The sequence below is a fragment of the Dactylosporangium sp. CA-233914 genome (genome assembly GCF_050942935.1).
Classification (GTDB): domain Bacteria; phylum Actinomycetota; class Actinomycetes; order Mycobacteriales; family Micromonosporaceae; genus Dactylosporangium.
Genome location: NZ_CP192030.1, coordinates 3,693,506 through 3,751,176, shown reverse-complemented (window position 1 = coordinate 3,751,176; position 57,671 = coordinate 3,693,506). Strand labels below are relative to the sequence as shown.

45 protein-coding genes and 2 pseudogenes (2 of these 47 running past the window's edge) are annotated in these 57,671 nt (G+C 70.8%); 19 read left to right on the top strand and 28 right to left on the bottom strand.

The features are described from left to right. Both ACQPY0_RS17225 and gap read left to right on the top strand, forming a co-directional pair. Positions 1 to 38 carry the 3' portion of a hypothetical protein gene (locus ACQPY0_RS17225; protein ID WP_432989918.1) on the top strand. The gene continues 385 nt to the left of window position 1, outside the view, so the window shows 38 of its 423 coding nt (coding positions 386–423); its start codon lies beyond the left edge, outside the window; its stop codon occupies positions 36 to 38. Between the two features lie 254 nt (positions 39 to 292). Beyond that, positions 293 to 1,315 carry a type I glyceraldehyde-3-phosphate dehydrogenase gene (gene gap, locus ACQPY0_RS17220; protein WP_432989916.1) on the top strand — a complete coding sequence of 341 codons (1,023 nt, stop codon included), beginning with the start codon at positions 293 to 295 and terminating at the stop codon, positions 1,313 to 1,315. Positions 1,316 to 1,957: 642 nt separating this feature from the next. On the opposite strand, the gene ACQPY0_RS17215 is transcribed toward gap, so the two are convergent. Both ACQPY0_RS17215 and ACQPY0_RS17210 read right to left on the bottom strand, forming a co-directional pair. Then, entirely contained in the window at positions 1,958 to 2,455 is a 498-nt protein-coding gene (locus ACQPY0_RS17215; RefSeq protein WP_432989914.1) for a flavodoxin domain-containing protein, read from the bottom strand. 199 nt (positions 2,456 to 2,654) lie between these two features. Next, positions 2,655 to 3,950: a LuxR C-terminal-related transcriptional regulator gene (locus tag ACQPY0_RS17210; protein WP_432989912.1), complete on the bottom strand. Its 1,296-nt coding sequence runs from the start codon at positions 3,948 to 3,950 to the stop codon at positions 2,655 to 2,657. Positions 3,951 to 4,090: 140 nt separating this feature from the next. Here ACQPY0_RS17210 and ACQPY0_RS17205 point away from each other — a divergent pair, with 140 nt between their 5' ends. Further along, positions 4,091 to 4,831, top strand: coding sequence for an SDR family oxidoreductase (locus tag ACQPY0_RS17205; protein ID WP_432989910.1), 741 nt, complete (start codon positions 4,091 to 4,093; stop codon positions 4,829 to 4,831). Between the two features lie 25 nt (positions 4,832 to 4,856). Here the strand turns inward: ACQPY0_RS17205 and ACQPY0_RS17200 are convergent, their stop codons facing one another. From ACQPY0_RS17200 to ACQPY0_RS17175, 6 genes and pseudogenes are all read right to left on the bottom strand, one after another. After that, entirely contained in the window at positions 4,857 to 10,235 is a 5,379-nt protein-coding gene (locus ACQPY0_RS17200) for an AAA family ATPase (RefSeq protein ID WP_432989908.1), read from the bottom strand. Positions 10,236 to 10,510: 275 nt separating this feature from the next. Further along, the gene (locus ACQPY0_RS17195; protein ID WP_432989906.1) at positions 10,511 to 15,535 is read right to left on the bottom strand and encodes a hypothetical protein; all 5,025 of its coding nucleotides are present in this window, start codon (positions 15,533 to 15,535) and stop codon (positions 10,511 to 10,513) included. 960 nt (positions 15,536 to 16,495) lie between these two features. After that, a pseudogene (locus tag ACQPY0_RS17190) lies at positions 16,496 to 21,121 on the bottom strand (toxin TcdB middle/N-terminal domain-containing protein); the annotation flags it as partial. A gap of 248 nt (positions 21,122 to 21,369) precedes the next feature. Beyond that, the gene (locus ACQPY0_RS17185) at positions 21,370 to 22,707 is read right to left on the bottom strand and encodes a SpvB/TcaC N-terminal domain-containing protein (protein ID WP_432989904.1); all 1,338 of its coding nucleotides are present in this window, start codon (positions 22,705 to 22,707) and stop codon (positions 21,370 to 21,372) included. A gap of 306 nt (positions 22,708 to 23,013) precedes the next feature. Next, complete coding sequence (locus ACQPY0_RS17180) at positions 23,014 to 23,976, bottom strand: cyclase family protein (protein WP_432989902.1); 963 nt, start codon at positions 23,974 to 23,976, stop codon at positions 23,014 to 23,016. A 68-nt stretch (positions 23,977 to 24,044) separates the two neighbouring features. After that, positions 24,045 to 24,930, bottom strand: a pseudogene (locus ACQPY0_RS17175) (transposase). Between the two features lie 877 nt (positions 24,931 to 25,807). Here ACQPY0_RS17175 and ACQPY0_RS17170 point away from each other — a divergent pair. Then, positions 25,808 to 26,359, top strand: a complete 552-nt coding sequence (locus tag ACQPY0_RS17170; protein WP_432989900.1) for a hypothetical protein — start codon at positions 25,808 to 25,810, stop codon at positions 26,357 to 26,359. A 1,017-nt stretch (positions 26,360 to 27,376) separates the two neighbouring features. On the opposite strand, the gene ACQPY0_RS17165 is transcribed toward ACQPY0_RS17170, so the two are convergent. Then, complete coding sequence (locus ACQPY0_RS17165; RefSeq protein WP_432989898.1) at positions 27,377 to 27,874, bottom strand: pyridoxamine 5'-phosphate oxidase family protein; 498 nt, start codon at positions 27,872 to 27,874, stop codon at positions 27,377 to 27,379. 240 nt (positions 27,875 to 28,114) lie between these two features. Here ACQPY0_RS17165 and ACQPY0_RS17160 point away from each other — a divergent pair, with 240 nt between their 5' ends. After that, entirely contained in the window at positions 28,115 to 29,080 is a 966-nt protein-coding gene (locus ACQPY0_RS17160; RefSeq protein WP_432989895.1) for a helix-turn-helix domain-containing protein, read from the top strand. A gap of 211 nt (positions 29,081 to 29,291) precedes the next feature. Here the strand turns inward: ACQPY0_RS17160 and ACQPY0_RS17155 are convergent, their stop codons facing one another. Then, complete coding sequence (locus ACQPY0_RS17155; protein ID WP_432989893.1) at positions 29,292 to 29,489, bottom strand: hypothetical protein; 198 nt, start codon at positions 29,487 to 29,489, stop codon at positions 29,292 to 29,294. A 216-nt stretch (positions 29,490 to 29,705) separates the two neighbouring features. On the opposite strand from ACQPY0_RS17155, the gene ACQPY0_RS17150 reads away from it, so the two are divergent. Both ACQPY0_RS17150 and ACQPY0_RS17145 read left to right on the top strand, forming a co-directional pair. Further along, a complete protein-coding gene (locus ACQPY0_RS17150) occupies positions 29,706 to 29,870 on the top strand; it encodes a hypothetical protein (RefSeq protein ID WP_432989891.1) in 165 nt (54 codons plus the stop codon). A 378-nt stretch (positions 29,871 to 30,248) separates the two neighbouring features. Continuing rightward, positions 30,249 to 32,387 carry a HelD family protein gene (locus ACQPY0_RS17145; protein ID WP_432989889.1) on the top strand — a complete coding sequence of 713 codons (2,139 nt, stop codon included), beginning with the start codon at positions 30,249 to 30,251 and terminating at the stop codon, positions 32,385 to 32,387. Between the two features lie 5 nt (positions 32,388 to 32,392). On the opposite strand, the gene ACQPY0_RS17140 is transcribed toward ACQPY0_RS17145, so the two are convergent. After that, on the bottom strand, positions 32,393 to 32,800 hold the full coding sequence (locus ACQPY0_RS17140) for a hypothetical protein (RefSeq protein ID WP_432989887.1): 408 nt from the start codon (positions 32,798 to 32,800) through the stop codon (positions 32,393 to 32,395). 11 nt (positions 32,801 to 32,811) lie between these two features. Further along, entirely contained in the window at positions 32,812 to 33,687 is an 876-nt protein-coding gene (locus tag ACQPY0_RS17135) for a ParA family protein (RefSeq protein ID WP_432989885.1), read from the bottom strand. A gap of 191 nt (positions 33,688 to 33,878) precedes the next feature. Here ACQPY0_RS17135 and ACQPY0_RS17130 point away from each other — a divergent pair, with 191 nt between their 5' ends. Next, positions 33,879 to 34,004 (top strand): hypothetical protein, encoded by a 126-nt coding sequence (locus tag ACQPY0_RS17130; RefSeq protein WP_432989883.1) that lies wholly within the window; start codon positions 33,879 to 33,881, stop codon positions 34,002 to 34,004. A 289-nt stretch (positions 34,005 to 34,293) separates the two neighbouring features. Here the strand turns inward: ACQPY0_RS17130 and ACQPY0_RS17125 are convergent, their stop codons facing one another. Next, complete coding sequence (locus tag ACQPY0_RS17125; protein WP_432989882.1) at positions 34,294 to 34,443, bottom strand: hypothetical protein; 150 nt, start codon at positions 34,441 to 34,443, stop codon at positions 34,294 to 34,296. 169 nt (positions 34,444 to 34,612) lie between these two features. On the opposite strand from ACQPY0_RS17125, the gene ACQPY0_RS17120 reads away from it, so the two are divergent. After that, positions 34,613 to 34,894 carry a hypothetical protein gene (locus ACQPY0_RS17120; RefSeq protein WP_432989880.1) on the top strand — a complete coding sequence of 94 codons (282 nt, stop codon included), beginning with the start codon at positions 34,613 to 34,615 and terminating at the stop codon, positions 34,892 to 34,894. Beyond that, positions 34,891 to 35,250, top strand: a complete 360-nt coding sequence (locus ACQPY0_RS17115) for a ribbon-helix-helix protein, CopG family (protein ID WP_432989878.1) — start codon at positions 34,891 to 34,893, stop codon at positions 35,248 to 35,250. The genes ACQPY0_RS17120 and ACQPY0_RS17115 overlap by 4 nt, the downstream gene beginning before the upstream one ends. A 270-nt stretch (positions 35,251 to 35,520) precedes the next feature. On the opposite strand, the gene ACQPY0_RS17110 is transcribed toward ACQPY0_RS17115, so the two are convergent. Next, positions 35,521 to 36,546, bottom strand: coding sequence for a hypothetical protein (locus tag ACQPY0_RS17110; RefSeq protein WP_432989876.1), 1,026 nt, complete (start codon positions 36,544 to 36,546; stop codon positions 35,521 to 35,523). A 253-nt stretch (positions 36,547 to 36,799) separates the two neighbouring features. Next, positions 36,800 to 37,042 carry a hypothetical protein gene (locus tag ACQPY0_RS17105; protein WP_432989874.1) on the bottom strand — a complete coding sequence of 81 codons (243 nt, stop codon included), beginning with the start codon at positions 37,040 to 37,042 and terminating at the stop codon, positions 36,800 to 36,802. 184 nt (positions 37,043 to 37,226) lie between these two features. Here ACQPY0_RS17105 and ACQPY0_RS17100 point away from each other — a divergent pair, with 184 nt between their 5' ends. Next, complete coding sequence (locus ACQPY0_RS17100; protein ID WP_432989872.1) at positions 37,227 to 38,168, top strand: quinone oxidoreductase family protein; 942 nt, start codon at positions 37,227 to 37,229, stop codon at positions 38,166 to 38,168. 68 nt (positions 38,169 to 38,236) lie between these two features. Here ACQPY0_RS17100 and ACQPY0_RS17095 read toward each other — a convergent pair whose 3' ends face one another. Then, the gene (locus ACQPY0_RS17095) at positions 38,237 to 39,385 is read right to left on the bottom strand and encodes an epoxide hydrolase family protein (RefSeq protein ID WP_432989870.1); all 1,149 of its coding nucleotides are present in this window, start codon (positions 39,383 to 39,385) and stop codon (positions 38,237 to 38,239) included. Positions 39,386 to 39,585: 200 nt separating this feature from the next. Between ACQPY0_RS17095 and ACQPY0_RS17090 the strand changes: the two genes are divergently transcribed. Continuing rightward, on the top strand, positions 39,586 to 40,557 hold the full coding sequence (locus tag ACQPY0_RS17090) for a TIGR03557 family F420-dependent LLM class oxidoreductase (RefSeq protein ID WP_432989868.1): 972 nt from the start codon (positions 39,586 to 39,588) through the stop codon (positions 40,555 to 40,557). Between the two features lie 51 nt (positions 40,558 to 40,608). Beyond that, the gene (locus ACQPY0_RS17085; protein ID WP_432989866.1) at positions 40,609 to 41,367 is read left to right on the top strand and encodes a glucose 1-dehydrogenase; all 759 of its coding nucleotides are present in this window, start codon (positions 40,609 to 40,611) and stop codon (positions 41,365 to 41,367) included. A gap of 27 nt (positions 41,368 to 41,394) precedes the next feature. Here ACQPY0_RS17085 and ACQPY0_RS17080 read toward each other — a convergent pair whose 3' ends face one another. The 10 genes from ACQPY0_RS17080 to ACQPY0_RS17035 all read right to left on the bottom strand — a co-directional run bounded on the left by ACQPY0_RS17080 (position 41,395) and on the right by ACQPY0_RS17035 (position 50,148). After that, positions 41,395 to 41,892, bottom strand: coding sequence for a DUF421 domain-containing protein (locus tag ACQPY0_RS17080; protein ID WP_432989864.1), 498 nt, complete (start codon positions 41,890 to 41,892; stop codon positions 41,395 to 41,397). A gap of 72 nt (positions 41,893 to 41,964) precedes the next feature. Continuing rightward, entirely contained in the window at positions 41,965 to 43,389 is a 1,425-nt protein-coding gene (locus ACQPY0_RS17075; RefSeq protein ID WP_432989862.1) for a dihydrolipoyl dehydrogenase family protein, read from the bottom strand. A gap of 86 nt (positions 43,390 to 43,475) precedes the next feature. Next, the gene (locus ACQPY0_RS17070; protein ID WP_432989860.1) at positions 43,476 to 43,694 is read right to left on the bottom strand and encodes a hypothetical protein; all 219 of its coding nucleotides are present in this window, start codon (positions 43,692 to 43,694) and stop codon (positions 43,476 to 43,478) included. Between the two features lie 207 nt (positions 43,695 to 43,901). After that, complete coding sequence (locus tag ACQPY0_RS17065; protein WP_432989858.1) at positions 43,902 to 45,083, bottom strand: cytochrome P450 family protein; 1,182 nt, start codon at positions 45,081 to 45,083, stop codon at positions 43,902 to 43,904. Further along, entirely contained in the window at positions 45,080 to 45,358 is a 279-nt protein-coding gene (locus ACQPY0_RS17060) for a hypothetical protein (RefSeq protein WP_432989856.1), read from the bottom strand. The genes ACQPY0_RS17065 and ACQPY0_RS17060 overlap by 4 nt, the downstream gene beginning before the upstream one ends. 22 nt (positions 45,359 to 45,380) lie before the next feature. Continuing rightward, positions 45,381 to 46,913 carry an MAB_1171c family putative transporter gene (locus ACQPY0_RS17055; protein ID WP_432989854.1) on the bottom strand — a complete coding sequence of 511 codons (1,533 nt, stop codon included), beginning with the start codon at positions 46,911 to 46,913 and terminating at the stop codon, positions 45,381 to 45,383. Between the two features lie 252 nt (positions 46,914 to 47,165). Continuing rightward, positions 47,166 to 47,705 carry a VOC family protein gene (locus ACQPY0_RS17050; protein ID WP_432989852.1) on the bottom strand — a complete coding sequence of 180 codons (540 nt, stop codon included), beginning with the start codon at positions 47,703 to 47,705 and terminating at the stop codon, positions 47,166 to 47,168. A gap of 33 nt (positions 47,706 to 47,738) precedes the next feature. Beyond that, positions 47,739 to 49,010 (bottom strand): NAD(P)/FAD-dependent oxidoreductase, encoded by a 1,272-nt coding sequence (locus ACQPY0_RS17045; protein WP_432989850.1) that lies wholly within the window; start codon positions 49,008 to 49,010, stop codon positions 47,739 to 47,741. Positions 49,011 to 49,015: 5 nt separating this feature from the next. Next, positions 49,016 to 49,210 (bottom strand): ferredoxin, encoded by a 195-nt coding sequence (locus tag ACQPY0_RS17040; RefSeq protein WP_432989848.1) that lies wholly within the window; start codon positions 49,208 to 49,210, stop codon positions 49,016 to 49,018. Next, a complete protein-coding gene (locus ACQPY0_RS17035; RefSeq protein WP_432989846.1) occupies positions 49,207 to 50,148 on the bottom strand; it encodes a fumarylacetoacetate hydrolase family protein in 942 nt (313 codons plus the stop codon). The genes ACQPY0_RS17040 and ACQPY0_RS17035 overlap by 4 nt, the downstream gene beginning before the upstream one ends. Positions 50,149 to 50,229: 81 nt before the next feature. On the opposite strand from ACQPY0_RS17035, the gene ACQPY0_RS17030 reads away from it, so the two are divergent. After that, positions 50,230 to 51,171, top strand: a complete 942-nt coding sequence (locus tag ACQPY0_RS17030; RefSeq protein WP_432989844.1) for a LysR family transcriptional regulator — start codon at positions 50,230 to 50,232, stop codon at positions 51,169 to 51,171. A gap of 39 nt (positions 51,172 to 51,210) precedes the next feature. Here ACQPY0_RS17030 and ACQPY0_RS17025 read toward each other — a convergent pair whose 3' ends face one another. Together ACQPY0_RS17025 and ACQPY0_RS17020 are read right to left on the bottom strand one after the other, a co-directional pair. After that, positions 51,211 to 52,812 (bottom strand): FAD-dependent monooxygenase, encoded by a 1,602-nt coding sequence (locus tag ACQPY0_RS17025; protein ID WP_432989842.1) that lies wholly within the window; start codon positions 52,810 to 52,812, stop codon positions 51,211 to 51,213. Beyond that, the gene (locus ACQPY0_RS17020; RefSeq protein WP_432989840.1) at positions 52,809 to 53,507 is read right to left on the bottom strand and encodes a GntR family transcriptional regulator; all 699 of its coding nucleotides are present in this window, start codon (positions 53,505 to 53,507) and stop codon (positions 52,809 to 52,811) included. Before ACQPY0_RS17020 ends, ACQPY0_RS17025 begins: the two co-directional genes overlap by 4 nt. Positions 53,508 to 53,616: 109 nt before the next feature. Between ACQPY0_RS17020 and ACQPY0_RS17015 the strand changes: the two genes are divergently transcribed. The 5 genes from ACQPY0_RS17015 to ACQPY0_RS16995 form a co-directional block, all read left to right on the top strand. After that, a complete protein-coding gene (locus ACQPY0_RS17015; protein ID WP_432989838.1) occupies positions 53,617 to 54,483 on the top strand; it encodes a fumarylacetoacetate hydrolase family protein in 867 nt (288 codons plus the stop codon). A 19-nt stretch (positions 54,484 to 54,502) separates the two neighbouring features. Beyond that, positions 54,503 to 55,462: a VOC family protein gene (locus ACQPY0_RS17010; protein WP_432989836.1), complete on the top strand. Its 960-nt coding sequence runs from the start codon at positions 54,503 to 54,505 to the stop codon at positions 55,460 to 55,462. Positions 55,463 to 55,526: 64 nt separating this feature from the next. Continuing rightward, positions 55,527 to 56,564 carry an ABC transporter substrate-binding protein gene (locus tag ACQPY0_RS17005; protein WP_432989834.1) on the top strand — a complete coding sequence of 346 codons (1,038 nt, stop codon included), beginning with the start codon at positions 55,527 to 55,529 and terminating at the stop codon, positions 56,562 to 56,564. A gap of 83 nt (positions 56,565 to 56,647) precedes the next feature. Further along, positions 56,648 to 57,463 carry an ABC transporter permease gene (locus ACQPY0_RS17000; protein ID WP_432989832.1) on the top strand — a complete coding sequence of 272 codons (816 nt, stop codon included), beginning with the start codon at positions 56,648 to 56,650 and terminating at the stop codon, positions 57,461 to 57,463. Next, positions 57,460 to 57,671, top strand: partial view of an ABC transporter permease gene (locus ACQPY0_RS16995; protein WP_432989830.1) — the beginning only. Its footprint extends 559 nt past the window's final position; the window shows 212 of its 771 coding nt (coding positions 1–212); its start codon is at positions 57,460 to 57,462; its stop codon lies off the right edge, out of view. The genes ACQPY0_RS17000 and ACQPY0_RS16995 overlap by 4 nt, the downstream gene beginning before the upstream one ends.

Genomic DNA, 57,671 nt, shown 5'->3' with positions numbered 1-57,671 from the left:
ACAAGGACGCGCTGCCACCCCGCGTCGACATCCGTTGACGAGACGGCTGTACCGCGCCGGGCGGCTGGGCAACCGGCCGCCCGGCGCGAATTGTCCAGGGAAGGGACGTACACGATGCGGAGCCTTACGGTCGCGGTCGCCGAGCGCGACGTGCGCCGGCTCCGGGACGCGTCCGCCCGGTGACGTCAGGCCGTACGACGGGTGACGTTCGGCCCGTGCGCCGGGGTGAATGCGGCGACAGGGTGGAACTGCGGGACGGATGTGCCCCGCACCGCGCTGGCAGGAGGATGTCATGACGTACCGAATCGCCATCAACGGCTTCGGCCGGATCGGCCGCGACGTGGTCCGGTGCCTCGTCGAGCGGGGTCTGCTCGGCGGCCCGGTCACCGTGGTCGCCATCAACGACCTGTTCGACACCGCGAGCCTGGCGCACCTGCTGCAGTACGACTCGACGTTCGGGCGGCTGCGGGCCACGGTCGAGATTGACCCCTCCGGCGCCGGCCTGAGCGTCGCCGGTCAGTACATCGAGGTCCTGCGCCAGCGTGACCCGGCGTTCCTGCCCTGGTCCGATCTCGACGTCGACCTCGTCATCGAGTCCACCGGGCGCTTCCGCAGCCGCGACGACGCCGGCGTGCATCTCAAGGCCGGCGCCCGGAAGGTCCTCATCTCCGCGCCGGGCAAGGAGGTCGACGCGACGATCGTGCTCGGCGTCAACGACGCGGCGTACGACCCGGACGTGCACGACATCGTCTCCGCGGCGTCCTGCACGACCAACTGCGCCGCACCGATGGCCCAGGTGCTGCACAACGCGTTCGGCATCGAGCAGGGCATGCTGACCACGGTGCACGCCTACACCAACGACCAGGTCGTGCTCGACGCCCCGCACAAGGACCTGCGCCGGGCCCGGACGGCCGCCACGAACATCATCCCGACCAGCACCGGCGCCGCGAAAGCGATCGGGCTGGTGCTGCCCGAGCTCGCGGGCAGGCTCGGCGGTGTCGCCCTGCGGGTGCCGGTGGAGAACGGCTCGATGACCGACCTGACCGTCCGGCTAGCACAGCCGGCCACCGTGGAGCAGGTCAATGCCGCGTTCGCCGCGGCCGCCGCCGGACCCCTCGCCGGCGTGCTGCGCTACAGTGACGCGCCGCTGGTGTCCCGCGACATCATCGGCGACCCGGCGTCGTGCGTGTTCGACGCCGGCCTCACCGCCGCCGACGGCCGGCTCGTCAAGGTATTCGGCTGGTACGACAACGAATGGGGCTACACCAACCGCCTGGTGGACCTCGCGGTGCTGTTCTCCGGCGCCAAGCGGTAGATCGCAAGTCCCTCTGCCGGTCCGCCTCCCGGACCGGCAGGGGGGTGCCGCAGACGAGGCCCGGCACCGGCCGCGAGCCGAACCTGGAGGCCGCCGCACGACGGCTCGGCCTGCCCATCCACACACCCCACCACGCAACTGCTGCTCGCGCTGGTCACCCGGCTGGAGGCCCGGCGGCCCCGGCCGCTGACCGACGCGCTGCCCCGGGTCGTCGACGGCACCGCGCCGAGCCGCTACCTGCCCGCCTCCGCGGTCGGCGGCGCGCTGTCGGCGGCGGCCCTCGCCGGCGCGATCGCCCTCGGCCGGCGCCGCGAGACCTGAGGCGTACTGCGCGTGGCGGCGCTCGTCGCTAGCATCTACGCCACGCGGTGCGATGTCGGCCCTCGCCGCACAGGACGCCGTCGAGCACGGACTGTGGTGCCCGCCGCGACCGTACTCACGATGTGGATGGTGCCGCCATGTCGGGCGACGATCGCCGCGGCGGCACCGACGCCCGTCGGTACGGCGAGACCGGCGAACTCGGCGACTGTCGGCATGGCCGTCCACCGCCACCACAGCGCCCGGTTCATCGGCGCGCGCAGCCGTAGTAGGCGATGCGCAGGACCTCGCCTGGGCGCTGCACCAGGCGGTCGATCACGGCCATCACGTTCCGACCCGGGTGAGGGCCTGAGCGATGCCGCGGGCCCAGTGACGGACGGCCGCCCAGTCGCGGAAGTCACCGTACGGGGCGCGCAAGGCGGCGACGAGGGCGCGCTCGGTGAAGCCCAGTCGCGCCCGGTGCAGTGCGCCGGCGAAGACCCGGTGCTCGATCGGCCCGGCGATCGCCTCGACACGGCGGGCGTCGACGGCGTGGTCGGCCGGGATCGGCGGGTCGCCGATCGGGCCGCTCGAGAACAGCCAGACCGGGCGGGCGGCGAGCCCCGCGGCGTGGCGTTCGGCGAAGCGCTGGGCAGGGTCAAGCCAGTGCCCGGCGTACACGGCGCTGCCGAGGACAACCGCGTCGTAGCCGTCCAGGCCCGCAACATCGCCCGGGGCACATACCGTCGCATCGAGCCCCTGCTCGGTGAGCACGGCGCCGATCAGCTCGGCGATCTCCGCCGTCGATCCGTGCTTGCTCGCCGCGGTGACCAGTACGTGCATGCCGCACCTCCCGAACTCGACATCTCCACCGTGGCACCGGAGTCCGGCCGGTCGCACGGGCCGGACGTCCCGTCCCGGCGGGACCGCCTACCCGGCGGACGCAAGCTCGTAGCCGGTCACCAGGTCGCAGTCGATACCGATCACGCAGGTCATCGGCTCATCCACCCAGGGCCTGGGGGTTGCTCGACTGTCGCCAGGGTCACCGTGGCCGGCTGAGGTCCCGGTCCCGTGGGCCGGGTCCGTGCAGATCGCGCACAAGGGCGGCGGCCTGGCCGCGGGACGTGGCTTGCAGTTTGCCGAGCAGGTTGCGGACGTGGAACTTGATCGTGTGTTCGCTGAGCTGCAGTTGCTCGGCGATCTGTCGGTTGCGCAGTCCTTGAGAGATCCCGGCCAGGACCTCGATCTCGCGGGCGTTGAGGCGTTGCAGCGGGCCCAGTTCGGGTGTCTCGGCCGGGGAAAGGGGAATCAGCGCACCGATCGTGGTGCCCCAGTGCGGGACGGCGTCGATCTCCCACCGGCCGCCCAGGGCGGTGAGGAGTTCGGTGAGGCCGGGTGCGGGGGCCGGGTCGGCGACGTCGCCGTCGTCGCGCACGGTGATCCGCATGGTGGGTCCGTCCAGGCTCCATGATGCCCGCAGGCGGGTGGTGCCGGGACGGGCCAGGGCGGCCAGGATCAGGCCCCGGGTGAGGGCCCGGGCGGTGTGCGCGAGGTCCTGCGGCAGCATCGTGTTGCCGTCCGGGTCGACCAGTTCGACGTCCGCGTCGGCGTGCCTGGCCAGGTCGATGAGGTCTTGGCGGAGCATGGCGAACGCCGCCCGGGCCGGCTGGGCGATCAGGTCCTCATCGTGGCCCGCGGCCCGGTTCAGGTCGAGTAGCGCGTCGGTGGCCAGGTCGGTCGCGGTCCGGCGGGCAACCGCGTCGGCCAGCCGGTTGGACCGCAGCACGGCCAGGAGCGCGGAGAGGGTCGTCGCGTGGGTTTGGCTGAGGTCGGAGATCGCCTGGGACCGGGCGGCGGCCGCAGCCAGGCTGCCGGCCAGCGGCCCTGGTGCCGGCTCGGCCGCGCGCTGGGCGGCGTCCGCGCCAAAGATGTTCCAGAGCTGGGCGGCCACCGCCAACGCGTCCTCCGGCGGCGCCTCCGCATCGCGCCGCGCGACCGCGAGCACGGCCCCCTGGCCGATCACCGGCGCCGTGGTGAACACGACGAGCTCTCGCTCCCGGCCACCCAGCACCCCGCGGACGAGCATGGGCCGGCCCGGTTCACCCCGTTCGGCCAGCCGCCGCATCTCAGCGCTGGTCACCGCCCGCGCGACCGCCGGGTCACCGGCGACCTTCAGCGGGCTACGCAGGCAGAACCCGGCCAGCATCGCGGCGAGATGATGCGGGACGAGCGGGGCCAGTTCGGCGGCGAACCGCTCGACTCGCTGCTGACTCGGCCCGGATAGCACCCGTTCGACAACGGCCAGCACGTACCCGGGATCCGACCAGCAGGCATCCATGAGCCGATCGTAGGTCGCCCGGCCGGGATACCGACTGCTCGTCCGGCTGTTGAACACTGCTCGTCCGGCTAGCCCGAGTACCCGTTAACACGAGTTTGAGTAGGCGGACAACCACGCAACTCGACGAAAGAGGAACTGTCATGGCGGAATCGCTGACCGGCCGCGTGGTCATCGTGACCGGAGCTTCGTCCGGGATCGGTGAGGCGACGGCGCGGCTGCTGCACGAGGCCGGTGCGGTGCCGGTGCTGGCCGCCCGCCGGGCCGACCGGCTCGACGCGCTCGGCAAGGAACTGGACGGCGCCCTCGCGGTCCCCACCGACGTCACCGACCCGGCCCAGGTACGCGCGCTCGCCGACGCCGCGGTGGCCCGGCACGGCCGGATCGACGGCCTGGTCAACAACGCCGGCGCCAACTACTCGGGGCCCAGCCGGGTCGAGGAGATCGACCCGGCGAAGTACCTGGATCTGCTGAACCTGAACGTGGTTGGTGTGCTGAACGGGATGCAGGCGGTGCTGCCGCACATGCGGGCCGCCGGCGGCGGGCGGATCGTCAACGTCGGCTCCGGCGCGACCCAGGGGCCCCGCTGGCCGGGCGCCGCCGCCTACGTCTCGTCCAAGAATGCGTTGATCGTGCTCAGCGAGGTGGCCCGCGTCGAGCTGGCCGGCGACAACATTCAGGTGACACTGCTGCATCCGACGATGACCGCGACCGAGTTCGGCGAGGGCATGTTCGCCGACCGGACCGCGGCCCGGCCGGGCGGGTTCGTGCCCCAGACCGCCGAGTACGCCGGCCGGGTCGTCCTGCGCGCCCTGCGCACCGGCGAGGCGCGCATCGACATCCCGCACGGCCCGGAGCAACCCGACTTCCCCGACGCCGCCTGACAGGATCCGGTCGTTCAGCGCTTCATCAGCTCATCAACGACTCAGGACACCAGTGCTCCAGTTGCCGGGCGGTGTCGTCGCTGTTCGTGGTGGTGAGCGGGAGTTGCACGTGGAGGCTGGTGCCGGCCCCGTGCGGGCTGTGGAGGGAGATTCGGCCGCCGAGTGCCTCGACGCGGTCTTTGAGGCCGAGCAGGCCGGTGCCGCGGGTGAAGTCGGCGCCGCCGACGCCGTCGTCGCGGACCGCGACACGCAACACGGTGTCGGCACTGTCGGTTTCGACGGTGATCGTGACGGTCGAGGCGTGGGAGTGTTTGGCCGCGTTGGTCAGCGCCTCGGCGACGACATAGTACGCGCTGACCTCGACCTGTTCGGGCAGCCGCCCCTGCACACGCGTGTCGAGATCGACGGGGATCGGCGAGCGGCGGGCGAGCGCGCGCAGCGCGGGGCGGAGGCCGCCTTCGGTCAGGATGGCCGGGTGGATGCCGTGTGAGATCTCGCGCAGTTCCTCCATGGCGCTGGTCACCCCGGCGACGGCGCGGTCGAGTTGTGCGCCGAGTATGTCGAGTTCGGGTGGCAGTGCCGCTTGTGCCGCGCGGAGTTGCAGCGCAAGGGAGACCAGTCGCTGCTGGGCGCCGTCGTGCAGGTCGCGTTCGATGCGTCGGCGGGTCTGGTCGGCGGTGGCGACGATCCGCGCTCGTGAGGTGTTGAGCTCGGCGCGGCTTTCGGCGTTGGCGATGGCGGTCGCGACGAGTTCGGTGAAGTTGGCCAGTCGTTGCTCGGTGTCCTCGGGCAGCGGTTCGCGTCGGGACCCGACGCCGATGGCGCCCCAGATCCGGCCCTCGGCCTCGATCGGGGTGGCGACGGCCCAGCGGGCTCCCTCGGGGAGGCTCGCCCATTTCGGGAGGTCCACGTCGCGGCGTGCCGCCCGGCCGGTCGCCTGGACCGACGCCATAGCCGAACGGGGGTGGGGTTTGCTTCGCGAACCGGGTCGGGTGTGCTCGTACCCGTAGCCTCCCATGAGCGTCGCGTCCCCGTCCGGCTCGAACCGTACGATCGCCGTGCCGTCGACGCCGAACAGCGCGCCGACCTCGTCGGCCACCGTGGCGAACACGAGCTCGGGTCCCGCGCCGCGGGCGACCAGGGTCGCCACCCGCCGCAACGCCGCCTGCTCGTCGGCGACGCGGCGGAACTCGGCGTAGAGCTGGGCGTTGTCGAGGGAGACGGCGAGCTGGCCGGCGATGAGTTTGACGCCGTCGAGCCGTTCGGTGGTGAAGGCGCTGCGGATGAGGCGGTTTTCCAGTAGCAGCACTGCCTGCAGGGTGCCGCGGCCGATGACCGGCACAGCCAGCAGCGAGCAGCAGGTGAGGCCGGTGAAGTACGGGTCGCGGGCGAACCGCTGGTCGCTGGTGGCGTCGCCCACGACCAGCGGCTCACGCATCCGCTGGGCGTAGCGCAGCACGGACATCGGCACCACGCGTTCGTAGTCGGTGCCGCTGACCGGGATGACGCCGCCGTCGCCGCCGGGTGCGGGCAGCAGCCAGTCCCGCCGGTCGGCGCTCCACAGCAGCAGGTGGACGCCGGTGGCGCCGGTCATCGCGCTGAGCACCTTGACCAGGCGGGAGTGCAGTCCGTCGACGTTGGTCTCGGAGCTCAGCGCCTGCGAGGCGGACAGGATGCCGAGCAGGTCGAGCGTTCCGGTCGTGACGGTGGCCCGCTGACGCAGGACACCACCGGGCTGGTCGGCGCCCTGCCCGGCGCTCGCACCGGCTCCTGGCCGCAGGGTTGGGTACGCCCAGTCGAGTTGGTCGACTTTTGCGGTCGCGCCCCAGGCGAGGTACTCCCGGCGCGCTTCGATGAGCAGGTTGTAGCCGGTGTGTTCGAGGCCGTGGGCAAGGTAGAAGCGGGCCGCGTGTTCGGTGATCAAGGCCCGATGCCACGGCCGCTCGCGCTGCGCGACCTCACGCAGCGCCGCCTCGAAGCCGACAACACCCCCGTGGAAGTCGCCGACCGCCCAGGCCCGCTCCGCCTCGAGCAGCCGCAGCAGATGCTGGAAGTTCACCGGCGCGTCCGTGGCGCGGGCGGCCATCCACCGCAGCACCTCGTCCAGTTCGGACAGCAGACCGTCGCGCTCGCTACCGCGGCCGGCTCGGGCCTGCCCGGCAAGGGCCAGCCCGCGCAGCAGATGGGCCAAGGCGGTCGTGTAGATGCCCTGGGCAGCCGATATCAGTGGCATCGCCGCCGTAGTGTGCCGCGTCAGGCCGGCCAGATCACCGAAGCCGGCAGCGGCGAGCGCATGGATGACATGCGCGTTGAGCAACGCCACCGGGTCGTGGCGGTATCTGTCGGCGTGTCCCGCCTCATCGGCTGCGGCTGCGCTTTCGCCGCGCAGCACATCAGCCAGCCACCGGTAGCTGTTGAGCAATCTTGCGGTCTGCTCGTTGCCGCTGCGCCGAACGAAGGCCAGACCAGCCTCCACCTCGGCGACGTAGATGTCCAGCGATGGCGCGCAATCCAGCAGGCCCACCACGGTCGGGTAGTAGGTGTATCCGGCGAGGGCCAGGTCACCCCCCACGATCAGCCCCTCCCGGGCCCGCCGGCCCATGAGGACGACGTTTTCGATCGGTTCGAACCAGCAACACCGAAGAGCGAACCGAAAGCGCGCCTGGGAGGTGTCGGGCTCGTAGCCGCGGGCGTCGCCCAGCGCCAGGATCCGCCGCATCGCCTGGTAGAAGGCACCATAGTCCCCGCGCAGCACCGCAGCGGTGGCGGCGGCGCTGGCCGGCCCGATCAGGGTGGGAGCCGGGCCTTGCTCGATCCAGATCCGCAGCGCCTCCAGGCTCAGCCAGCCGTACGTGGCGTATTGAGCGGCGAGGTAGGCCGCCGGCAGGACGGCATTGATCAGACGGATCGCGGCGAGCAGCGTCGGCTCGGTGATCTCCGGCCGGGTCAACTCGCCGGCGTCGTCGGTGTGGTCCAGCCACCGGTACAGATAGGTGAACTGGTGGTCGAGCTCGATCGGGAGCCGGTCCGGAGACGGGACGGCGATGCCGAGCTCCCGCAGCGACGCCAATCCGAGCCCGATCGCCTCCACAAGACGGTTTCGGTGGGTCAGGCTGCGCGCCTGCACAACCGTCGCGTTCGCCCGGTCCAGGGCGTTGGTGCGCAGCCCTACGATCGTGCGGTACTCCTCGTCCGCCTCGTCCAGGCGCCCCAGGCTGTACAGGGCGGCGTGGCGGCCGGTGCGCACCTCGACGAGCGTGGCGACATCGCCAGGGTCGACGAGCCGCGCGGCGGCGGTCAGCAGCGCGTTCACCAGCGCGTATTCCCCGATCAACGCCACCTGGCCGGTGGCGCGCCGCAGCAGCCCCACCACCCGGCGTCGCTCCGCGGCGTCGTCGAGCGCGTCGACCACCGGCAGGTACTGCTCCGCCGCGGCCGCGAACCACTTCGGCATCCCGGCCAGCCGCCGTGCCATCGCCAACTGCAGCGTGCGGCGCCGCTGCGGAGCCAGCCCGCGCAGGATCACCTCGCGGATCCGGTCGTGGCGGAACCGCACCACCTCCCGCACCCCGGGCTCCGCCACCAGCAGGCCCTCGTTGAGGGCGGGCGCCAGAGCCTGTTCCACCACGCCCGCCGGCACGGCGGTGGCAGCCTGCAGCAGGCCCACCTCGACACGCCCGCCGAGGCACGCCATCGCCTCCACCACCTGCCGCAGCATCGGCGGCATGGCACCAACACCGGCCGCCAGTAGCCCGGCGACGTCGAAGTGGCCCAGGTGAGTGCGCACGGACGCCGCGTCCCACCGCCACCCGGCGCTCGTCGCGGTCAGCACGCCGTCGCGGCGCAGCGCGTTGAGCAGCTCCACCGTCTCGTACGGATTGCCCGACGTGTGAGGTTCGATCATTTCGGCCAGCCCCGCCGCCGCGGCCCGGCCCTTGTGCAGCATCTCCGCGACCATGGTGATCGTGTCGGATACCGGCAGGTTGGTCAGCCGCAGGTGCCGCACTCCGGCCTGCTCACGCCACCGGGACAGCGACGCCGCCAGCGGATGCCCCACGTCCACGTCGTCCCGGTACGCACCCACCAGCAACAGGCCGTCGACCGGCTCCTCACTCAGCATCAGGTCCACGACGCCCAGTGGCATGCGACCCGCCCACTGCAGGTCATCGACGAACACCACCAGCGGCCGTTTCCGCGAGGCCACCGCGCGCAACACGTCCACAGCCACTCGCTGCGCCCGAACCTCCGCGGTCAGCGGATCCCCCGGGTCGGGCGGCACCCGCAGCAGCGCCGCGAACTCCGGCAGCACCGCGGTCAGCAGACCTGCGTTCGGCCCGACCGCCGCCAGAAGCCGTTCGCGGACCTTGGCCAGCTCATCCTCCGGCTCGGCCAGCAGCAACCGACCCAACGCGCGAAACGCCTGATGCACCGCGTCGAATTCCAGATCCCGCCGGTACTGGTCGAACTTGCCCGCCACGAACCAGCCGTCACTGCTGGTCACCACCGGCCGCAGTTCATCGATGAGTGCTGTCTTGCCCACTCCCGGCGCGCCGCCGACCAGCACCCCGCGACACCGACCCGAGAACGCCTCCTCGAACGCCGCCTCCAGCATCGCCGCCTCCGCATCACGGCCCACCAACCGCGATGGTGGCAACAGCCGGAGCGGAACGTCATGCTCGCCGACCCGAAGCCCGGCCGCCGCCCGCGGGCCGGCGTCCCGCAACCGCTCCAGGTCGTAGACCACGCCGTCGGCGGTCTGGTACCGGTTGTCCGGCTCCTTCTCCAGCAGATGCAGGATGATCTCGGACAGGGGCCGCGGCACGGCCGGGTTCACCTCCCCCGGCGGCACCGGCACCCGCGCCAAATGATCGTGGGTGAGCCGCAACGGGTCCCCACAACCGAACGGCGGCGCGCCCGTCGCCAACTCATACAGCGTCGCACCCAACGCGTACAGGTCCGCACGCTGATCCACCGCCCGGCCGGTACGCCCGGTCTGCTCCGGCGCCAGATACTCCAACGTGCCCACGATCTCGCTGTGATGCGTGAACTCCGGGCGGAGCTCGGCCAGCGACGACGCCGACCCGAAATCCACCAGGCACGGCGCGCCGCCGCGGGAGATCACGATGTTCGCCGGTGTGATGTTCCGATGCAGCACACCCCGCCGGTGCATCCCCGCCACCGCCCGGGCCAACCCCACCGCCAGCCCGACCAGGTCATCGACGGTCAGCGGCTTCGGCAGGTCAGCCAGGCACGAGCCACCGACGTCCTCCACCACGACCGACCCCGGACACCGTGGCGCCTCCGCCAACTGCGCGACCCCCTCGACACCGCGCAACCGCTGCAGAATCGCCGCCTCGTGCCGCACCCGCCGCTGCGCGTCCGGTCCCAGCGGTTCCTTTCGCACCACAGCCCTCCCGGCGACAACGAGCCGTGTGACACGTGTCCGCTCGCTCTCATGCAGTGCTTCGGGCTCGAACAGGCGCATCTCTGCCCGCCGAACCTCGCCCGCCAGCTCACTCGGCCACATGTCGCCTCGCCAGACCCCAATGCTCCAATCGAACGCCGACGACACGGCTTAAGCCCTGTTTACACCTATTTGAGGGCGAAGGCGAGGGCGTGATCCGGGACGCTGGACGACGCCCTCCGCCGAGTTTGTGGATCTACCACCCGTGAGCCGGCTCAGGTCCAGGCGGGTGCCGTGCCCGCGACCGTCATGACCAGCACGAGGTCGCGGACCTTGTCGGTGGCCAGGAGGTTGCGGACCAGCGGCGTGTCCTCCAGCTGAAGCTCCCAGACGCCGGCCGGCGGCGCGCCCAGGAGGGGTAGCCACGGGCTGCCGGCCGGGCGACGGGTGCCGATGATGCCGCCGACGGTGCCGACCGGGCCGGTGCCGGTCGTGTGGCCGTCGGGGGTGGTGTGCCGGGTCGCCGCGACCGTCAGCTCGTTCTCGGTGCCGTCCGCGCGCACCACGAACAGCGTGAGCTGGGCGACGGTGAGGCCGTCGATGTTCGGCGGGAAGTCGGCCTCGGTCAGCGGCAGCACCGCGCGCATCCGCGTCGCCGGATCCTCGACGGTGTCGGGGTTGCCCAGCTCGTACCAGACGTCCGGGAACTGGTCGCGAAGGCTGAAGGTGCGGTCACCCGTGAACGTCCGGTCGAGGGCTGGGATGACCCGCTGCCGGTACTGCTCGCTGCTCAACGCCGTGTACTCCAGCGTCAGCAGCACGTCGGCGATCGTGCGGTAGTCGAACGGGTTGGCCGCCCTCGGCAGGTCCAGCCGCCACACCGTGTCGACGCCCATGCCCTCGAACGGCAGCAGCAGGCCGGTGTCGGGCTCGAGATCGAAGAGCCCGGTGGCGTTGACCGGCGAGGTGAACGCGATCGACTCCGGGTCCCGCCGCAGGGTCACGGTCTGGAAGAGGCCGCGGGCGACGACCGCCCGGGAGACGCCCGACGCGGACAGGGTGGCCCGCACCCCGCGCACCGGCGGCACCAGCGCCAGCAGCGACACCTTGACCTGCTTGATGAGCCGGAGGTAATGGCCGGGGAACTCGCGGTCGAAGAGCTCCTGCGGCGTGGCGACGGTGAGCACGCCGCTCTGGCGGAACAGCTGCATCTCGCGGCCGAAGAGCTGCGCCATCGACAGGGTCTGCGTGAGGTGCAGCTTGCGCTTGTCGGTTTCGAAGGCGTACTGGTCGAGGCGGGTCAGGTCGGCGAGCAGGCGGGCCGCGCCGGTGAGGCCGCGCCGGTCGGTGGGGTCGCCAGAGCCGGTGGCCGGGTCGGGCGGGCCCTGCCAGTAGTCGTCCTGGACGAGGCCCCGGTTCGGCTCCTGGCGCTCGAAGGCGAGCTGGGCCTGGGCGAGCCGGCCGAGCGCGGTCGCCTGGCGCAGGAAGTAGCCGTACACCTGGTTGAGCACCCCGCTCATCCAGTCGAACAGCTCGGCGCTGGTGAACTTGGTGGCCAGGAAGTCGGCGGTGGCCGTGGCGTGCGCCAGTTGCAGGCCGGCGATCGCCCGCTCCTGCACCGCGATGGCCGCCTGGACGCCCGCCAGCGCCACCTGCTCGCGGCCGATCTCGACGTCCTTGACGGCGAGGCTCTGCTGCAGCTGCCATTCCTCGCGCTGGCGCTCGAAGCCGGCCTGCACCTGCTCGATCTGCGCGTCCAGGGACGCCGCCTGGGACAGGCCGGTGGCGATCGACCCGAGGCCGCCCAGGATGTTCGACGGGCTGCCGAGGATCGCGCCGAGGCCGCTCAGCGCGCCGCCGGCGGCGGCCAGGTCGCGGGCGGACTCCAGGTCGAACAGCTGCTGGCGCTCGTGCTCGTTCTGGCCGGCGGCGAGCAGCCGGCGGTAGTGCTCGGCCTGCACCGACGCCCGCTCGAACTGGGTGCCGGCCTGCTGCACGCCGAGGTCGGCCGCGCTCACCTTGAGGTCGTTCTCGCTGATCATCCCCCGGGCGACGGTCAGGTCGTGCCCCGCCTGCAGCAGCGAGTAGGCGCCGGCGTCGGCCTGCTCGGCCGCGGACAGGAACGCCGCCTCCAGCTGCTGGGCGATCGCGACGAGGTTGCGGGCCCGCTCGGCGATCACGGCGTACCGGTACTGGCTGGGCAGCGTGCTCTCGTCGTCGGCGGTGTCGGGCTGAGTGCCGGCGAGGTTGAGCCCGCGGTGGATCTTGTCGAGCCCGGTCTGTGCCTGGGCCTGCAGGGCGTCGCGGACCGGGTTGGCCGGGAACGGCACGCCCTGGCCCGTGACCGACGCGGCGTCCGCGGAGCGGATCAGCTCCAGCGCGGCCTCGTAGAGCCCCCGCGCCCGGGCGTTGGCGGCGGCGGTGTTGCGCACGAACTCGTTGTCGGCGTAGGCGAGCAGGCAGCGCACGATCGACATCACGGTGAAGTGGGTGTACGCGTCGGCGCGGTCGGTGGCGACCTGGTGCGGGTTGGACCCGTCGACCGGCCAGTTCGGCGAGCGGCCGTACGCCGACTGGATGGCCTGCTCGCGGGACATCCCGGGGAAGACGCGCCGCCGCGCGGGTGGCAGCTGGTAGGCGTAGGCGACCTGGTACCAGTCCAGCGCGCGGACGAATTCGCCCGCCTCGGTCAACGCCAGGCCCAGCGCGACCGGCACCAGCCAGTACAGCTCCCGGATCGCCTGGTCGGCGTCGGGGGTGATGCCGTACAGCGGCAGCAGCGTGGTCCGCAGGTCGTCGAGCTCCTGGTTGGTGTGCACCTCGCTGACCGGGGCCAGGTCGGTGATGGCCTTGCGCTGCACGTCGCTCAGGCCGGGCAGGCCGCGCACCACGTCGAGCATCCGGTCGCGGTTCTGCTGGGCCAGCAGCCGGGCGCGCTGGGCGGTGATCCGGGCGGCGCGCAGGTCGTGCAGGAAGGTGCCGTACGACCCGGTCGGGCGCAGGGTGAGCCCGTCGGGCACGTACAGGCCCGGGAAGAGATGGTTCTGCGGGTACGCGAACGAGGTGATCGCGGCGTACCAGGTCTGGTAGGCGCCGTACCAGGCGAACTTGGCGTCGAAGCGCTCCTCCTCGGCGATGCTCCACTCCTGGCCGCCGGTGACCACGGACAGCCGGCCGGAGCGCAGCGAGAGCAGCGCCTCCAGCAGCGTCTGCGCGGCGCTGTCGGCGCGGGTGGTGAGGATCGCCGAGTCCGCCACGAGGTCGATGCACAGCTCGCGGGACAGCCGCTCGGCGGTGGCCGCGGCCGGTTCCGGCGGCGACTGCTGGGAGCCGACGAAGGCCAGCAGCGCGTCGCGGGCGAGCGGGAGCACCGCCGCGTCGGCCGACTGGAGCATGGCCTCCTGCTCGTGGCCCAGCCGGTCGAGCTCGGCGCCGCGTACTGACAGCGTCCGCTGCCAGTCCAGGTGTACCCGCGGGTCGCCGCGCCAGATCGAGACCGGTTCGTCCGCGGCGCCGGGGGCGGCGGGCGGGTCGAGCAGGAACTGCTGCGGCTGCAGCACGATGTCGGCGGCCCGCTCCTCCTGCCGCCACTGGGCGAAGACGCGCCGCTTGCGCACCTGCACGAGGATGTCGCGGACGTCGCCCCACTCGGCGGTGAGCAGCCCGCCGGTGGCGAGCAGGGCCCGGGCGCCGGCCAGGTAGCGCAGCTCGGCGAGGTCGAGCTGCAGCGGCGCGAGCGCGCCGGTGACGTCCTCGCCGTGCGCGTCGCGGGCGGCGAGGTCGGCCAGGTCGACCGGCCCGATGTGGGTGGCGACGAGCTGGTCGAAGGTGGCGGGCGTCCGGTTGCCCTGGGCGACGGCCTGATCGATCTGGCCGGCCAGCGCGGCGACGAACGCCTGGCGGGCCGCCCACAGGTCGTAGCACGGGTCACCGGCCCGCGCGGTGGCGATGTTGCCGGCCCGGACGTGGTCGGGCTCGATGACCGGCACCGGCACCGCCTGGCTGTCGCGCTGGGCCACGTCCTCGGCCCGCCACCGCTGCCGTAGCGTCGCCTGCCGCCAGCCCTGCACCAGCGGCAGGGTGGTGATGTCCACGAACGGGTCGGTGTGCTGCATCGAGCGGAACCCGAACAGCTCCTCCAACTGGGCGTCGGTGATCTCCTCGGGGCTGATGGTCAGCTGGTCGAGGCGGCCGGCCTGCGAGCCGTCGAAGTCGATGCCGAGCCGCGCGGCCAGCGCCGCCCGCTGCGAGTGCTCGGCGATGCGGGCCTGGCGAAGCTCCACGGTGGACGTTCCCATCTCGCGGAGCAGGCTCTCGTACGCCGACCCGCGCAGCTGCTGGTCGGTGGCGGCCGGCAGCGGGGTCGTCAGGAAGCGGCGCAGCACCTCGACGGCGACGCGGCGCTGGTCAACCGGGGCGGTGGCGGCGGCGAACGCGGCGGCGTCCGGCATCCGGTCGTACGGCTGGCGGAAGCGGGCCGCCAGCAGGGCCCGGTCGAGGCCGCGGGTGCCGTCGGGGCCGGGCGGGCGGTTGCCGACCGAGACGTGCTGGGCGGCGAAGTCGGACAGCTCCCGCACGTAGATCGTCGGCCCGAACACGATCGACGGGTCGGTCTGCTCGAACGGCTCGTGGACCAGGATCGCGCCCGACTGGCTCGCGTGCCGCCCGCGGGTGTCGCCCGCCGTGATGGTGAACTGGTGGTCGCCGGCGGGCAGCGAGAACTGGGCCTGCCAGCTCGACCAGTCGCCGGACAGGTTGGTGGCCAGGCCGGACGGGCCGGGGCTGCCGGAGCTGGTCACGGCGTAGCGGACCTCGTTGATGCCGGACAGCGCGCCCGACGTGGTGCCGTGCACGGTGGCCACGAACGGCAGCACCGGCGGCGTCACCTCCGACGGGTAGTCGCGGACGATGGCCAGCTCCGGCGGCCGGGCCTCCACCTGGACGGTGACCTGCGCGGTGGCCGGCACGGCGGGGAACGTCTCGTGGCCCTGGTCGCGGATGTCCGTCCAGTCCGCGGTGCCGGTCGCCTTGATCACCACGGTGGCGCCGTCGGCGATGCTCGCCGGCACCGTCGCGCCGACCAGCTGCCAGATGCCGGTCTGGGAGATCGTCAGCGTGCCGCCGACCGGGTTGAGCCCGTTGAAGGTGATGCCGACCTGCGCCGAGCCTTTGGCCATGACCTGGGTCTTGCTCAGGGTGTCCGGGTCGAGGCCGACGCCGCCGCTGAGGCTGAGCGTGCGGGTCACCTGGGCACCGGGCGCGGGCGTGATGATGTTGATGACGACGTGCGGATCGGTCATGACAGCTCCCGTGATGTGAGGAGGTGGCCGGGCAGGTCAGTGGCGTTGGGCGTCGAGGTCGCGCTGGGCGTTCAGCGGGGAGCGCAGCAGGCCGCCGAAGCCGCCGTGCAGCACGAGCGCGGTGGGCATGCCGCCGGTCGGGACCGCCTTGGTCACCGTCCGGCAGTAGTCGCTGCTCATGCAGCGCACGACGTCGGTGACGACCGCCGCATAGTCGCCGCGGAAGGCGTGGGCGACGAACATGAAGAACTCGGCGATGTCGTCGTCGCCGTAGAAGTCGTTGTGGCGTTGCACCATGCCGGGCGGCGGGTCCGGCATGAACCGCTGGTTGCCCGGGCCCGGCGCGCCGGGCCCGGGTCCCCGCCCGCCTGCGCCGCCGCGCCCGCCGGGCGAGCGTTGCAGCGGGCCGGTGCCGCGACCGCCGCCCTCGCCGGTGCGGTCCGGTCCCCGGCGGAACGGGTTCCAGCCCCGGCCGCCCCCGCCCTTGCCGCCCCCGCCCCCGCCCTTGCCGCCCCCGCCCCCGCCCTTGCCGCCGCCGCCCTTGCCGCCCTTGCGCTGGGCGTTGCGCCGCTGCTCGGCGGCCTCCAGCGCGCGCTGGGTGGCCCGCCGGTGGTTCTCGGTGGCACGGTCCATGCGCGCCCTCAGCTCGTCGATCTCCGCCTGGACCTTGCCGGCGTCGGCCCGCGCCTCGCGCCAGCGGCGCTCCTGCGCGCGGTAGTTGCGCCTGTAGTCGGGGTCCTCGGGATTCCAGTCGCGCAGCTTGAGCTGCTCGCTGTTCGCCCGCTCCTCGGCGGCCATCAGCCGGTCGTGCAGGCCGTCGATCTTCGATTGGAAGTCGTTCAGGGCCTGGTTGAACTCGTCCAGGGCGGCGCCGACGGCGTCCCACTCGGAGGGTGCGGTGCCGAGCGGGTCGACCAGCGACGCCGGGTTCGACGCGCAGTACTCGTACTGGTTGATCCCGCCCGCGCCGCCGGCCGGGTCGGCCGCGGTCCACCGGCCCAGCCACGGCGCGTAGTAGCGGGCGCGGTGGTAGGTCAGCGAGCTCTCCTCGTCGCGCTCCTTGCCGGTGAAGCGGTACCGCTTACGCGCGTAGCTGCCGAAGCTGGTCTCGCCGTACGGGGTGTACTCCTCGCGATTGACGAGCGCGCCGGACCCGTCGACGAGCGCGACGCTGCTGGCGAGGTGGTCGGCGAGGTGAAACGCGACCTCGGGGCCCCGGTCGTCCGGGTGGGCCGGCCCGAGGCGGACCAGCGCGACCCGGGCCCGGTCGTCCATGAGATGGACGTGGTTGTTCGCCCCCGGCGCCGGGCCGGACCAGCGGTGGTGCTCGAAGAGCTCGTTGACGTAGTGCGTGACCTCGACCGCGCCGCCCTGCCGGCGGACCAGCTTCTTCACCCGCAGCCCGGCCGCGTCGTACAGGTAGTGCGCGTGCACCGACGGCTCAGCGCCCTTGGTCTGGGTCGCGTACGTCGCCAGCCGGTCGGCGTGGTTCCAGCCGTAGCGGCGGGTGCCCGACTCCGCGCGCAGGTTGCCGGCGGCGTCGAACTCGTACTCGAACGAGGTGAGGCCGACGGTCAGCCGCCGCAGCCGGTTGCCGCCGGCCTCGGGCGTGTAGTCGCGGGTGAAGCCGCCGGCGCTGCTGTGCACGAGGCGCAGGAGGCTGCCGACCGCGTCGTAGGTGTACGCCTCCCGGTAGGCCCGCGTGCGGGTGGGGTCGGCGCCGGCCGGCTGGTCCTGCCATGGCAGCGGCGCCGGTGCGGCCGCGGCCTCGCGCCCGGTGGCCGAGCGCAGCCGGTACGCCGGGTCGTAGCCGAACACGCGGTCCAGCGCGTCGGGGCCGCCCGTCGCCGGGCTGCCCGGCAGCCCGCTGCCCGGCGTGCGGTCGCGGACGGTCAGCACGTTGCCGACGAGGTCGTAGTCGTAGCCGAGGTCCTGCAGCACGCGGCCCTTGGCCGCGTACGTGGCGTCGGCGGTCTGCGAGAACTGCTCGCCGCGGACCCGGGTCAGCCGCAGCGTCAGCGGGTCGTGGGCGTAGCGGGTCATGGTGCCGTTGCCGTGGACGATCAGGGTGCGCCGGCCCCGCGCGTCGTACGCGATGCGCTCCACGTGGACGGTGCCGTCCAGGCTGATCCGGTCGAGCTCGCCGGAGCGGTTGTAGCCGGCGCTGATCCGGCCGCGCCGTCCGGTGACGTCGGCGGGCAGGGTGTGCACGGTCGGCCGGTCGAGGGCATCGTAGGCGGTGTCGCTGATGTACCCGGCCGGCTCCAGCAACGCGGCCTCCAGCTGCTCCTGCGTCTGCCCGGGCGCCGGGCGCCAGTCCACCACGAACATCGGCACGTCCCAGCCGCCCTTGGGCCCGTGCTCGTAGGTGGCCAGGAGCGGCCCGTCGGCGATCACGCGGCGGGTGGTTCGCAGCAGGTTGCCCTTCAGGTCGGCCGCCTCGACGGTGAGCAGGCCGGCCTCGTCGTACTTGCGGGCCGCGTGCCCGAGCAGGTTGCGCGCGCGGGCCTCCTCCCGCTCGGCCGGCGGCTGCTGGGCGGAGCCGCCGTCGCCGTACTCGGTACGTTCCCGGAGGGTGACCGGGCCCGCCGCGTCGTCGCGCGCCCAGGCCCGGCTCGGCCGCAGCAGCACGTCGAAGGCGGCCAGCGCCAGCGCGCCCTTGGCGTCGCGGGTCTCGAGCGGGTTGCCGGCCGCGTCGTGCACGGTGTCGCGGCGGCCGCCGTCGATGCCGTCCGCCCGCCAGCGGCGGCGGGCCAGGTCGTAGGCGTACCGGAACGCCTCGCGGCCGAGGGCGTCGGTGACCGACAGCAGGTTGCCCTGGATGTCGTAGGCGTACCGGGTGGTGAACACCTCGGCGGCGGTCGTGCCGTTGCGGACCACCGTGGCGACGGTGCGCCCCAGCGCGTCGACCTCCGCGCTCAACGGGGTGTTCCAGTGCTCGCCGAACGCCTCGGCGGTGCCGGGGTGGGTACGCCCGGCGTTGTCGTTGGCGTCGTAGTGGTAGCTCTCCCACGGCGTGGGCGTGTACCGGTCCGGGTCGGCGAGGTCGGCCGGGACGCCCGGGACGAGCCGGTCCTCGCTGCCGTCCGGGTTGACGGTGCGCACGAGCAGCCCGCGCGGGTCGTAGAACAGCGACGAGAACCGGTCGAGCCGGGCGGGGCCGGGCGGGGCGTAGTCGTAGCCGGTGTCGAAGAACGGCTCGTGGCGGCGCACCACCCGGCCCTTGTTGTCGTACACCTGCCACCCGCTGACCGCGACGTTGTCGGCGTCGGACGGTTCCCGGGTGCGCCCCACCGCCGCGCCCGGCGGCGCCGACCGGTCGGGCGACAGCACGCCCGCGCCGGAGTCCGGGTCGCCGAAGAGGGTGTCCTCGGCCTGGTCGCGGGTCTGCAGGACGCGCCGGAACCCGCCGGAGAACTCGACCGACACGATGGTGTCGTCGCGTTCCCGCGGCGGCGCGTCCGGGTCCGTGTCGTGGTGGACCCGCCGGACGGTGCGCACCGACTGGGGCGCACCGCGCTCGTCGAAGGCGAGCAGGTCGTACTCCATCCGGGTGCCCGGGGCCGCGGCGTCGCCGGTGCCGTCCTTGCCCCGCACGAACACGGCGGTCACCAGGCCGGCCGGTGAGTAGGCGACCTCGGTGGTGTTGCCGTTCGGGTCGCTCGACGAGCGCAGCCGCAGCACCCGGTAGTCGGGCACGCCGGTGCTCACCAGCCCGGCCGGGTCGGCCTCGCCGACGGCGAACAGGTCGTGCTCGTCGTAGGCGACGAGGGTGGTCGCGCCGAACGGGTCCTGCGAGGCGACCGGCAGCCCGCGCGGCGCGCGACCCGGCCGCGGGTCCTGCACGTCGTAGCGGTGCCGGGCGGTGACCGCGTAGAACCCGGCCGGCGAGCCGGGCACCTCGCCGGCGGCGTAGTGCCGGTAGCCGGCCAGGGGCGTCACGGCAGCGCGGAAGTCCTGCGGGTACTCCGGCGTCCAGGCGACGGCGCCCGGCCGCAGGTACGGCGGGCGCGGGCCGACCGCGAGCGGGTCGCCGGCGGGGTACAACGCGTCGAGGAACGCGTCGGTGAACGCCAGCGATTCGGTGCGCGACGGCAGCCCGTGCTCGCCGAGCGTGCCGAGCGGCAGGCCGGTGAACGCCTCGCCGTCGAAGTACGTGCGGGTGTCCGTGGTGATCCGCAGCGCCGGATCCTCCACGGTGGACTCCACCGCGAGGACGGAGCGCACCAGGTCGGGCACGGCGGGCCGGCCGTCGTTGAGCACCTCGAACGTCGCGCTGCGTGCGACCCGCTCGACCAGGTAGTGCCCGGCGTCGTCGCGGCGGGCGTACTCGGTCGTGCTCAGCGTGGCCAGATACGGCTCGCGGGCCCCCGGGTCGGCCTCGAGCGGCGCCCGCCCGCGCGGCACGGCCACGGTGACGTGCCGGGCGGGCAGGCCGTAGGCGTCGTGGCCGGCGGTGTACGCGAACTCGGTCATCGGCTCGTCGCCGCGCTCCCACCGCGTGCTGCGCTTGGCCAGCTCGAACGGGAAGAAGACCGGCGTGGCCGGCGTGGGACGGCCGGGCGACTCCTCCCGCACCCCGCTCAGCGTCTCGGTGACCGTGTAGGGCCGGTCGGCGCGGTCGCCGCCGTCCAGCGCGTACAGCTCGGTGCGCAGCGGCTGCCCCCGCAGCGCGCGCAGCGCGGCCCGCCGGGCCGGGCGTGGCAGGGCGGCCAGCATCGCGGTCATCGCGGCCGGGCGGGACAGCATCGGCCGGTCGCCGGGCCAGTACTCGCCGGCGAGGTCGAGCTCGGTCCAGTCACCGGCCTCCGCGGCGGCCACCGGGCCAAGGTGGAACCAGCTGCGGGTGAGCGTCGGCGGCGAGAAGTGCTCCGGGGGCACGGTGCCGGGCTCGAAGACCTCGCTGTCGTACCGCTCGACCAGGCCGAACCCGCGGAACTCGCGCTCCAGGCCGTCCCAGTAGCCGTGCCGGTACCGCAGCTCGGTGCTGAGCCGGCCGCCGGAGAACGCGTCGGTCGTCTCGGTGCCAGCCACGACGTGCACCGGGAACGGCAGCGTGGTCCGCCAGCGGGTGGCCGCGGCGGTCGCGTCGCGCAGGAAGTCCACGGTGGACGGCCGGTACCGGATCCGGGTCGTCACCCCTGTGTGGTTGTCGACGAGGTCCAGCAGGTGCGGCTTGGCGGCGCCGGTGAGGTCGAGGAACCACAGCTGCGGCCGGCCGCTGGAGTCCGCGCCGCGCTGGAAGAGCACGCCGGCGGTACCGGTGCCCAGCAGGTCGCCGAGCGCGACCGCGTCGGCGTCCACGAGGTCCGGGGTGCCGCCGACGACGACCGGCTGCTCGGCCCAGCCGGTGCCGAGCCGGTTGCCCCAGAGCAGGACCCGGCCGCGGTCGACGTACACCAGGTCGGCCGCGCCGTCGCCGTCCACGTCGCCGAGCAGGAGCCGGCGCGGGTCGTACCCGTCCGGCAGGCGTGGCGAGCGGTGCATGGTGACCGGCGCGCCCCACCGCCCGTGGCCGAGGTTCGGCCAGTAGGTGACGTTGCCGCTGCGCAGCAGCACGAGGTCGGGCAGGCCGTCGCCGGTCATGTCGGCGGTACGGACCCGCGGGTCGGCCAGGTCGAGCTCGGGCGCGCCGCCGCCGAACGTCGTGCGCCGCCAGGCCAGGCGCGGGTCGGCGTCGTTGAACCAGGCCTGCGGGGGCGAGCCGGAGCGCAGGATGTCGGTCAGGCCGTCGCCGTCGAGGTCGAGCAGCCGTACCGCCGGATCCGCGAGGTCCACCGCCGGCGCCTGGGCGTAGCGCTGGAAGGAGCGGCGGCTCCACCGCCCCGCGAACGTCATCGGGAAGTAGCCGGCCGGCGCCGCCGCCCCGGGCCGGCCCGCGACGCCGGCCGACACCAGCAGGTCCGCCCGGCCGTCCCCGTCGGCGTCCAGCAGGCGCACCCCGCGCCGCCGAGCGCGGCCGGCGGCGCCTCGTCCAGCGGCCGGGGCGCGGCGAACCGCCCGCCGCCGGTGTTGCGCCAGTACCGCTGCCGCGCGCCGAGCTCCACGAGGTCGGGCAGGCCGGCCCCGCGCAGGTCGACCAGGGCCACCGACGGGTCGGTCAGCGGGTCGAGCGGCAGCGCCGGGCCGGTGACCGGACGGAACCGGCGCCCCGCCGGGTCGAAGCCGGTGTAGCCGAACGTCAGCGGCGGCAGTTGCTCGGTGGCCGGCGCGCCCGCGGTGTCGTCGATCCCGGTCGCGGTCACGGAGGCGAGCAGCGACACGCCGTTGAACGCCGCCTGAGCGTAGTCCAGCCGGTATTCGCGGGAGAGCCGGGCGACGCCGTCGGCGGCGTGGCTGGTCACCCGGATCGTGCGGCAGCGCAGGGTGGTGCGGACCTCGAAGCCGGCCCGGTGCTCGGAGAACGGGTCGGGGCGCGGCTCGTACTCGAGGTCGACGGCGACCAGGAACCGGGGGTCGGCCGGGTCGCCGTAGTCGGCGTAGGAGATCCGCGCCAGCAGCGGCTGGTCCCAGCGATGGCCGGGCTCGTCGCCGCGGTCGCGCCGGTAGGCGTACGCGATCAGGTTGCCGACCGGATCGCGGGTCTCGGTGATCCGCCAGGCGAACACGCGGCCGGCGTCGGCCGGGTCGGCGACGACGGCCGGGTCCCGCCAGTCCGGCGCCGCGCCGGCCGGGCGCGGGGTGCCGTAGCGGTGGCGCAGCCCGTCCCGGCCGCGCACCTCCCAGTAGTCGCCGGTGGCGTCGCGCACGTGCTCGACGCGCGCGAACAGCCCCTCGGTCCGCGGCCGGTACGTCACCCGGCCCGGATAGCCGCCGGCCACCGGCACCAGATCCTCCGCGCCGGAGAGCAGGAACACGTCGGCGCGCTCCGCCACGGGATCGTCGACGTAGCGGGGCACCCCGTGGGAGGTCTTGCGGGCGACGCCGGGCACGCTGAGCTGCCAGCCGAGCCCGAACGGTCCGTTCGGGCTGCCGGTGCTGTACGCCAGCGCCAGCCGCGGCTGCAGGCCGGAGCGGCCCACCGGCACCTCGATCGGCACTGACAGGTTGCCGGTCCCGGTGAACGGGTCCGGGGAGAAGGTCTCGCCCAGCCCGCCGACCGCGCCGCCGCCCCTCGGCAGCGTGATCACCGATCCGCCCGCGGCCGGATCGGTCGTCGTCGCCTCGCTCATCCTGCCGCCTCGCCATCGGGTTGTGTTGCCGGGCACCGCGCTCACCCACTTGGTGTTCCAACCCGTTCCATCCGCCCCGCCAGCTCGCAAGTCCCGCCGGAAAAGCGTTCCTCCCCCGCCGACCAGGGCACTACTTGGCAGACGTCACCGAGCTACCAGGACCTGATCTGCGCCCATGCCCGGCGCACCGGCCGTCCCGACGGGCGCCACGAGCGGCTCACCGGCATCGACGGCCGGTTTGGGCCAGCCGTCGAGCAAGCGGGGTTGTCGATCGTCCTCGGGGCGAAGATCGGCGAGGTGCCGTACTCAGGTCAGAATGTGGCGATCGGGTTGACCGGGCTGCCGGACGTACCGGCGAAGCGGACCGGCGCGACTGCGAGGTGGAAGTCCCACTGGCCGAGTTCGGCAGCCGTCGTCGCGCACGCCTCCAGGTCGCAGTTGTCGAGCAGCCACAGACCCATCGCGACGAGGCTCACGGCGTGAACCGGCATCAACACGTCTTCGTACCCCGACGGCTGAACGTCCTGGGGGGGTGTCAGCGCCGATCAGCGCGACCTCCCGTTCTTGCAGCCACGGCAGGCAGGACGCGTGCCAGCCGGCCTGCGTGAAACCGCTGGCCTCACCGGCCTCGTGCCGGACGCGGCCAAAGCCGGTCCGCAGCAGTACCGCATCGCCGGATCGCACCCGCACACCCTGGCGACGCTCGGCCTCCTCGAGATCGTCGGGAAACACACCCTGCCCCGGCTCCAACCACGGCACATCGCGGACCCTCGCGATGTCCAGCAAGACACCACGCGTGATGATCCCGTTCGCCGCCGCCGTGACGGCCGCCCACGCCGATCCCGTTGCGGCGTCGACCAACGAGTGCGACCGCCCGTTGTACATCGTGCCGTCCCAGAAGATGTGGCACGGCGAGTCGACATGGGTGACAGTGTTGCCGTGGAACGTGATGCCGAGCCGCTCGGACGAAAAGCCCCAGCGCCGATCGGCGTGGAATCCGGGCACCGGCATGTTCTCGGCACCCGGCATGTCGGCGGCGCACGGGCACGTCGTCGTCGACCGCTCCATCTCTTCCGGTACGGCAACCTCCCATGCGCACGACACGCTCCTGCCGTGGCGCACGGCCCGCGCCGCCGCCAGCCGGACGTCGTCGGTAATGTGGTTCAGAGTCCCGAGCTGGTCGTCGTCGCCCCACCGTCCCCAGTTCGACAGCGTGTTGAAGTACCCGAGCACGTCGTCCTGTGTGGGCATCGGTCGCTCTGCCGTCATCCCAGCATCGACTCCTCCGATCACGCGGTTCGAGACACCGCAGGTAGGGTATCCGGCCGGCGCCGCGATCACCCGAGGTGCGCACTTTCGAGGCCGCGCAAAAGGTCAAGATCATGGGCGGGGCGCTTGTCCCATCGGTACAGGGTCCACGCCTGCCGGATCAGGCTACGTAGCGTGATGATGGTGTCGACGAGGTGAAGGAACGCGTTGATGACGTGTGCTGTGCGTTGGTAGCAGCGTTGCAGGCGGTTGGGGGTGTTGTGTGAGGAGTTCGTCCGCTCGACGTGCCATCTCCGGCTCGCCTGGATGGGTGCTTTGTCGCCTTGCTGGGCGATTTCACCGTCCAGGGTTCGGGCAGCCGGAACCTTGTGGGTGACCGCCGAGTCGTCGCCGGCGTCCAGATGCACCGTCACCTGCTCGGGCAGCGGACCGGACGCGTCCGGTGCGTCGGGGGTTGGCCCCAGCGGCAGTGGTGGATCGTGTCGGTTCGCGCTGGCCGGGACCCGATCCTGAGGGATCCCTGTACCCTCGACCGTGCTGGAGCGTTTTATCCCATGTTTGCCCCGGTCGGCTGGGGGCCGGCCGGGGACCTCACCGCCGCCAGGAGCTTTGGCGATGCATCCATCCACGGCGATGTTCTCCAGGACCAGGCCGACAATCCGGTCGTAAGCCCTAAAACGATCATGTTGAGTTGTTTGAACACACCCAAAGCGATCCACTCATCACGCCGGTTCCGGATCGTCGTCGCCGAACAACTCCTGTCCGCGATCGACTCGTACGAACATCCGAACCGCAACACCTGCAACAACTTCTCGAACACCAACCGATCCGCACCCGCGGACGGTGACAGCCCAGCGGATGCAAGGGATGCACCACCGGCCATAAAATTAAGACGAGCGGAGCCGCAACGCACTGCTGCACCTTCTTGCACCAGCGCAGCTTCACGCCACCCATTGTGAGGGACACGGTCAACGCACGTGCCTCGTGCGTCGTCGTCGTTCTTGCGGCGCACGGAAATGCTGGCCGGTGGTCCGTTGGGATAGGGCTGGACGGATTTCGTGCGTGACATTTCCCGGGAACAGTTCTCATGTGCCGGCAGGCGCTGATGCTCGCCGGTATTGCTTCGCGGTGTCGCGTCGGCGGGCCGGCGCGGATTCTCGCGGGCGTGCCCGCGCCGCGCCGACGGGCTGGCGGGATGGCGCTGATGCGGTGGGTGCGGGTAGGCGCTGCAAGGCGGGGCCGGGTTGATCGGCACCATGCGTCGGGTGCCGCACTGCGGTGTGGTCGTCCGAGCCGGTATCGATCGCGGGACGGTCCGGGCTGCGCGGGCCCTTCGGCCGCTGGCGGTGCTTCGGCAGCTGGCGGTGCTTCGGCAGCTGGCGGTGCTTCGGCAGCTGGCGGTGCTTCGGCAGCTGGCGGTGCTTCCGCCGGTGGCGGTGCTTCCGCCGGTGGCGGTGCTTCCGCCGGTGGCGGTGCTTCCGCCGGTGGCGGTGCTTCCGCCGGTGGCGGTGCTTCCGCCGGTGGCGGTGCTTCCGCCGGTGGCGGTGCTTCCGCCGGTGGCGGTGCTTCCGCCGGTGGCGGTGCTTCCGCCGGTGGCGGTGCTTCCGCCGGTGGCGGTGCATCGGCAGCTGGCGGTGTTTCCGCCGGTGGCGGTGTTTCCGCCGGTGGCGGTGCATCGGCCGGTGGCGGTGCTTCGGCCGGTGGCGTGCCGAGGCCCTGTCCTTGGCCGGCGGTGCCGAGGTCCTGGCTGGGGCCTTGGTCGGCGGCCGCGCCGTGGCCGTGGCCGTGGCCATGCGCGGTGCCGGGGTTGTGGCTGGGCCATGCCGGGGTCGTGCGTGGCGCCGAAGCCGGGGCGAGGGTCGTGGCCGTGCGCGGCGCCGAAGCCGGGGCGAGGGTCGTGGCCGTGCGCGGCGCCGAAGCCGGGGCGAGGGTCGTGGCCGTGCGCGGCGCCGAAGCCGGGGCGAGGGTCGTGGCCGTGCGCGGCGCCGAAGCCGGGGCGAGGGTCGTGGCCGTGCGCGGCGCCGAAGCCGGGGCGAGGGTCGTGGCCGTGCGCGGCGCCGAAGCCGGGGCGAGGGTCGTGGCCGTGCGCGGCGCCGAAGCCGGGGCGAGGGTCGTGGCCGTGCGCGGCGCCGAAGCCGGGGCGAGGGTCGTGGCCGTGCGCGGCGCCGAAGCCGGGGCGAGGGTCGTGGCCGTGCGCGGCGCCGAAGCCGGGGCGAGGGTCGTGGCCGTGCGCGGCGCCGAAGCCGGGGCCGGGGCCGGGGCCGGGGCCGTGGCGGGAGCCGGGGTGGCTGGTTCGTTCACTGCGTCTTCCCGGCCGTCGGCAGCCACGCTTGCCGGCGGGGTGCTCGCGCGTATTCGGCGGAGTTTCTCGGCGTGTCGTTGAGCGAGACCCCACGCGCGATGCCGAGCATGTTCCCGACGGAACTCCTCATTCGCCACGGAATAACGACGCGACCTGGTCCGGTCACGCATGGCAGCCAATTCAGACTTGCAAAACAATTGCAGCTGCCCCATGCATTCATTCTCCCAGAATCCAGCCCGACCCGCCGCCCCGAACGGCCGACGGAAATGTCAAATGGTGCACGCACACGCCGCGGCGAGGCTTGCTACCCAACGCGACGGAGGCTGGATCGTCAGCCACGAACATGCCGAATACACGGGCACCCGATCACGGCCCCGGGTCACTGCGGCACTTCATCCCGGCGTCGTGGTGCTTGACGCAGAAATGCCGGACCGAAGGCAGACAACAAGACGGCTCGACAACACCGACGCCCCCGCCGTAGCGGGCCTCATCGAACGCTGCCCATGTGAGGTCAACAGATTGTCAGCCCGGCCCGGGAGGACATCGCCGTGGACGGATGCACCACCAAAGCTCCCGGCGGCGGTGAGGTCCCCGGCCGCCCCCGGCCAACCCGGGCAAACATGGGACAAAACGCCCCAACACGGTCGAGGGCACAGGGATCCCCCAGGACCGGGTCCCAGCCGGCGCGAACCGACACGATCCACCACTGCCGCTGGGACCAACCCCCGACACACCGGACGCGTTCGATCCGCTGCCCGAGCAGGTGACGGCGCATCTGGACACCGGCGACGACTCGGCGGTCACCCACGAGGTTCCGGCTGCCCGAACCCTGGACGGCGAAATCGCCCAGCAAGGGGACAAAGCGCCCATCCAGGCGAGCCGGAGATGGCACGTCGAGCGGACGAACTCCCTCGCACAACAGCTACCAACGCACAGCACGCGTCATCAACGCGTTCCTTCACCTCGCCGACACCATCATCACGCTACGTAGCCTGATCCGGCAGGTGTGGACCCTGTACCGGTGGGACAAGCGCCCCGCCCATGATCTTGACCTGTTTGCGCGGCCTCTAATTGAGCCAAGTCGGGTTACAGCACGCCTCAGACACGATGACGCTCGTCCCGTTGTTGGATGAGTTCCTCGACCGCGCTCGGCAGTGTCGATTCGAAGTCGATCAGCTTGGCCCAGGTCGGGGTCACGACGATGCGGACCATGCCGTCGTACAGCGAGCGGATTTCGGCCTCCCAGTCTACCCGTTGCTCGGGCGTCATCTGGTAGGCGCCGGTCTGTTTCAGATACTCGTCCGGGATGCCATCGACGACGTCCAGTTCGACCCGGCCCCGGATGAGTAGGATCTTGGGTGGGTGCACCTCGGTGTCGATCGTGAGGGCAACCGCCGGGTTCGCGCGCAGGGCCGGGAGCTTCGGGGCGTTCTTCGGGGTGCACATGACGATCTCGGAGCCGTTCCAGGTGAAGATGATCGGCACGTTGCGGGGGGTGCCGTCCTTCGCGACGTAGGCCAAGCGGGTCACATCGCGGCTCAACAGCTCCTGGCTCAGCGGTCGGTTCAGGATCTCGGTCAACTCGTCCGGATGCATCGTCATCATGCTTCTCCTTGTCGGCGATCAGTGAAATGCCGGTGGCCAGGTGGACCGCGAACATCGCCGGCAGCGGCAAGCCAGGCGGCTCGGTCAGCGTGGTCGCGGCGACCTGCGCGCACGACGCGCCGAACAGCGGGGCGAACTCCGGCGTGCCGAACAGTTCCCGGTACGTACGCATGTCAGGCAGTCTCGGCAACGCCGTCCCCATTCCGGTAAAGTTTCGCGTGGAGGCGAAACGTGGGCATCTGGCTGATCGACGCGGACGTGCTCGCCAGCAGCCGGTTCCGAATCTCGGCGCTGGCCGAGACCGTCGCGACGCTGGGCGTGCTCGCGGGGTCGTGGCCCCACCGCCCCGGCCAACTGGCCCGCCCGGCGCGGCAGCGGGCAGCGTTCCAAGCCCGCATGGCCGACGATCCGGTCGGCCGTGCGTTCCTGAAAGCCGCCCTGCTGCCGACCTGGCTGACCGACATCCTCTGCCCCCCGCCGGACGACGACGAGCACACCTTCGACGACGAGATGCAGCGCATCCGTACCGCGTCGCCCGCCGCGCTGCGCGCCGACCTGGCCGGCAACGACCCCACCCTGAACGTGCCGGACCTGCCGAGCCGGATATCCGCCGTCCTCGACTGGGTATGGGCCGAGACGGTCGAACCCGACTGGCAACGCCGCGAGCGGGCCTTCGAAGCGGACATCATCGCGCGGACCCGGCGACTGAGCACCAGCGGTTGGGCGTCCGCCCTCGACGACATGCGACCCGGGATGCGATGGCTGGGCGAGGGGCAGCTCCAGATCAACGCCTACGACTATCCACCGCTCGACCTGGCCAACGGGCAACTGCTGTTCATCCCCACCACCAGCGCACGCGGCTGGGCCGGCTGGCGTCGACCGCACCGCTACTCGGTGGTCTATCCATGCGCCGGGCTGCTCGCCGAGGGCCAGCCCACCGCACCAGGCGCTCTACGCCGCCTCATCGGCCCGGCACGCGCGACCCTGCTGAGCCTGCTGGACAACCCGATGAGCACCACCCAACTGGTATCGGTGACCGGATTCGCCATCGGCGCCGTAGGCAACCACCTCAGAATCCTGCTGGACGCGCAGCTCGTGCGCCGCCGCCGCGCCGGACGGTCAGTCCTCTACTACCGCACGCCCGACGGCGACCGCCTGATACGCGCCACCACCGACAACGACACACCACCAAGATGAACAGCCTGTCGCAGCGCCGAGAACCGAGCGATCAGGTGGATGCGGGCGTAGCGGATCCAGCGCGCCTCCGAGCGGAGGCCGAGCAGGACGTGGGCACGGCCAGGCAGACCAGTTCGAAGTCAAGAGGGTGTCGAGATCCTGCGTTCCGACATGATCATCAACACCCTCCCTTCATGCCCAGACATCGACTTCTGACTTCGGAACTACTCGTCTAGTAACCCGGGGCCCACAGAGCCCAGAGGTTGCCGCTACCCCCGGTAGCCGGGGAGCAGGAGTAGTAGTTCCAGAGCACACCGGTGTACGTCTGGCCGACGTGGTTGCACGCCTCAGCGCTGGGGTAGACGCCGTAGACGCCGGCGTTGGCCGGAGATGCGACGACGCCGCTGATGGCGGCCACTCCCGTGGCCACGACGGCAAGTCTGAACAGGGCTCGTTTCATAGCACTCCTCGGCTATTGGGCCAACTCTTAGGTAAATTAACAAATAGGCGTCGATACCTCAAGGACGTCTCAGATGGTCCCGTGGAGCCGGCAACGTCGTCCGCCCTCCGTCGCGGCCACTTCGGCCAGCGAACAGGATCTTGCGTCGGTTCACCTTCCAGCACACATCACACCGTCGACGATGACTTGGCCGCACTGCTTCGACCGGCGCGCCTCGGCGTGACCGACGCGCTCGCGTTGCTGGGGCTACTGTCCATGGCGACCCCGCTGCTGCACCGGCTGCCGGTGCACTCCGAGACCCTGCTGCGCCGGCACGCGACGATCTCCCGCTCCAGAACCGTTGTGGGATAACGGACGAAGGGCGCAGGATGCCCTTGGCCCACTCAAGCTTCTTGGTGAAGGCCTTATAGGCGTCGTACGCACGGTCGAGCGCCTTTACGACCTTGGGTGCCTTGAGGATCTTGCCCCAGAGGACGATGCCGATCAGCGCACTGCCGCAGGCCATGAGGTCGCCATGGGAGATCAGAGCGAAGGCCCTGCAGTATCTCGAACGAGATAACACGCTTGCCGCTATGAACGGGGCGGCCTCGCGCCTGACACGCGAGCCCCCGTTCGGGTGGTCTTTCCGGCATCAACGTCTAGGGGTTCTGGCCGCCGGAACCACCGGTACCGGGTCCGGGATCAGTACGGTGGGCGGACGGTTCGACGGCCATCAACACGAGGGCAGGTATGGCTTCAGCGGCGGAGATCGACGACGAGCAGCAGCACTTCGACCGTGCCGCCGAGGCCCGCGAGCACGCCAAGACGGCGGCCGGCAACGCCGCGAACGCCGCCGCCCACGCCGCGGCCGCCGCGCAGCTCGCCAAGTACGCCAGAAAGCATCAGGATGCGCTCGGCGCCACTGGCAGTGCCGTCGCGCACGGCCGGATCGACCAGGCCGGCGAGGACCCGCTCTACATCGGCAAACACCTGATCCGCGACCACAGGCGTCAAGAGATCCTTGTCATTGGCTGGCAGGCCCCGGCGGCTCAGAGCTACTACCGGGCAACGCACGCCGACCCGCGTGGGTTGACCCGCAAACGGACCTTCCACTGCACGGGTAACACGATCAACGACTTCACCGACGTAGTGTTCACGGCGGCGGCGCCGGACAGGCGGCAGGGGCCCGACGCGGCGCTGCTCCGCGCGCTCGCCGAGGGCCGCACCGGCAGTATGCGCGACATCGTCGCCACCATCCAGGCCGCGCAGTACGAGGTCATCGAGGCTCCCCTGGATACGGTCCTGGTCATCGAGGGTGGCCCGGGCACCGGCAAGACCGCCGTCGCGCTGCACCGGGTCTCCTGGCTACTAGTCAACCACCCCGACCGGTTGCGCACCTCCGGAGTGCTCGTCGTCGGGCCGCACCCCACGTTCACCCGATACATCAGCACCGTCCTGCCCGGCCTCGGCGAGCAGGATGTCGTGCAGCAGGACATCACGCAGCTCGGTCCGCCAGTCAGCCGCGGCCGGCCCGAAACGGTACCGTTGAGCCGGATCAAGGGCCAAGCGCGCATGGCCGGGCTTCTCGCTCGCGCGCTGCAGCAGCGCATCGGCCGGCCCGAGTCGGCCGAACGGCTGCAGATCGACGGCCGGTTCGTTACTCTCCCCGGCGTGGACATCGGCGCGGCCGTCGCTGAGCTACGCGACGGACCCGGCCCCTACGCGCAGCGCCGCGCGCGGCTGCGGACCGTCCTGACCGGGCTGCTCGAACGACGTGGCGTCACAGCCGCGCAGGCCCGCCAGCGGTCCGTCGACAATCTACTCGAACGCCTCTGGCCCCAACTGAGCGCGCCGGCGTTCCTGCGCGACCTGCTTGGCTCCCGGGACCGGCTGCGGGCAGCGGCGGGCGATGAGTTCACCGCCGCGGAGGTCGCCCAGCTGCGCCGGCGCAGTGCCGACCGGCTGTCGGAACAGATCTGGAGCCGCGACGACCTGCCGCTCCTCGACGAGGCCGACTACCTCATCAACGGAGACCCGGCCGAGCGGTACGGTCATGTCGTCGTCGACGAGGCGCAGGACCTGTCGCCGATGCAGCTGCGGTCGATCGCCCGGCGCAGCGCCACCGGATCGCTCACCGTGCTCGGCGACCTGGCCCAATCGACGGGGCCGTGGGCCCGCGAAAGCTGGGACGACGTGACCACACATTTGCCGGGCACGCACCCGCGCACCATCGCTCAGCTGCGCTACGGCTACCGGGTGCCGCGGCAGGTATACGAGTTCGCGGCGCTGCTCCTGCCGGTCGCCGCGCCACTGACTGCGCCGACCGAGGTCGTCCGGGACGGGCCGCGGCCGGGCATCCACCGGGTCGAGGCGGCGGACCGGGCCGGCCGGGCGGTCGCCATCGCCCAGGGGCACGCGGCCGAGCGGCGGTTCGTCGGCATCATCTGCCCGCCGACGTACCGCCCGGACGTCGAGGCCGCCCTGGCGGCCAACGACGTCGCCTGGAGCAGCGCCGACCGTGGCGAGCTCGGCAACGCGATCAACCTGGTCAGCCCGCAGGAGTCGAAGGGGCTCGAGTTCGACGCCGTTGTGGTCATCGAGCCGGAGGACATCGTGGCTGGCGACGAGCACGGCCACCGGATGCTCTACGTGGCGTTCACCCGGACCGTCGGCCACCTCGACGTAGTCTGCGCCGGGGAGCCGCTGCCGATGCACCTCGCCGCACCCCCATCGGCTGGCGACGAGCCGCCGGCACCAACCGTTCCCGACTTGGGACCGGAGGCCTTGGCGCGGCTTGTCGGCGAGGTCGCCGAGCGCGTGCGCCGGCAGAGTCCGCCGACGCAGCGGGACCAGGTGCTGCGCGAGGCGGCGAGGCTGCTGCGCGACTGAAACGCTTACGACCGGCGCAGGATGGCGTCGTGGGCGAGGCGGTGGCCGACCTTCTGCTCGACGATCAGGTCCCGGATCTGGGCGATCGTGTCCTTCGCCCGCACGTGGACGTTCAACTCCTTCGCCAGCTGCTGAATCTGGGCCTTCTTCAGCTTGAGGTCGTCCAGGTAACGCGCTGCCGACTGCCGATCGCCGAGGCTGCGCAGATCGGCGTCGACCTGCTCGGCATTGACCGCCAGCGCGACTGGCTCCATCTTCCGCACGGTACCGCCGCTGATGCGGGCGCCCTTCGGCACGACCATGAGCCGCGAGTCCCCGGCCAGGAGCGCGTCGTATTCATCCTTCTTCAGCTTCTTCAGGAACTCCCCGATCTGCTGCAACATGTCGTACGTGCGGTCGGCCGGTTCGGTCACCCGACGCTCCCTCAAATCCCGATCTTGGCTATGAACTCGCTGGTCAACTGCGTCAGGTCGTATTCGACGTTCTCGGTGGTGTGGGCAGCGAGCACGGCAGGGATGCCAAGCTCGCCGGTGTCCGCGAAGACATTCTTACTTTCCCGCAGACCCTGCTGAAACAGCGGTACCTCGGTCTGCCCGGTCCTCTCAATGTAGCCGCGCAGCTTCGTCATCAGCCCCGACCCCGCATACTGGATCATGGTAAAAACCACGCCGACGATCTCCGGATTGATACTCGCCTCCGGGTCCGGCCCCGCAACCCCGTTGTACTGCTCGACCAACTGGGTCAGGCGACGGCGCAGATACGTGATACCGAGCGTCGACAGGTAGTCGGCCTTCGCCGGCACCAGGATGTGCTCACTGGCGACGACCGCTGTCCGGGTCACCATGTTGAAGTTGGGCGGGCAGTCGATGAGCACCACGTCGTACTCGGCAAACTCGTCGTCGGCGAGCGTGTCGGCGAGCAGCCGGTGCACCTTGAGGTAGTCGGGGTTGAACGTCTGGTACCGCGAACCGCCCAATCCCGCGGCGAGGTCGAGTTCGACGTCGACCAGGCCGAGGTCGGACGCGATCAAATCGAGTCGGCCGCCCCGATCGCCTAGTCGCGCGTTGACCCGCGGTGGCGTGGTCACCATGTCCCGCAGCGGCTTCTGCGACTGGGACCAGTTGAACGAGTCGTACCAGTGCAAGACCGTCTTTGCCGGGCGCAGCTGCGCGTCCCACTCGTCGGCCGCGTAGAACGAGAACGTCAGGCTCGCCTGCGGGTCGAGGTCGATGAGCAGCACCCGGCGGCCGCGGTTGGCAAGGTCGGCCCCCAGGTTGGCTGTCACCGTCGTCTTGCCCACGCCGCCCTTGTAGTTGAGCACTGAGATGACTTTCACTCACCCACCCCGACACGCCGCCCGTCCCGACAATGCTGGGAGCCTGCCACAGCCCGGCCGCGATCGACTCCCCCGAATGCAGGAGGCCATTCCGGCCCACCAGAGCCCTGGGGAGCCGATCAACGCCATTGACCAGCCGGCACACCGCAGCCACAATGCGGCCGCTGCAAGGCATCGGCGAGCAGATGGTCACGGCGGTTATGGGCTGGTGGTATCGGCGGATGATCCAGCACAGCAGCACGCGAGGCTCGGCGACCTACCGCATGCCGAAGACGATGTGAGGCTCTGTCGTGGTAAGCAACTCGACCCCTACCGTCTCCTGGACTATTCGCCGACCCGCCGCCAGCAACTGGGCAATGTCGTCACCCAGTGGTCCCGAAAGCCACTCGCGGACCCACCGGCACAAAGACGTCGTCTGCCAGATTCGGCCTGTTGCGTGGCTTGCCCGCGCAGAAACACAGACGGTACAGGTCACGCGCGGGCCGCAGATTTCCGAGCCCAAGGCCGCCGCTTTACCAGCGGTCATGCGAGCGGTACGGACGCCGTGTGTGTCGATGTTCCCGAAGTACATCAGGCGGCGGTGATGCGTAGGAATGCGCCGACGGCGGCCAGGTCGCCGATGACGGTCCAGAACAGCAGGTGCACACCGTTGGCTGCCGCCACCTTCCGGTGCAGTTCGAGAAACGGGAGATAGTTGGCCTTGCCCAGCGGGTTGTCCAACGGCACCACACCTCCGGCGGCTCCGGCTCTGGCACGGCAGGCATCCGGGAACGACCGTTCCACGCGGCGACATGGCCGTCCGGCGGATGCATACCGGCACGCGTGTGGCGCTCCTACCATGATTGGCAACGTACATTCGTCCCGTATGACATCGTGATACGGTCGAGCAGTGGTGGAACGGGAGTACCTGTGGACGGACGAGGGCCTTGCTGTTGCCCGTCGTCGCAAGGTCGCCCTCGAGGAGGTAGAACAGGCGCTGCACGCCCCGCCGGGTTTACGGTTCGAGCGACGGATTGGGGATCTACTGCTCGTCGTGATGGGGATGGCTGGTAGCGCGCGGGTCGTCGCGGTGATCTGTGAGCAGTTGCACCGGACCACCAAGTATCGGATCTTGAGTGTGAAGGCGCTGGCCGGTACGGAGCTGGATGAGTGGAGGAGGCGAGTTCTGTGAGTGGTCCTGACTTCGAGCGGATGTCCAAGGATGAGGTCGTCGCGTGGTTCAACGCCTCGGAGGATGTCTCGCCGCTGCTGTCCGCGGTAGCGCCGGTGTCCGATGAAGTGGCCTCGCCGGTGGTGGACGGGCCGATGGCGCTGATCAGCATCCGGTTGCCGGTCGCGATGGTAGATGAGTTGGAAAGCCTCGCGGACATGGAGCACGTGCGACGCTCTGACGTCATCCGGGACGCGCTGGCGTCCTACATCAAGGAGCGGACCGCGCCGGTCGGGCCCGATGACGCGCAACAGGCGCTCGAGGTGCTGCGGAAAGTGGTTGCCGGACGGTTCGGTAGCCAGGCCGAGGCCGCATAGGTTCCGCAGCACGGCTCGTCTGCCGCGGACTCCTTCACTCGGCTGAGTAGGCTTTACATCGACCTGGGAGAACGTGTCTGAGCACGTCGCCGGGGCCTCCGGCTACCCCTGGAGGCCAAAGGGTCGTGAGTTCAAATTCCGCTTTCCCGACGCAGGAAAGGCCAGTCCAGCTGGCCTTTCCTGTCGACTGTGGCGAATGTTCTGATCATCTCATGACACGTGTCGGGGCCGCCAGCCCCGCGCCCGGTCACACGTGGGCTGCGGGGCGGCTCAGGTGAAGGTGACCTGGATCTGGCCGGTCGCGTCGAGGCCGACCCGGCCCTTCGGCTGGATGGTCGTGTCCCCGGACTTGCCGTTGTACTTCCGTCCGTCGGACAGACTGACGACGACGACCCAGTGCACGACGGCGTCGGTGCCGGTGAACATCACCTCGTCGGCCGGCCCGACCGTGTACGTGTAGGCGGGAAGCCGGGTGATCGCCAGTTCGGCCCCGGAGGTGGCGATCATCGTCGTCATCGACGCCATCGCCTTGATCGCCGCGGGCGGAAAATCCTCGAACACATCGATGGATGCCCACGGCCCGGCCTGGCGCGGGCAGGACGTGAATCCCGTGGCATTGCCGACAGCCAGCAGCTGGCGGGGGCCGTCGCCGTAGCAGGTCCGCAGCGCGGCGTTGATCGCCGCCTCCGCCTTGGTCCGGGCGTCCGCCGACATGCTGGGCGCCGGCAGCGTGACCGTGGCGACGGCGTCCGGTGCCGGCACGGCAGTGACGGATCGGCCGTCGAACAGCGCGTTCGCGGCGGTGGTGACGGCGTAGGCGCCGGGAAACGCCGGGCCGTTCTTGGACGGGTCGACCGGGACGCCGTTGACCGTAACCTTGGTCTTGTCCGCGCCCGAGAGGTTCGCGAAGGAGAGCTTGACGAGCGGGAACTGCAGCTCGTACCCACGGCCGCGGCGCTGCGCCTTGAGGGTCTGGGTGACCGGCGTCCCGTGCGCCTGATACTGCACCGTCATCGTGGCGGTGTCCCCGGCCTGGGCGACGTGGGTGATCGTCATGCCCTGGGGCCGCGACGCCGGGTCGGTCAGGGCGGCGTCGGCCAGCAGCGGGTCGGCGGTCGGCAGCTCCGCGGCGAGCGAGCTCTTGTCGATGTCGCGCAGGGCCCCGAAGGCGTCGCCGACGGCCAGGCGGGCGAAGTAGTCCTTCGCCACCGCGCGCGGATCGGGGTGCAGCGCCCACCACGCGACCGCGCCACCAGCCGCGACGAGCACAATGACCACGGCCGCCGCGACCGCCACGAGCCGCCGCCTCCGGGGCCGGACAGGCTCGTCGGCCACACCCGGCCCATCGCTGGCAGCCGGCCCATCGCTGGCAGCCGGCCCATCGCTGGCAGCCGGCCCATCGCTGGCAGCCGGCCCCTCGATTATTACGACCGGCTCATCGATCGAGGCCGGCTCAGAAGCGTCAGTCACGGCCGGAACAATAGGTGAAACGATCATTCCGCGCTGCCCCGGCCCGCCGCCCCGAGGTTCGGCGGGCCAGGACGACCGATCAGAAGCCGAAGGTCGAGATCACCAGCGCCCGGCCCAGGGTGTGGGCGGTGATGTTGAAGCCGACCCCGTTCGGCCCTGACCAGCGCCGGGCATGGCTTCGGCCTTTGCCTATGGAGTTTTGAACCTCGCCCCGGAAAACCCTGCGCTTGCCGCCAGCCCCGACGAGACGCCCTACGAACCGCCGGTACGCGCTGGCAGGCACCTGGGATCCCGCGCCCTCGTAGCTCAGGCGATAGGGCAACGGTCTCCCAACCCCGGACCATCTCGACACCTGTCGGTTGACCTACGAGACTCCTCCGGACCGTAGTCGCAAACGGCGCACGTCTGCTCTCTGTCGATATGATGAGATCTCCCGGGCGGCCACAGCCTTCGTATCACCCGTCGCTCCGCCCGCCGGGCGCCCGCCGCGAAATTACGGTGGAAGCATGAAGGCTGCCGTACTCGACGACGTGGGTGTCACGCCTCGCTTCGGGGACTTCGCCGAGCCCGAACCCGGCGAGGGCCAGGTCGTGGTGGACGTGGCGGCCGCCGGCGTGAACCACCTGGACCTCGCCAAGGCTTCCGGCTCGTTCTACACCGGGCCGCCTCCGATTCCGTCCGTGGTGGGGTCCGACGGGGTCGGTCGGACGGCCCATGGCCGTCGCGTCTACTTCGACGCCCCAGTGGCGCCGTACGGGTCGTGGGCCCAGCGGACCCTGGTGCCCGAGACGGACCTGCTCGACGTGGCCGCCGGTGTGGACGACGCCACCGCGGCCGCGTTGGGCAACACCGGCCTGGCCGCCTGGCTCGCCCTGAGCTGGCGCGCCAGACTCCAGCCGGGCGAATCGGTGCTCGTCCTCGGCGCGACCGGAGCGGTGGGGTCCGTCGCGGTCCAAGCCGCCAAGGCCCTGGGCGCCTCCCGTGTGATCGCCGCCGCCCGCAACCCGGACCGCCTGCAGTGGGCACGGCAACACGGCGCGGACGCCACAGTGGTCCTCGCACCCGGCACCGACCTGCCGTTCGCCTTCCGGCAAGCGGCCGGCGACCACGGGATCGACGTCATCATCGACCCGCTGTGGGGCGAACCGGCCCTGGCAGCCATGCAGGCCGCCGCACCCGGGGCACGGCACGTCCAGATCGGCGCCTCCACCAGCCCCACCATCAACCTCCCCGCGACGGTGATCCGCGCCGCCGAACTGGAGATCCTCGGGTTTGTGGTCTTCCGCGTCCCGCTGCAGGCGCGGCGCGAGGCGTACCAGAGCCTCACCGAACGCGCCGCCCGCGCCGAGATCGCCGTCGACGTGATCCGGCTACCGCTGGCCGAGGTCGCGAGCGCCTGGGAGCAGGAGCAGCACGGCGCTCACGCCAGGCTGGTCCTGACACCGTAGCCGCCGTAGGGGTACGGGTTCGGAAGGTCGGCCTTGCCTGCGCCGCGAACAGCTTCGGCGCAGGGACTTCAACGCATCCCCCGGAACGCCCGGCGCAGCTGATCGACGAACAGCGCCGGTTGCTCGAACGCGGCGAAGTGACCGCCCCGGTCGAGCTGATCGTAGAAGCGCAGGTCGGCGTACTGCCGCTCGCACCAGCGCCGCGACGGCCGCGTGATCTCTTTCGGGAACACCGAGACGCCGACCGGCACGCTCACCCGCGGGACATGCCACTCGCCGCCGCGGGCGAACCCGTCCTCCCAATAGATGCGCGCCGACGAGGCACCAGTCCCGGTGTGCCAGTAGACGCTGATGTTGTCGAGGATCTGGTCGCGGGTCAGGGCGGTGAGCGGGTCGCCGACGTGGTCGGTCCACGCCCAGAACTTCTCCGCGATCCAGGCGCACTGGCCGACCGGCGAGTCGACCAGCGCATAGCCGATCGTCTGCGGGCGGGTCGCCTGCTCCAGGGCGTAGCCACTGCCCCATTCCCTGTGGTACGCCCGGTCGGCGAGGCTGTGCCGCTCGAAGTCGGTCAGCTCCTCGGCGGTGTCCGCTGTGGACGCTGGGACCGCCCGCGGCGCGAAGTTGAGGTGGATGCCGACGACCCGGTCGGGATGCTGCGCGGCCAGGTGGGTCGTCACCGTCGCACCCCAGTCGCCGCCCTGCGCGCCGAAGCGTTCGTACCCGAGTCGGCTCATCAGCACCGCCCACGCCGCGGCGATGCGGTGCGGTCCCCAGCCCGGCTCGACCGGCTTCCCGCTGAACGCGAACCCGGGCAGCGACGGGCACACCGCGTGGAAGGCGTCGGCGGCGTCGCCGCCATGTGCGACCGGGTCGGTGAGCGGGCCGAGGACGTCGAGGAACTCCACGACGGAGCCGGGCCAGCCGTGTGTCAGCACGAGCGGCAGCGCGTCCGGTTGCGGTGACCGGACGTGGAGCAGGTGGATGTCGAGCCCGTCCACGTCGGTGACGAACTGCGGCACGGTGTTGATCCGGTGCTCGAAACGACGCCAGTCGTAGCCGTCGGCCCAGTAGTCGCACAGCTCCCGCAGCCAGCCGGCCGGCACGCCCTGGCTCCAGTCCGCCACCGTCGCCGGTTCCGGCCAGCGGGCCTGGGACAGCCGCCGCCGCAGATCGTCGAGAGCGTCGTCGGGGACGTGCACGGTGAACTCCTCCACGCCGCCACCGTAGGCTGGGCGGGTGCCGCCGCCGGGACGTTGCGGACCCGCTCACCCGCCAATCCCCCGTCGGCCGGGTTTGTCGTACCGGCGCGCTCGCAGCCACCGCAGGACACGTAGTTCGCCATAGCTGCGAACTACGCGGCCGCCGGAGGCGTTCGGGGTGGCGTAGCTGGTTCGGCAGCGGGTAGCCCAGCCCTATGAGGCTCGGGTACTTCTTGTCGTGCGAAGAGAACGGGCCGGCCGACCTGATCGAACGGGCCACAGCGGCCGAGCGGGCCGGCTTCGAGGGGCTGTGGATCTCCGATCACTACCATCCCTGGCTGGACGATCAGGGCCAGTGCCCGTTCGTCTGGTCGATGATCGGCGCGCTCAGCCAGGTCTGTTCACTGCCGATCACCACCGCGGTGACGTGCCCTACGGTTCGCATCCACCCGGCGATCGTCGCCCAGGCAGCGGCGACCAGCGCGGTGCTCACGGACGGGAAGTTCACCCTGGGTGTGGGCACCGGTGAAGCCCTCAACGAGCACATCCTCGGCGATCCCTGGCCGCCGGCCGGCGTCCGCCTCGCCATGCTCGAAGAGGCCGTCGAGGTCATGCGCAAGCTGTGGACCGGAAGGCTCGTCACCCACCACGGCGAGCACTACACCGTGGAGAACGCACGGCTCTACACGCTGCCCGACCAGCCGCCGAAGGTGTACATGTCCGCCCTCGGACCGAAAGCCGTCAACCTGGCCGCGCGGATCGCCGACGGCTACATTGGCATCGCGCCGGAGCGCGGCCTGGTCCAACGGTTCCGTACCGGCGGAGGCGGATCGAAACCCAGCCAGGCCGCCTTCTTCGCGTGCTACGCCGAGGCCGAGGCCGAGGCACTGCGGATCGCGCACGAGAAATGGCGCAACATGGCCCTGCCTGGTGAACTGACCGCAACGCTGCCCTCACCCCGCCACTTCGAGCAGGCCAGCCGCCTGGTCACACCGGACATACTCAAGAACGTGATCGTGCTCGGCCCGGACCCCGACCGGCACCTGGCCATGATCGAACAGTACGACAAGGCCGGCTACGACGAGGTATACGTCGCCAACATCGGCCCGCACTACCGGGAGTTCTGCAACCTGTACGCCACCGAGATCCTGCCCCGCGTGCGACGGCGGGAGACCGTCGGCACCTGACGCGACCGCGGCCCGCCCTGACAAGAGATCCAGTGACGGAAGGTCAACGAGATGACGACACCCGAGCAGAGCAAAGGCGCGGTGATCGTCACCGGCGCAAGCCGGGGCATCGGCGCCGCGATCGCCCAGAAGCTGGCTGAGGACGGGTACGGCGTGGTCGTCAACTATGCCGCAGACGCCGACGGCGCCAACTCCGTCGTCTCCGCCATCCGCAGCCATGGTGGCCGGGCCATCGCCGTGCGCGCGGACGTGGCGGCACCAGACGACGTCGCGGACCTGTTCGACCGGACGAAACAGGAGATCGGGCCGCTGGCCGCGCTGGTCAACAACGCCGGAGCAACTGGCGGGCAGGCCCGCATCGACGAGCAGGACGCCGACCACCTGACCCGCCTGATGCAGATCAACGTCGTGGGCCCGATGCTCTGCGCCAAGCACGCCGTACAGGCGATGTCCACCGCGCACGGCGGCGCCGGCGGCTCCATCGTCAACATCGCGTCGATCGGCGCCCAGGCGCCCCCCGGCATTTCAGGATTCGTGCCGTACGAGGCCACCAAGGGCGCCGTGGTGTCGTTCAGCCGTGGCTTGTCGAACGAGGTCGCGCCCGAAGGGATCCGCGTCAACAGCGTCTCGCCAGGCGTCATCGACACGGAGATGGCAGCGGCGACCCCAGGAGCGAGGGAGGCCTCCGCGACCAGCCCACTCGGTCGCGTAGGCCGGCCCAGCGAGATCGCCGACGCCGTGTCGTGGCTGATCTCTCCGGCGGCGTCGTACGTCACCGGCAGCGACATCACCGTCTCCGGCGGCCTCTGACCGACACGCACCGGCCACGTCGAACAATCATGACAGGTCACGCAGGAGCTCGGTGTCGGTCGTGGCGCTGCGCCGCACGACCGACACCTGGCCTCGTTGTTCGAACACCACGAACCGCACCGAGGCGAGTTCGTCGACGCCGTGCTGGCGCAGCAGACCGTACAGGTCCCGGCGGGTCAGGCCGCTGCGGCGAAGCTCGTCGTCGAGCACCTTGCCGTCGGCGACCAGCAGTCGCGGCGGGTGGTCGATCAGCTTGGCGAACAGCGGCCGGTAGCGCAGCCGAGCGGTGAGCCGATGCGCGAGCAGGACCGTGACCAGCGTCGCCGCACCGGCCAGGTAACCTGCGTCATGCGCGCTGGGCACCCGGCCGACGACGGCTCCGGCGGCAACGGCCGCGACGAAGTCGAACGCCGACATCTCGGCCAGGGTCCGACGTTCACCGATGCGGAAACAGGCCACGGCGGTGGCATAGAGCAGCAGAGCCTTGACCGCGACCCACCACACGTCGTGCGCAGCTCCGAACACAATCGACACGGTCCTCGCTACCCGATCCGAGCGCACGAGAAACGCCGCACCGCTGCGGGGTGGCCGGTCACGTCACAGGCCGTACTCCTCCAGCAGGCTCAGCCAGACCTCGCTGACGGTCGGGAACGGCGGCACGGCGTGCCACAGCCGGTCGAGGGGGACCTCGGCGTTCACCGCGATGGTGGCCGAGTGCAGCATGTCGGCCATGTCCGGGGCGACGAAGGTGGCGCCGAGCAGGACCCTCCGGTCTTCGTCGACGACGAGCTTCGCCCGGCCGGTGTACCCGACGCCGCGGACCACGGCGCCCTCGACGGCGCCGATGTCGTACTCGGCGGTGCGCACGGTGAAGCCGTCGACGCGGGCCCGGGCCTCGGTGCGCCCGACCATGCTCACCTGCGGTTCGGTGAACACGACCTGGGGAGCGCCCCGGTCGTCGGCGGTGTCCCGCAGCCCGGGCGCGTCGTCGGGGGCGCCCTTGGCCCGGGCGGCGATCACGTCGCCGCATACCCGGGCCTGGTACTTGCCCATGTGGGTGAGCTGGTTGCGGCCGTTGACGTCGCCGACGGCGTACAGCCAGCCGTCCCCGACGGCGGCGGCCCGCATGCTCGCGTCGACCTCGATCGGGCCGTCCGGGCGCAGACCGACCGTGTCCAGGCCGATGTCGTACACGGCCAGCCGGCGGCCAGTGCCGACGAGGACCTCGTCGGCCTCGACTCGGCCGCCGTCGCCGGTGTGCACGGTCACCGGCCCGCCCGGGACCGGCCGCTCGACCCGGGTGACCGGCCGGCCGAAGCGCACGTCGATGCCCGTCTCCCGGAACGAGCGCGCCACCAGCTCGCCGGCGAACGGCTCGGCCCGGGTGAGCAGGCGCTCGCCGCGCACGAGCACGGTCGTCTCCTGGGCGCCGAGGGAGTGCAGTGCTTGGGACATCTCGCAGGCCACCGGCCCGGCGCCGATGACGACCAGCCGCTTGGGCACCCGCTGGACGCTGGTCGCCTCGCGGTTGGTCCACGGGCGGGCCTCCGCCAGCCCGGGGATGTCGGGGATCGCGGGGCTGCTGCCGGTGGCGATGACGACGGCGTGCCTGGCCCGCAGCCCCCGGGTGCCGCCATCCGGCGTCGTGACCTCCGCCCGCAACGGCCCGGCCAGCCGCCCATGGCCCCGCACGAACGTCGCCGGGAACTTCTCGATCAAGTTCACGTTGTGGCCGTCGTCAAGGTGGGACACGGTCTGGTCGCGGTGGGCCAGCACCGCGGCGGCGTCGATCGGGCCGCGCGGTTCCAGCCCCGGCATCCGCTCGACCTCGGCGGCCAGCTCCATCGGCCATAGCAGCGCCTTGCTCGGTACACACGCGTAGTACTCGCACTCACCGCCGGCCAAGCGCTCCTCGACCACGGCCGTGGTCAGGCCACCCCGCACAGCGCGCGCGGCGGCGATAATCCCGACCGGCCCCGCACCGATCACGACCACGTCGAAAGCGTCATCCTTGTTCGCCATGGCACCCCTCCGATGCTCGAAGTCATGCCTTCTGTGACTTCCCCAGCAGGCTGACTCGAACCCGTGATCTCGAGCCGTGCGGACTTTCACGACAGCTCGGTCTCCCAGCCCCTGCACGCTCGGCGTGTGCGTGGCGAGCACCACCGGGTGGGCGGTGCGGCTGACGAGAGGGTCCGTTCAGCCACGCGGACGGCGACGATGCTGACCGCGCGGAGCATGGCTCCGGTGAGCGTGCGCGCGGCGAGCAGCGCGAGGGCGGAGACGACGAAGCCGCCGTCGGCCGGGGCGATGGTGTGGCGGACCACGACCAGGATCGCACCGGCGGCCCGGCGATGACGTAGGCCGGCCAGAGCAGCCGGTCGGCTGGGTGGCCGTTGGCACGGGTGCGCAACTCGTGGTCGGCGACGCCGCGTAGCGCCGGCCCGAACCGGCTGGTGGCCGGCGCCACTGCGCAGGCCGCCGTCATACGCTGGGATCGCACACCGCGTGGTTGCGGGCCCGCCAGGATCGGATCAGGTGTGTGCTGAGACGGGCAGCGCCGTAAGCGTCCGGGTTCGTAGTGACGGCCGCCAGGCCGGGTGGCCGTCACTGGCGTCGATGTCAAGCCGGGCGTAGCGGTCGAGGAGGGTGCCGACGGCGACCTCGGCCTCCAGCCTGGCGAGCGCGGCGCCGAGACAGTGGTGCGGGCCGAATCCGAGGCTTACGTGGGGTGGCGCGTCGGGCCTGATCTGGAAGCTGTCGGGTTCCTCGAAGACGTCCGGATCCCGGTTGGCCGCCGCCAGGCCGAGCAACACGGTGGAGCGTGCCGGGACAACCACGTCCGCGACGGGCAGGTTTTCACGCGTGAAGCGGCGGATTGACACGGGCGCCGGTGGCTCGTACCGCAGCGTCTCCTCGACGGCGGCGCGCAGCCGGTCGGGCGAGTCCCGGACCTGCCGCAGCGCGGCCGGATGGCGCAGGAGCAGGAAGATGCAGTTGGCGATCAGGTTCGTCGCGTTCTCGTAGCCGGCGAAGATGGTGAGGAACGCCAGTGCGGTCAGTTCGTCCTCGCTCAGGCGGTCGTCACGGTCGCGTGCCGTGATCATCGACGTCATCAGGTCGTCGCCGGGGTTGGCCCGTTTGTGCCGGATCAGCTCGACCAAGAACCGCTCGATCGCCAGGACGGCCTCGCCGGCGGCGCGGCGGTGCTCGGGTGCGGGGTTGGCCAGCGCGTTCGTCCAGGCGCGCAGCTGGCGCTGGTCGGCGGGTGGCACGCCGAGCAGTTCGCTGATGACGGCGATCGACAGTGGCGCGGCGTACTGGCCGATCAGCTCGATCGTCGCCGCGTCGCCATGCTGGTCGAGCAACTGTGCGGCGAGCGCGTCGACGCGCGGCCTGAGCGCCTCGACCCGGCGCGCGGTGAACGCCTGGGCGGCGAGGCGGCGCAGGCGGGTGTGGTCCGGCGCGTCCATGTTGAGCAGATTCGCGTCCAGCCGCGGCGGCAGGGCGAAGCCGCGCCATGATCCTTCCGCGTGCCGCTTGTCCAGGGACAGCCTGGGATCGGCCAGGCCGGCACGCACGTCGTGGTACCGGGTGAGCAGCCACACCTGCGCACCGTCGGGAAGGGTGACGCGGTGCGCCGGGGCACTGCGGCGCAGGGCCGCGTAGGCGCTGTGCGGATCGCGCAGTAGGGCGTGGGTGCTGTCGATGCTCATGGATTCGTCACCTGCTGTCGGCTTTCGGGGACGTACCTGGTCGCCGCGGCGGGGATCCACGATGACCGCATCGCCTTGGATACCGCGACGAGCGTGGCCACCTCTTCTGTGAAGGCGCGCCGGCCGGCCCCCAGCTCCGCGGGAATGTCAACGGCGGCGGCCGGAGGACCGAGAGGGTGCTGCGTGATGGGCAGGTTGGTGTGCCACAGGTCCCACCGGTCGCGGCGCTGGGTCTCGATTCTGCGCTCCTCATCGCTGATCTTGTCGCGGTGCACGGCGTCGAACTGATGTCGCCGCTCAGGCTCGTACGTCGCACAGGCGGCAAGAAATTTGGGCGGCGTGGGTGACGGCGTCGCGCCTGGTGCCGGTGAGTCCTTCCTGCTCTGCGGATGTAGCTGCAGCTGCGAGCACCGCGGGGCGCATGTGGCGGCGTAGTTGGCGAATGCCGTCACCGATCTCGACGACGCGTCGCCCGAGGCGCCGTTCGACATTGCGAAATACCACCGAGGCTGGCGGAGGGTCGCGGTCAAGAACGACTTCGGGGATCGTGACGGTGATCGCCTCCCACAGCGGATGGAGGTGCCGATAGGAGCGGCGGCGCATCTGCCAGGAGGCAGCGCGGGACAGCCGTGGACCTAATGATGGCATACTGAGTCCGACGACGATCAGCATGGCGCCCAGGGAAGCCACGGGTGCGACAAGCGCTTCCAGCCGATGTGGGTCGGTCCCGAGCTGGGCCTCGAGCAGAGTGGTCGCGCGGATCGCGCAGTACAGCAGTCCGAGAGCCGCACCGACCGCTGTGAACCACAGTCCCCTGCTGAGCCAGGATCGGCCGGCGCTGCGGGCGTAAGGCAGGCAGAGCCGGATGATGTCGGTGACGCCGAGTGTGACCATCGCGATGTAGCAGGCGAGGTAAATCGCGTATGTCGGGTCATGGGCGTACGTCGCCGCGGCGTCCGTCGGACGTTCCTCGCGGCGATCGGCGCCGGCGAACAGCAGCGCCATCGCGACCAGCACAACCGTCACCCACAGCACGCGCCACCGTGCCCGCTGCCGGCTGCTGGGTCGTGGCGTGGTCCAGAAGATGATGAGGCACTGGATGGTGCCTGAAAATGCGATGACCCCGCCCTGGCTGATGAGCAGCGACAGGTTGGGGACTGTCACGATCCGGTCGATGTGTGCCCATATCGCGGGCGTGGACACTCCGAGTGCACGCTCGATGCGGGAGATGACACCGGCAGCCTGTGAGGGTACGTCCCAGTGTGTCTCGTCGTGCCAAGGGTTGAGCCGGTTGAACAGCTCCGTGCCGAGTTCCTCCGCCTCACGCTCAGCCTCGTCCTCGAAGCAGGTACGAACCAACGCTCCATCGACGGGCCCGCCCAACGTGGCCATTACCGCCTGAGGATCCAGCGTGGGCAGAATCCGGCGCACGGCGTTGGAATCCTCGAGGTCAAGGAGATGATGGCCGAGGCCGAGGTGTGCCAGCTCGTGGCAGAGCGCCATGTCCTGCAGCCAGCTGGGCGCTTCGGCGTCGATGATGATGATGATGATGATGATGATGCTGAGCGAATTCTTGCGTACCGCGATGAGCCCGCTGGGTAAGTCCGGCGGCATGGGAATCAGCACCTGCTGGAGGGGTCTGCCGACGCGCTTGCTGAAGACGTCGCACAAAACCTCCGCGGTGACGTTCTTCGGCAGTGACAGTTCGTCGACGATGCTGGTGTGGCGTCGGCGTGGCCGAGCCCGTCTCATCATCGGTCCACCGTTTCGTTCATCCCCTTGGGAAGCGGATCCGGGCAGGGCCCACACCGCGACGAACTTGGAGTTCACGCCGTGCCCTCTGCTGGGCCGGAGTCCCGGCTCGCCGGCGAACCGACCGGGAAGCGCAGCGGAGGACCAACGAAGCCCACGTCTGCGTCGACTACCCGGCAGTCTTCGCATTGGTCGCCGCCGGGCACGGTGCGGCGATCACCCAGCGCTCCGCGGCGGGCTGTCATTGCGCAGCCCGCCGGGCGGAGGTACGACCGTGGAGATTGAACTACCACTCGCCAAGCCCACTGGGCCGGGAGTACAGGTCGATCGTCAGTCGGTGGCCGTGGAGGACAGGTGGTCCTCAGGCCGGTAGAAGCGGGAGTGGATCTCCTCCGGCGAGAGGTCGTCGCGGCCGGTCACGTCCACCTCTTTACTGAAGCGGTAGTTGTAACCACCTTCCGGGAGGTGACAGATCTCCCACCAGTTGCCGTCCAGATCCTGCATGTAGAACGAGTACGTGCCGTGCTGGCGGATCGGCTTGGTGAACTTCTTGATCCCGTACTCGTCCTTGACCTTCTGCAGCGCCTCGTGGGCTGCCCGCACTTCTTCCTCGCTGCTGAGGTCGAGGCCGTTGTGGTTGAGCAGCGGCATCTCCTCCTTGCTGTCCGGCGTTTCCACGACCGCGTAGCAGTGGTTGCTGCCCAGGCGGATGAACAGCGACATCGGCCCCTGCTGCGCAACTTCGAGGCCGAGCACCTCCTCATAGAAGCGGCGGGTGGCGGCGATGTTGCGGCACTCGAGGGTGCCGTGCGACAGGAAACGCGTCTTCAGCAGCGGTTCCTGGGTGGAACGGTAGGTGATACCGGGCATGGCAACTTGCTCCTCGTACGGCTCGTAGGGATGTCACACGCCTTGTGCGGTGGGGGACCGTTCGATGACGGTCTCCCGAGGGTTGTTGCGGCCGGGCTGATACCTGCTGTGTTCGGCGGTTGCCGCGTCGGCGGCCGCGACGGCCTGCCGGTATGTGCGTAGCCGGTTCGGGGCGGAGAGCAGGAGCGCGGCGGTCATCCGGCCGGCCCGGCGGTAGACGACGACACCGCGCCGCTGCTCCAGGTCACCCTCGACGACGGAGATCTCGTCGTCAGGGCGCGGGTGGCCGACGAGATGGAGTTTGCAGCCGTACTGGTCGGACCAGAACATGGTGGTGTCGGCGAACGCCGCCGCCATGCCGTCCGGAGCCAGCAGCGTGGCCGCGGCGGCCTCGGCCTGGCGTATCGCGTTGTCCCAGTGCTCGACGCGGACCAATGCGCCGTCACGGTGGTGCGGCCAACGCGCCACGTCTCCCGCAGCGACGATCCGCTCGGCGACGGCCAGATCCGGCCCGCACACCACTCCGTCGTCCAGCGGCAGGCCACTGCCGGACAGCCAATCGGTGGCGGGTCGAGCACCGATGCCTACGACGACGACATCGGCGGCCACGATCTCCCCGTCGGCCAGTCGCACACCCGTGACGCGATCGCGGCCGGTGAATCCGGCCACGCCGATCCCCAGCTTCAGCCGTGTGCCGTGGTCGCGGTGCAGGGCGGCCAGCGCCGCACCGACATCTGGCCCGAGAGCTCGCGCCATGGGCGCCGCCATGGCTTCGATCACCGTGACGTCAAGACCGAGCGAACGGCATGAGGACGCGACCTCACTGCCCACGAAGCCGGCCCCCACGATGGCCACCCGCGGCTTATGCCGCAAGTCCTCGCGGAAGGCGACCGCATCGGCCACCGTCCGCAGAACGTGCACACCGGGCGGTGTATCCATCGGCAGACGCCGCGCGCCGGCGCCGGTGGCGATGACCAGGCCGTCGACGGAGTGGACGTACTGGCGTCCGCTGGTGTTGTCACGCAGTTGTAGCCGACGTCGGGCCAGATCCAGGCCGGTCGCGCGGACCCCAAGTTCGACGCGGACATCCGCCGGGTCCACCTGAAGCCGGATATCCGCCGGCCGGATGCTGTGGGCCGTCAAGAAGTGCTTGGAGAGGGCGGGGCGCTGGTAGGCCGCCTCGGGCTCATCGCCGAAGAGCGTGATCGCTCCCTCGAAGCCGCGCCGCCGCAGGCCCTGCGCGGCGGCCAGTCCGGCGACGGAGGCGCCGACGACGGTGACGTGCCGAAGAGGCTCCCGGACCATCGCGCTCAGTCCTCCGTGAGCGACAGGGCGTGCACCGGGCAGTAGGAGATCGCCTGTCGTACGTCCTCGTGCAGGTGAGACGGCGGGTTTTCGTCAAGCACGATAAGGGCGCCCTGCTCGTCGAGGTCGAGCACGTCGGGAGCGAGCCCGGCGCACAGGCCCGAGTTCAGGCACAGTGTGCGGTCGACGCGCAGTTTCATGCTGATGCTCCTTGTGTGTCTTGGCGGGCGGTGACGGGATTGCGAAGCCGGCCCAAGCCGCCGATGGCGACCTCCACCGTGTCGCCCGGCCGCAGAAACTTGCCACGGGGCGCGCCAACGCCCGCGGGCGTGCCGGTGGCCAGCAGATCGCCGGGTTGGAGGGTGAGCATGGCGCTCGCCGCCGCGACGAGTTCGGCTACGCCATGGATCATTTCCTTGGTACTGCTTGCCTGTTCCTCGTGGCCGTTGACCGTCAGAAGGATGGGCAGGTCGTGCGGGTCGGGCACCAACCACTGCGGGGTGACGCCGGGACCGGTGGGGCAGAAGGTGTCCTGGCCCTTGGACGCCAGCCAGTCCCAGGCGAATGCCCCGGCGAACGCATCCGCGCGGCGGTGCGGTCCCCGTGCCGAGACGTCGTTGACGATGGTGTAGCCGGCGATGTGCGCTTGCGCTTGCTCGACAGGAATGTCGCGGCCTCCTCTGCCGATCACCACGCCGAGCTCGGCTTCCCAATCGACCTGTTCATCGACGTCAGGCGAGATCACGATCGCATCACCCGGGCCGATCACCGTGGTGCTGGGGGGCTTGAGGAAGAAGAACGGAGCGAGCTCGATCGTGCTGCTGCCCGTCTGGTCGCCCGTCATCTCCGCCAGGTGGTCGCGGTAGTTGGGGCCGGAACACAGCACCGTACGCGGATAGCGGATCGGGGCGAGGATCCGGGCGCCGGACAGCGGCGAGGCCTGGCTTGGGTCGTAGGTGCGCAGTGCGGGTACGAGAGACGTCCAGTCCTGCAGTGCCTCGAATACGCCGGCGTAGCCGTGCAGCGAGGGCACTTCCCGCACCCCCTGCTCGCTGAGGGCCGCACAGCGGGTGCCTCCGGGCGTATCGACGGTGACCAGCGACCACGTCGCTGGGGCGAGGTTGTCATGCGCGTCCACGTCACCGATTTCACGCCGACACGGAGTAGGGCGTCCAACACTGTTGACCCGCTTTTAACAGCAATCTACTGTCAACAAGCAGTGGATCTAGATCTGAGGTTAGTGCGCTATGCTGTCGTCCTCGCTGACGAACTGCACTTCACGCGTGCCGCCGCTCGCCTGCTGATCGCCCAGCAGACACTCTCGGCGCAGGTCAGCGGCTTGGAAAGCCGGTTGGGCGTCACGCTGTTCGTCCGCGATCGCCGCCACGTCGAGCTCACCCCGGCCGGCGAGCTGTTCGTCCAACGTGGACGCGAACTCCTCGTCGAGGCCCAGGCTCTGCTCGAGGAGCTGCACGAGAACGCCCAGCCGCTGCGCCTTGACGTGATCACCGAGGGACTTACGTCGGGCGTCATCGCCCGGGAACTAGGCCCGAGGCTGACCGGTGTGCAGCTCGAGGTTGTGCAGGGCCAGGGGCTCACAGCAACCGTCTCGGCCGTGGTCGACGGCCGGGTGGATCTGGCGTTCGGCCGGGTGCACGGGCTGGCGAAGCCGTTGCCCGCGGGTCTGCGGCACCACCCGGTGCGGTTGGAGCCGATCGGGATTATTCTGCCCGCCGACCACGAGCTAGCCGCACGCGAGAAGGTGCCGATGGCCGAACTGGCCGCCTATCCCCTGGTGCTGCACACCGCCGAGCAGGCGGCCGAGTGGCAGGACTGGAATCGCGAGGCGGCCACGGTGTTCGGCCTCCGCATCGGCTGGCGCCTGCACGGTCATGGCCGCAGCGCGGCGAACGCGGCGGTCCTGACCCATCACGCGCCCGCGTTCGCGCCGTTGGAGGCACCGGTCTCGGACGGTGTCGTGGTCCGACCCGTGGTGGGCCCCGTGCCGCTGGGTCGGCTCTCAGTCATCTGGCGGTCGCGGGGACGCGCCCCAGCCCGGTTGCGGAGGGCCATCAGCGCGATTCAAGAGATCACCGCCGAACACGACTGGCTGACTCCGCCGACGAGTGAGTACTGGCTGCCCGAGGCCGATCGGGACTGAACCGTCAACCGGACGCGGCTGCGGCTCGGCTCCTTCCCGCTATGTGAGGTCGTGACCGAGCGCAGCGTTCCAAATCGCGGCCGGTGGGGCATCGAGCCGGTCTCCGCTCCAGGTCACGTGCTGATCGGGTCGCACGACGACGTAGGCCGGCCGGCGATAGGAGCCTGGTAGTTCCTTGGCGGTCAGGACGGTCAGCGGCACTCGTCCGGCGGCACGTGCGATCGCCGCCGCGGTGTCGTCGTACTCGTTCACCAGTAGCGTGAAGCCTTGGCCGAGCAGGTCGAAGAGCGACCGCCCCTCGGTCAGCCAGGCGTGGGGAAGCCGTGCGCCCGCCTTGAACGACGGCGTGTACGTCGTGACGTCGGCCGGTTGCCCGCCCTCCTGGCCCGAGCGCCGGCCACAGACCGCCGGTGAGTGCGCGTAGTTGTATCCCAGCACCAAGCCCAAACTGTAGAACTCGGTTCGCTTCGCGGCGTCGATCTCCGCCGCCAGCTGCGCGCGGGCCGTCCTGCCGGTTGGGCCGTCGTCGTCGGTCCCGGCACGGACGAGGTCGCTGCTCAGGACGCGCAGGTTTCGGGTCGAGGTCTCGATGACGTATTGCGCTACAGGGCAACGCTCGACCTCATAGGTGTCCAGCAGCCGCTCCGTCGCCCAGCCCTGCACCACCGCCGCCAGCTTCCACGCCAGATCGACGGCGTCGAGCACGCAGGTGTTGTAGCCGTGCCCGCCCCAGGGCGGCGTCTGCCTTGCCGCATCGCCGACCAGGAATACCCGTCCAGCGCGATACCGCTCGGCGATCGCGCGGCGGGACTGCCACGTGTCGACATTGAGGACTTCCAGTTCGCTCGGGCGACCGATCAGGGCCTGGATCGCCGCGATCGGGTCGATCCCGGCGGAGCGCTGCCAACTCGCCACCCACAGGTCGCGGCTGGTGTCGTACGGCGAGAGGTTGCCGGCGCGGCCTTCGCCGACACACCAGTAGAAGACGGCCGGCGCGTGCCGGACCTGGCCCCACAAGCCCGGTGCCCGGAACAGGGCACTCACGCTCTCGCCACCCTCGGCCCCACCGAGCAGCGGGATGCCCAATGCCTCGCGCAGCGTACTGCGTGGGCCGTCGGCCGCCAGCACGTAACGGGCATGCAACAGTTCGGCGCGTCCGTCCGGGTTGACGATCTCGACCCCGACTTGCTCGGGTTGTTCGACGAGCCTTCCCGTCGCACGAGCGCCGTAACGCGTGCGGACCGAGGCGAGCGACGCGACCTTGCGTCGAAGCGCCTCCTCGACGTAGGGCTGTCCGATGAAGAGGCCCGTCTCCGCCATCTCCGCCCGCTTCTGCGCGAAGATCCCCAACGCGTTCGGCATGCGGTGCACCTCATGCCCGAACAGGGACGTGCAGAAAGCGACGTCGTGGTAGACCTCCGGCGGCGTCGGCGTGACGGCGCGAAGCTCGTCGGCGATTCCCCACCGGCGGAAGTGTTCCATCGTCCGGGCGTGGGTGGTCTTTCCGCGAGGCCGCGTGTGAGAGACCGCCGCCCGTGGCTCGACCAGCAGGCACTCGACACCGCGCAGGCCGAGCTCGATGGCGGCGGCCAGGCCCGCCGGCCCGCCGCCCACGACGAGGACGGGCAGGGGGCCGGTCACGAGGCGGCCTCGAGTGTGCCGGGGCGGTGGTGCTCGAGCTCCATCACGAGCTGTCGCGTCTTGTCCACGTGGTCCTCGAACAGTGCGACCGCCCGGTCGGCGTCGTGAGCCAGCGCGGCGTCCAGCAGCGCCTGGTGTTCCCCGGCGATGTCCCGCGTCGTCTCGCCGCCGATGACGGACCAGGCGCGGTAGAGCTCCGCCGCGTCGGAGAGCCGCACGCAGATGTCGAGGAGGACCGGATTGTCACACGCCTCGATGAGCTTGTAATGGAAGGCGATGTGGTTGGCCGCCCATACCTTGTTGCGCACGCTCGGCTGGTCGGGCAGGTACACCGGTTCACTCGCCATGCGGTGGTGCGCGGCGAGGATCTCGGACTCCCACGCGACGCCGCCATTGATCACCGACTTGCGCAGCGCCTCCCCCTCGATGAGCTTGCGCGCGTCAGTCAGGTCGGCAAGCGCCGTGGAGGAGAGGGTAACGACGTGGAATCCGCGGTTGCGCTCGACCTTGATCAGGCCGTGAGCGGCTAGGAGGCCGAGGGCGTCACGCGTGACGCCAACGCTGACGCCGAAGCGTTGCCCCAGCTCAACCGGTCTGAGCCGCTCGCCCGGGGCGAGTAGGCGGTCATAGATTTCGGCTCGTAGCCGTTCGTACACATCGACGACGAGGCTCTCGCTGCTGCCGCGCTTGGCCATGACGAAGATGGTAACAGTCGAGGCAATAGTTGATTCTGCTATGGACAAGAGAATCTGTTGCCGATTACCGTGACCGTGGCCACATCCACTCCACGCGATCGGAGAAGTCGTGCGGGTTGCGAACATCGATGGACGGGCGACACTGCTGTGCAAGGCCGAGGGGGGACTCGACATCGCCGGCGCCAGTGACGGGCGCTTCCCCTCGGACCCCCAGCGGCTCATCGAGGATTGGGACGCGTTCCTGGAATGGGCCGCCGGGCGCGACGACCAAGCTGACGTCGCCATCGAGCCGGAGCGCGTCGGCCCCCCGACTCCGGCGCCGAAGCAGGTCTTCGCGATCGGCTTGAACTACGCCGAGCACGTCGACGAGTCGGCGATGGGCAGGCCGGACAGTCCACCCGTCTTCACCAAGTTCCCGACGTCGATCACCGGACCGTGCGCTCCCGTCACGCTGCCGAGCGCGACGGTGGATTGGGAGGTTGAGCTGGTTGTCGCGATCGGACGGCGTGCCCACCACGTGTCCGAGGACGAGGCGTGGCGCCACGTCGCGGGCCTGATGGTGGGTCAGGACCTCTCCGAGCGGGTGGTCCAGCTCGCCGGCCCGGTTCCGCAGTTCTCCCTCGGCAAGTCGTTCCCGGGCTTCGCTCCCGTCGGTCCGGTTCTGGTCACCCCGGACGAGTTCAAGGACCGCGACGACCTTGAACTGGGCTGTGCGCTGGACGGTGAGGTTCTCCAGCGCGGCCGGACGCGGGACATGATCTTCAGCGTTCCGGAGCTCATCGCCCGGCTCTCGGCCGTTTGCCCGCTGCTCCCCGGCGACATCATCTTTACCGGCACACCCTCTGGCGTGGGAAACGCGAGGAACCCGAAGCGGTTCCTGACCCCTGGCTCGACCCTGACCAGTTTTGTCGACGGCATCGGCGAGTTGCGCAACGAATTCGTCGCTGGAGCCAGGTATCCGACCCCGGCCAGTTGATCACCCGAAGGAGGCTCTGGTGTCTCTGCACCGCCTGACCCAGATCGTGATGGGCGTCCCCAACGTCTCGGAGACTGTCGACTACTACGTCGACTTCGGGCTATCGCCCCATCCCTGCGGCGAGGAGAACGGCTCGGCCGAACGGGACCGCACGCGCAGCCTGGCCACCGTCGACGGCGGCGAGCAGCTGAAGATCTCCCGCAGTGACCGCCGCCGCCTGCTACAGCTCGGGGTGGGTGTCGACGATCCCGACGACCTCGATCGGGCGGCGGCCGGCCTGCAGGCCATCGGCATCACCGTAGAGCGCTCGGCGACGCGGGTGCGTGCGTTCGAGCCCGGCACCGAGGTCTGGGTGGTTGTCGAGATCGCTGACCGGATCCGCCAGGACCGAACACCTTCGCCTGCCTACAACACCCCTGGCGTTGACGCCCGCACCAATCAACGAGCGGCCGGCATCCTGCGCGAGACACCGGTTCGGCCGCGCCGGCTCGGCCATGTCGTCCTCGGCTCGACCGACCAGGACCGTTCGCAGCGCTTCTTCGCGGAGGGACTGGGCTTCAAGACCAGCGACACGGTGCCCGGTCTCGCGTCATTCCTCCGTTGCTCATCCGACCACCACAATGTGCTGGTCCAGCAGTCGCCGCTCGCCTATCTCCACCACACATCCTGGCAGGTCGATGACCTCGACGACATCGGGCGCGGCGCGACGGCCATGCTGGAGAAGGACCCCGGCCGGCACGTTTGGGGGTTGGGCCGGCACCACATCGGCTCCAACTTCTTCTGGTACCTCAAGGACCCGGCCGGCAACTTCTCCGAGTACTACTCCGACATGGACTGCATCGTCGACGACGCCGTATGGGCCCCCCAGGTCTGGGGCGAGGCACGCAGCCTCTACAGCTGGGGGCCGCCGCCCCCGCCCTCATTCCTCCACCCGGAGGACCTGGCCGCCCACATGACGGGGACGCACTGCACAACCTGAGCGTCCCGCTCCGTGTCGCCAATGCACCTCTCCGCCCTCGGCATCACGACACAGAGGAGATTTCATGGTCAATAAACGCACAGCACTGTACGGTCTGGCGACAGCCATCGCGATCAGCGGATTGACCGGTTGCGGGTCCAGCAACGGCTCGGGAGGCACCGACAGCGTTGATGGCACTGCGACGGTCACGGTCATCTACACCGACAACGCGAACACCGCCGCCTTCACGCTCGGGGTCGAGAAGGGCATCTTCTCCAGGCACCGCATCGACATCAAGGCTCTGCGGCCGGCGAGCTCAGCCGGGTCGGACCAGGTACCCCTGCTGCTCAACGGACAGGCACAGGTGGGCATCACAGACGTGACCGCGGTGCCCTCCGCGGTGGCGAAGGGATTCGGGGTCCAGATTGTCACCTCGCTCGTCGCCGACTACGAGTCGCCAACCAGCTCTACCTTCGCCGCGATGGTTCCCCAGACGAGCGGCATCGAGTCGTTCAAGGACCTGGAGGGGAAAACGGTCGGCGTCGCCGGCCTGAACACCCACTGGAGCCTGCAAGTCATGGAGTCGGTGCGCAAGGCCGGCGGGGACCCGACCAAGGTCAAGCTGTTGGCGGTCCCTCTGCCGAATCAGGTCGCCACCCTTCAGCAGGGCAAGGTCGACGCCGTCAACACCTTGCAGCCGTTCATCGGCCAGCTCCAGCAAGCGGGCTTCAAGAGCCTGGGAGACCCGGCCGCCATCGCCCTCGGCCCGCACTCCATCGTCAGCGTGCTGATGGCGTCGAAGCAATACACCAAGGAGCACAGCGCCGTCATGTCGAGATTCCTGGACGCGTGGGCCGAGGCAGAAGCCTACGCCAACAGCCATCCCGACGAGGTCCGGGCGCAGATCGTGGCGAAGACCGGTACGCCCGCCGAGGTCGTCCGGAACCTGCCCTTGCCCTGGTACGCCAGCGGGGTGAGCCGCGACTCCACGACGAAGATCATGGAGCTGATGGTCCGCTACGGCTCACTGGACAAGTCGCTCCCGATCGATGACGTTGTCTGGTCGACGGCTCCCAACGCCGATCTGTCAACGCCACCGCCGGGCATCACGGTCAAACCCTGAGGTCGACGAGGATGTCCCAGACTCACACAGCGGTCCCCTCCACTGGTGGCAAGAGCTCCGCCGGCCCAGATCCCGTCGGTGGGGTGAGCACACCCCTGGTCGCCGCTCGCCGCTCGGCGCCACAGATCCTGCGTTCCCAACTCGATAGTGCGCTACTGCCACTCGGCAGCACCCTGCTGCTGTGCGGGCTCTGGGAAGTTCTCGCGAGAACAGTGCTACCGCCCCAGGTGCGGCCGTTCTCCAGCACCGTGGCGTGGCTGGTGACGAACGCACGCTCCGATGAGCTGTGGGGCGCAGTGGGTCAGACGCTCACGCACTGGGCCGCCGGGCTGGCGGTGGCACTGGCGGCCGGCTCGGTCGTCGGCTTGGCCACGGGCAGCAGCCGTTGGGTCGACAATCTGCTCAGCGGGCTGTTCGAGTTCGTCCGCCCCATTCCCGCGATCGTCTACCTCCCGCTGATGCTCCTGGTCATGGGGGCCACGTCGCAGGTCGCGATCACGCTGGCCGCGTCGGGCGCCTTCTGGCCGATCCTCTACCAGGTGCACTACGGCGTGGGGAGCATCGACCCCGTCGCCCGGGACACGGCCCGCGTGTTCGGGCTGAGCAGAGCCCAGCGGCTGCGCAGCGTCTCGATCCCGAGCGTCCTGCCGTTTCTCGCGACCGGAGTCCGGATCGCGTCTTCGATTGCGCTACTGGGCTCGGTCGTCATGGAAATGCTGGGCGGTGTGCCGGGCCTGGGCAGCATGTTGGCGCGCGACTCGTCCAACGGCCTGTATGACGCGATGTACGGGATCCTGCTGGCCACGGGACTGCTCGGCCTGGCTCTGAACGCGGTCTTTGCCCGCACCGAACGGACACTGCTGCGCTGGCATCCGGGCTACCGTCCGGTGGAGGCATGATGGCTCGACATCTACGACGGCTCGCCCTCACGGCCCTGCTGCCCGTCGCCGTGCTCGTGGCCTGGTGGGTCACCTCGGCGCAGAGCACCTCACCGTACTATCCGCCCCTGTCTCAGGTGCTTGACACGTTCCGGACCACCTGGGTCTTCGCACGAGTACCCTCCGACGTCGTGCCTGGCGTGTCGCGCATGGCCGCGGGCTACGCGCT

What these genes read in the sequence shown, in the direction of transcription:
- ACQPY0_RS17205 (WP_432989910.1), top strand. Translation starts at nt 4,091, where the DNA reads ATGGCGGAATCGCTGACCGGCCGCGTGGTCATCGTGACCGGAGCTTCG.
- ACQPY0_RS17065 (WP_432989858.1), bottom strand. Translation starts at nt 45,083, where the DNA reads ATGAGCATCGACAGCACCCACGCCCTACTGCGCGATCCGCACAGCGCC.
- ACQPY0_RS17075 (WP_432989862.1), bottom strand. Translation starts at nt 43,389, where the DNA reads ATGGCGAACAAGGATGACGCTTTCGACGTGGTCGTGATCGGTGCGGGG.
- ACQPY0_RS17165 (WP_432989898.1), bottom strand. Translation starts at nt 27,874, where the DNA reads ATGCATCCGGACGAGTTGACCGAGATCCTGAACCGACCGCTGAGCCAG.
- ACQPY0_RS17195 (WP_432989906.1), bottom strand. Translation starts at nt 15,535, where the DNA reads ATGACCGATCCGCACGTCGTCATCAACATCATCACGCCCGCGCCCGGT.
- ACQPY0_RS17040 (WP_432989848.1), bottom strand. Translation starts at nt 49,210, where the DNA reads ATGAAACTGCGCGTCGACCGCACACTGTGCCTGAACTCGGGCCTGTGC.
- ACQPY0_RS17005 (WP_432989834.1), top strand. Translation starts at nt 55,527, where the DNA reads ATGGTCAATAAACGCACAGCACTGTACGGTCTGGCGACAGCCATCGCG.
- ACQPY0_RS17020 (WP_432989840.1), bottom strand. Translation starts at nt 53,507, where the DNA reads ATGGCCAAGCGCGGCAGCAGCGAGAGCCTCGTCGTCGATGTGTACGAA.
- ACQPY0_RS17090 (WP_432989868.1), top strand. Translation starts at nt 39,586, where the DNA reads ATGAGGCTCGGGTACTTCTTGTCGTGCGAAGAGAACGGGCCGGCCGAC.
- ACQPY0_RS17050 (WP_432989852.1), bottom strand. Translation starts at nt 47,705, where the DNA reads ATGCCCGGTATCACCTACCGTTCCACCCAGGAACCGCTGCTGAAGACG.
- gap (WP_432989916.1), top strand. Translation starts at nt 293, where the DNA reads ATGACGTACCGAATCGCCATCAACGGCTTCGGCCGGATCGGCCGCGAC.
- ACQPY0_RS17215 (WP_432989914.1), bottom strand. Translation starts at nt 2,455, where the DNA reads ATGCACGTACTGGTCACCGCGGCGAGCAAGCACGGATCGACGGCGGAG.
- ACQPY0_RS17145 (WP_432989889.1), top strand. Translation starts at nt 30,249, where the DNA reads ATGGCTTCAGCGGCGGAGATCGACGACGAGCAGCAGCACTTCGACCGT.
- ACQPY0_RS17085 (WP_432989866.1), top strand. Translation starts at nt 40,609, where the DNA reads ATGACGACACCCGAGCAGAGCAAAGGCGCGGTGATCGTCACCGGCGCA.
- ACQPY0_RS17045 (WP_432989850.1), bottom strand. Translation starts at nt 49,010, where the DNA reads ATGGTCCGGGAGCCTCTTCGGCACGTCACCGTCGTCGGCGCCTCCGTC.
- ACQPY0_RS17180 (WP_432989902.1), bottom strand. Translation starts at nt 23,976, where the DNA reads ATGACGGCAGAGCGACCGATGCCCACACAGGACGACGTGCTCGGGTAC.
- ACQPY0_RS17130 (WP_432989883.1), top strand. Translation starts at nt 33,879, where the DNA reads ATGCGGCCGCTGCAAGGCATCGGCGAGCAGATGGTCACGGCGGTTATG.
- ACQPY0_RS17210 (WP_432989912.1), bottom strand. Translation starts at nt 3,950, where the DNA reads ATGGATGCCTGCTGGTCGGATCCCGGGTACGTGCTGGCCGTTGTCGAA.
- ACQPY0_RS17100 (WP_432989872.1), top strand. Translation starts at nt 37,227, where the DNA reads ATGAAGGCTGCCGTACTCGACGACGTGGGTGTCACGCCTCGCTTCGGG.
- ACQPY0_RS17185 (WP_432989904.1), bottom strand. Translation starts at nt 22,707, where the DNA reads ATGAGCGAGGCGACGACGACCGATCCGGCCGCGGGCGGATCGGTGATC.